This window comes from Streptomyces sp. NPDC015532, from assembly GCF_043078065.1.
In the GTDB taxonomy this organism is placed as follows: Bacteria; Actinomycetota; Actinomycetes; order Streptomycetales; family Streptomycetaceae; genus Streptomyces.
Genome location: NZ_JBIBSY010000006.1, coordinates 1 through 57,671, shown reverse-complemented (window position 1 = coordinate 57,671; position 57,671 = coordinate 1). Strand labels below are relative to the sequence as shown.

43 protein-coding genes, 1 tRNA gene and 8 pseudogenes (1 of these 52 running past the window's edge) are annotated in these 57,671 nt (G+C 69.3%); 23 read left to right on the top strand and 29 right to left on the bottom strand.

The features are described 5' to 3' along the window. The 4 genes from ACF07B_RS20475 to ACF07B_RS20460 form a co-directional block, all read left to right on the top strand. A protein-coding gene (locus tag ACF07B_RS20475) for an FAD-dependent oxidoreductase (RefSeq protein ID WP_392179928.1) crosses the window boundary here: on the top strand, positions 1-1,304 show its 3' portion. It extends 1,135 nt beyond the left edge of the window; only the last 1,304 of its 2,439 coding nucleotides appear in the window; the start codon falls outside the window, past its left edge; its stop codon occupies positions 1,302-1,304. Positions 1,305-1,441: 137 nt separating this feature from the next. Beyond that, positions 1,442-2,674 carry a sarcosine oxidase subunit beta family protein gene (locus ACF07B_RS20470; RefSeq protein WP_392179927.1) on the top strand — a complete coding sequence of 411 codons (1,233 nt, stop codon included), beginning with the start codon at positions 1,442-1,444 and terminating at the stop codon, positions 2,672-2,674. 11 nt (positions 2,675-2,685) lie between these two features. Beyond that, the gene (locus tag ACF07B_RS20465; protein WP_392179926.1) at positions 2,686-5,943 is read left to right on the top strand and encodes a sarcosine oxidase subunit delta family protein; all 3,258 of its coding nucleotides are present in this window, start codon (positions 2,686-2,688) and stop codon (positions 5,941-5,943) included. Then, positions 5,936-6,538, top strand: coding sequence for a sarcosine oxidase subunit gamma (locus ACF07B_RS20460; RefSeq protein WP_392179925.1), 603 nt, complete (start codon positions 5,936-5,938; stop codon positions 6,536-6,538). The genes ACF07B_RS20465 and ACF07B_RS20460 overlap by 8 nt, the downstream gene beginning before the upstream one ends. A 496-nt stretch (positions 6,539-7,034) precedes the next feature. On the opposite strand, the gene ACF07B_RS20455 is transcribed toward ACF07B_RS20460, so the two are convergent. The 3 genes from ACF07B_RS20455 to ACF07B_RS20445 all read right to left on the bottom strand — a co-directional run bounded on the left by ACF07B_RS20455 (position 7,035) and on the right by ACF07B_RS20445 (position 9,697). Beyond that, on the bottom strand, positions 7,035-8,747 hold the full coding sequence (locus ACF07B_RS20455) for a protein kinase (protein ID WP_392179924.1): 1,713 nt from the start codon (positions 8,745-8,747) through the stop codon (positions 7,035-7,037). 166 nt (positions 8,748-8,913) lie between these two features. Beyond that, the gene (locus tag ACF07B_RS20450; RefSeq protein WP_392179923.1) at positions 8,914-9,099 is read right to left on the bottom strand and encodes a hypothetical protein; all 186 of its coding nucleotides are present in this window, start codon (positions 9,097-9,099) and stop codon (positions 8,914-8,916) included. Positions 9,100-9,112: 13 nt separating this feature from the next. After that, positions 9,113-9,697 (bottom strand): tetratricopeptide repeat protein, encoded by a 585-nt coding sequence (locus ACF07B_RS20445; protein ID WP_392179922.1) that lies wholly within the window; start codon positions 9,695-9,697, stop codon positions 9,113-9,115. 152 nt (positions 9,698-9,849) lie between these two features. On the opposite strand from ACF07B_RS20445, the gene ACF07B_RS20440 reads away from it, so the two are divergent. The 3 genes and pseudogenes from ACF07B_RS20440 to ACF07B_RS20430 form a co-directional block, all read left to right on the top strand. Then, positions 9,850-10,290, top strand: a complete 441-nt coding sequence (locus tag ACF07B_RS20440) for a hypothetical protein (protein WP_392179921.1) — start codon at positions 9,850-9,852, stop codon at positions 10,288-10,290. Continuing rightward, the gene (locus tag ACF07B_RS20435) at positions 10,287-14,117 is read left to right on the top strand and encodes a hypothetical protein (RefSeq protein ID WP_392179920.1); all 3,831 of its coding nucleotides are present in this window, start codon (positions 10,287-10,289) and stop codon (positions 14,115-14,117) included. Before ACF07B_RS20440 ends, ACF07B_RS20435 begins: the two co-directional genes overlap by 4 nt. A gap of 180 nt (positions 14,118-14,297) precedes the next feature. Then, positions 14,298-14,351, top strand: a pseudogene (locus tag ACF07B_RS20430) (hypothetical protein); the annotation flags it as partial. A 222-nt stretch (positions 14,352-14,573) separates the two neighbouring features. On the opposite strand, the gene ACF07B_RS20425 reads toward ACF07B_RS20430, so the two are convergent. From ACF07B_RS20425 to ACF07B_RS20415, 3 genes are all read right to left on the bottom strand, one after another. Further along, on the bottom strand, positions 14,574-15,173 hold the full coding sequence (locus tag ACF07B_RS20425) for a hypothetical protein (protein WP_369480422.1): 600 nt from the start codon (positions 15,171-15,173) through the stop codon (positions 14,574-14,576). 180 nt (positions 15,174-15,353) lie between these two features. Beyond that, complete coding sequence (locus ACF07B_RS20420) at positions 15,354-15,899, bottom strand: hypothetical protein (protein WP_392179919.1); 546 nt, start codon at positions 15,897-15,899, stop codon at positions 15,354-15,356. 318 nt (positions 15,900-16,217) lie between these two features. Then, positions 16,218-17,681, bottom strand: coding sequence for an endo-1,4-beta-xylanase (locus ACF07B_RS20415; RefSeq protein WP_392179918.1), 1,464 nt, complete (start codon positions 17,679-17,681; stop codon positions 16,218-16,220). 491 nt (positions 17,682-18,172) lie between these two features. Between ACF07B_RS20415 and ACF07B_RS20410 the strand changes: the two are divergent. Further along, positions 18,173-18,349: pseudogene (locus tag ACF07B_RS20410) on the top strand (transposase); the annotation flags it as partial. Between the two features lie 202 nt (positions 18,350-18,551). Here ACF07B_RS20410 and ACF07B_RS20405 read toward each other — a convergent pair. From ACF07B_RS20405 to ACF07B_RS20365, 9 genes are all read right to left on the bottom strand, one after another. Next, a complete protein-coding gene (locus ACF07B_RS20405; RefSeq protein WP_392179917.1) occupies positions 18,552-20,111 on the bottom strand; it encodes a mucoidy inhibitor MuiA family protein in 1,560 nt (519 codons plus the stop codon). Between the two features lie 8 nt (positions 20,112-20,119). Then, on the bottom strand, positions 20,120-22,303 hold the full coding sequence (locus ACF07B_RS20400) for a DUF4139 domain-containing protein (protein WP_392179916.1): 2,184 nt from the start codon (positions 22,301-22,303) through the stop codon (positions 20,120-20,122). A 676-nt stretch (positions 22,304-22,979) separates the two neighbouring features. Further along, positions 22,980-24,779, bottom strand: a complete 1,800-nt coding sequence (locus tag ACF07B_RS20395; RefSeq protein ID WP_369480427.1) for a S8 family serine peptidase — start codon at positions 24,777-24,779, stop codon at positions 22,980-22,982. A gap of 456 nt (positions 24,780-25,235) precedes the next feature. Beyond that, a complete protein-coding gene (locus tag ACF07B_RS20390) occupies positions 25,236-25,511 on the bottom strand; it encodes a hypothetical protein (RefSeq protein WP_392179915.1) in 276 nt (91 codons plus the stop codon). A 148-nt stretch (positions 25,512-25,659) separates the two neighbouring features. After that, on the bottom strand, positions 25,660-25,824 hold the full coding sequence (locus tag ACF07B_RS20385; protein WP_392179914.1) for a hypothetical protein: 165 nt from the start codon (positions 25,822-25,824) through the stop codon (positions 25,660-25,662). 143 nt (positions 25,825-25,967) lie between these two features. Next, positions 25,968-28,610: a cation-translocating P-type ATPase gene (locus ACF07B_RS20380; protein ID WP_392179913.1), complete on the bottom strand. Its 2,643-nt coding sequence runs from the start codon at positions 28,608-28,610 to the stop codon at positions 25,968-25,970. Between the two features lie 82 nt (positions 28,611-28,692). After that, entirely contained in the window at positions 28,693-29,610 is a 918-nt protein-coding gene (locus tag ACF07B_RS20375) for a universal stress protein (protein ID WP_392179912.1), read from the bottom strand. A gap of 211 nt (positions 29,611-29,821) precedes the next feature. Then, the gene (locus ACF07B_RS20370; protein WP_392179911.1) at positions 29,822-30,322 is read right to left on the bottom strand and encodes a hypothetical protein; all 501 of its coding nucleotides are present in this window, start codon (positions 30,320-30,322) and stop codon (positions 29,822-29,824) included. 550 nt (positions 30,323-30,872) lie between these two features. Continuing rightward, entirely contained in the window at positions 30,873-31,748 is an 876-nt protein-coding gene (locus ACF07B_RS20365) for a slipin family protein (RefSeq protein ID WP_392179910.1), read from the bottom strand. A 413-nt stretch (positions 31,749-32,161) separates the two neighbouring features. Here ACF07B_RS20365 and ACF07B_RS20360 point away from each other — a divergent pair, with 413 nt between their 5' ends. From ACF07B_RS20360 to ACF07B_RS20345, 4 genes and pseudogenes are all read left to right on the top strand, one after another. After that, the gene (locus ACF07B_RS20360; protein WP_392179909.1) at positions 32,162-32,620 is read left to right on the top strand and encodes a universal stress protein; all 459 of its coding nucleotides are present in this window, start codon (positions 32,162-32,164) and stop codon (positions 32,618-32,620) included. Positions 32,621-32,883: 263 nt separating this feature from the next. Further along, entirely contained in the window at positions 32,884-33,468 is a 585-nt protein-coding gene (locus ACF07B_RS20355) for a hypothetical protein (protein ID WP_392179908.1), read from the top strand. Positions 33,469-33,505: 37 nt separating this feature from the next. Continuing rightward, positions 33,506-34,177 carry a DUF4389 domain-containing protein gene (locus ACF07B_RS20350; protein ID WP_392179907.1) on the top strand — a complete coding sequence of 224 codons (672 nt, stop codon included), beginning with the start codon at positions 33,506-33,508 and terminating at the stop codon, positions 34,175-34,177. A gap of 144 nt (positions 34,178-34,321) precedes the next feature. Continuing rightward, positions 34,322-35,010 (top strand): annotated as a pseudogene (locus ACF07B_RS20345) (phosphoketolase); the annotation flags it as partial. Between the two features lie 554 nt (positions 35,011-35,564). Here ACF07B_RS20345 and ACF07B_RS20340 read toward each other — a convergent pair. After that, a pseudogene (locus ACF07B_RS20340) lies at positions 35,565-35,693 on the bottom strand (thioredoxin-disulfide reductase); the annotation flags it as partial. Between the two features lie 505 nt (positions 35,694-36,198). Here ACF07B_RS20340 and ACF07B_RS20335 point away from each other — a divergent pair. Together ACF07B_RS20335 and ACF07B_RS20330 are read left to right on the top strand one after the other, a co-directional pair. Then, positions 36,199-37,050 carry a CAP domain-containing protein gene (locus ACF07B_RS20335; protein WP_392179906.1) on the top strand — a complete coding sequence of 284 codons (852 nt, stop codon included), beginning with the start codon at positions 36,199-36,201 and terminating at the stop codon, positions 37,048-37,050. 163 nt (positions 37,051-37,213) lie between these two features. Continuing rightward, a pseudogene (locus ACF07B_RS20330) lies at positions 37,214-37,450 on the top strand (kinase); the annotation flags it as partial. Positions 37,451-37,601: 151 nt separating this feature from the next. Here ACF07B_RS20330 and ACF07B_RS20325 read toward each other — a convergent pair. The 3 genes from ACF07B_RS20325 to ACF07B_RS20315 all read right to left on the bottom strand — a co-directional run bounded on the left by ACF07B_RS20325 (position 37,602) and on the right by ACF07B_RS20315 (position 40,809). After that, the gene (locus ACF07B_RS20325; RefSeq protein WP_392179905.1) at positions 37,602-38,453 is read right to left on the bottom strand and encodes a carbohydrate ABC transporter permease; all 852 of its coding nucleotides are present in this window, start codon (positions 38,451-38,453) and stop codon (positions 37,602-37,604) included. After that, entirely contained in the window at positions 38,450-39,418 is a 969-nt protein-coding gene (locus ACF07B_RS20320) for a carbohydrate ABC transporter permease (protein ID WP_392179904.1), read from the bottom strand. The genes ACF07B_RS20325 and ACF07B_RS20320 overlap by 4 nt, the downstream gene beginning before the upstream one ends. A 74-nt stretch (positions 39,419-39,492) precedes the next feature. Beyond that, positions 39,493-40,809, bottom strand: a complete 1,317-nt coding sequence (locus tag ACF07B_RS20315) for an extracellular solute-binding protein (RefSeq protein ID WP_392179903.1) — start codon at positions 40,807-40,809, stop codon at positions 39,493-39,495. 284 nt (positions 40,810-41,093) lie between these two features. Here ACF07B_RS20315 and ACF07B_RS20310 point away from each other — a divergent pair, with 284 nt between their 5' ends. Together ACF07B_RS20310 and ACF07B_RS20305 are read left to right on the top strand one after the other, a co-directional pair. After that, positions 41,094-43,493 carry a glycoside hydrolase family 2 protein gene (locus ACF07B_RS20310; protein ID WP_392179902.1) on the top strand — a complete coding sequence of 800 codons (2,400 nt, stop codon included), beginning with the start codon at positions 41,094-41,096 and terminating at the stop codon, positions 43,491-43,493. After that, positions 43,490-44,518, top strand: a complete 1,029-nt coding sequence (locus ACF07B_RS20305) for a LacI family DNA-binding transcriptional regulator (protein ID WP_392179901.1) — start codon at positions 43,490-43,492, stop codon at positions 44,516-44,518. Before ACF07B_RS20310 ends, ACF07B_RS20305 begins: the two co-directional genes overlap by 4 nt. Here ACF07B_RS20305 and ACF07B_RS20300 read toward each other — a convergent pair. Further along, entirely contained in the window at positions 44,481-44,912 is a 432-nt protein-coding gene (locus ACF07B_RS20300; RefSeq protein WP_392179900.1) for a hypothetical protein, read from the bottom strand. The two genes, ACF07B_RS20305 and ACF07B_RS20300, sit on opposite strands and share 38 nt — an antisense overlap. A 1,319-nt stretch (positions 44,913-46,231) precedes the next feature. Between ACF07B_RS20300 and ACF07B_RS20295 the strand changes: the two genes are divergently transcribed. Then, positions 46,232-46,642, top strand: coding sequence for a hypothetical protein (locus ACF07B_RS20295; RefSeq protein ID WP_328444114.1), 411 nt, complete (start codon positions 46,232-46,234; stop codon positions 46,640-46,642). A 369-nt stretch (positions 46,643-47,011) separates the two neighbouring features. Here ACF07B_RS20295 and ACF07B_RS20290 read toward each other — a convergent pair whose 3' ends face one another. Together ACF07B_RS20290 and ACF07B_RS20285 are read right to left on the bottom strand one after the other, a co-directional pair. Then, positions 47,012-47,446 (bottom strand): DUF2809 domain-containing protein, encoded by a 435-nt coding sequence (locus ACF07B_RS20290; protein ID WP_392179899.1) that lies wholly within the window; start codon positions 47,444-47,446, stop codon positions 47,012-47,014. Between the two features lie 240 nt (positions 47,447-47,686). Further along, entirely contained in the window at positions 47,687-48,292 is a 606-nt protein-coding gene (locus ACF07B_RS20285) for a YncE family protein (RefSeq protein ID WP_392179898.1), read from the bottom strand. Positions 48,293-48,728: 436 nt separating this feature from the next. On the opposite strand from ACF07B_RS20285, the gene ACF07B_RS20280 reads away from it, so the two are divergent. Then, entirely contained in the window at positions 48,729-49,568 is an 840-nt protein-coding gene (locus ACF07B_RS20280; protein ID WP_392179897.1) for a SigB/SigF/SigG family RNA polymerase sigma factor, read from the top strand. 484 nt (positions 49,569-50,052) lie between these two features. Next, positions 50,053-50,571, top strand: a pseudogene (locus ACF07B_RS20275) (helix-turn-helix transcriptional regulator); the annotation flags it as partial. A gap of 352 nt (positions 50,572-50,923) precedes the next feature. Here the strand turns inward: ACF07B_RS20275 and ACF07B_RS20270 are convergent. Further along, entirely contained in the window at positions 50,924-51,556 is a 633-nt protein-coding gene (locus ACF07B_RS20270; protein WP_392179896.1) for a YdeI family protein, read from the bottom strand. Positions 51,557-51,575: 19 nt separating this feature from the next. Here ACF07B_RS20270 and ACF07B_RS20265 point away from each other — a divergent pair. Beyond that, positions 51,576-51,731, top strand: a pseudogene (locus ACF07B_RS20265) (site-specific integrase); the annotation flags it as partial. A gap of 267 nt (positions 51,732-51,998) precedes the next feature. On the opposite strand, the gene ACF07B_RS20260 reads toward ACF07B_RS20265, so the two are convergent. Next, positions 51,999-52,283 carry a CPCC family cysteine-rich protein gene (locus ACF07B_RS20260; RefSeq protein ID WP_392180187.1) on the bottom strand — a complete coding sequence of 95 codons (285 nt, stop codon included), beginning with the start codon at positions 52,281-52,283 and terminating at the stop codon, positions 51,999-52,001. Between the two features lie 189 nt (positions 52,284-52,472). On the opposite strand from ACF07B_RS20260, the gene ACF07B_RS20255 reads away from it, so the two are divergent. After that, positions 52,473-52,569: transfer RNA gene (locus tag ACF07B_RS20255), tRNA-OTHER, on the top strand. Between the two features lie 412 nt (positions 52,570-52,981). Beyond that, positions 52,982-53,554, top strand: coding sequence for a hypothetical protein (locus tag ACF07B_RS20250; protein WP_392179895.1), 573 nt, complete (start codon positions 52,982-52,984; stop codon positions 53,552-53,554). Positions 53,555-53,729: 175 nt separating this feature from the next. On the opposite strand, the gene ACF07B_RS20245 is transcribed toward ACF07B_RS20250, so the two are convergent. The 3 genes from ACF07B_RS20245 to ACF07B_RS20235 form a co-directional block, all read right to left on the bottom strand. Continuing rightward, a protein-coding gene (locus ACF07B_RS20245) for an IS5 family transposase (protein WP_392180186.1) occupies positions 53,730-54,547 on the bottom strand; the annotation gives its coding sequence in 2 pieces (ribosomal slippage) (positions 53,730-54,199 and positions 54,199-54,547; 819 coding nt in all). Between the two features lie 57 nt (positions 54,548-54,604). Then, the gene (locus ACF07B_RS20240; RefSeq protein WP_392179894.1) at positions 54,605-54,898 is read right to left on the bottom strand and encodes a hypothetical protein; all 294 of its coding nucleotides are present in this window, start codon (positions 54,896-54,898) and stop codon (positions 54,605-54,607) included. A 219-nt stretch (positions 54,899-55,117) separates the two neighbouring features. Next, a complete protein-coding gene (locus ACF07B_RS20235; RefSeq protein ID WP_392179893.1) occupies positions 55,118-56,287 on the bottom strand; it encodes a hypothetical protein in 1,170 nt (389 codons plus the stop codon). Between the two features lie 230 nt (positions 56,288-56,517). On the opposite strand from ACF07B_RS20235, the gene ACF07B_RS20230 reads away from it, so the two are divergent. Continuing rightward, a complete protein-coding gene (locus ACF07B_RS20230) occupies positions 56,518-56,742 on the top strand; it encodes a hypothetical protein (protein WP_392179892.1) in 225 nt (74 codons plus the stop codon). Positions 56,743-56,820: 78 nt separating this feature from the next. Here the strand turns inward: ACF07B_RS20230 and ACF07B_RS20225 are convergent, their stop codons facing one another. Both ACF07B_RS20225 and ACF07B_RS20220 read right to left on the bottom strand, forming a co-directional pair. After that, on the bottom strand, positions 56,821-56,994 hold the full coding sequence (locus tag ACF07B_RS20225; RefSeq protein WP_392180185.1) for a DUF6300 family protein: 174 nt from the start codon (positions 56,992-56,994) through the stop codon (positions 56,821-56,823). 127 nt (positions 56,995-57,121) lie between these two features. Beyond that, positions 57,122-57,583 (bottom strand): annotated as a pseudogene (locus ACF07B_RS20220) (ISAs1 family transposase); the annotation flags it as partial. Between the last annotated feature and the right edge of the window lie 88 nt (positions 57,584-57,671).

The window sequence follows — 57,671 nt, the reverse complement described above, 5'->3', positions numbered from 1 at the left end:
ACGAGTGCGACGTCAACCGCTTCGAACCGCACCAGCTCGCCCCCGAGTACGTCCTGGCCCGCGACTGCCAGAACTTCGTCGAGGTCTACGACATACTCCACCCGCTCCAACCGTCCGGGGACCCGCGCCCGATCCGCACGAGCCCCTTCCACGCCCGCCAGCAGGAGCTGGGCGCTTTCTTCCTGGAGGCGAACGGCTGGGAGCGCCCCCAGTGGTACGAGGCCAACGCGACCCTGCTGGACGGCCGTTCCATTCCGACCCCGAACGACTGGGCCGCGCGCTACTGGTCCCCGATCGTCGGCGCCGAGGCGCAGGCCACCCGCGAGAGCGTCGCGATGTACGACATGACGGCCCTCAAGCGCCTTGAGGTCACAGGTCCCGGTGCCGCCGCCTTCCTGGAGAGGCTGTCCACCAGCAAGATCGACAAGTCCGTCGGCTCCGTCACGTACACCCTCCTGCTGGACGAGGACGGCGGCATCCGCAGCGATGTCACCATCGCCCGGCTGGCCCGCGACCTCTTCCAGGTCGGCGCCAACGGCAACCTGGACCTCGACTGGTTCACCCGCCACCTCCCCGCCCAGGGCACGGTCCAGGTCCGTGACATCACCCCGGGCACCTGCTGCATCGGCCTGTGGGGCCCGCTCGCCCGCAAGGTCCTGCAGCCCCTCACCGACACGGACTTCTCGAACGACGGCCTGAAGTACTTCCGCGCCAAGCGCGCCCACATCGGCTCCGTCCCCGTCACCGCGATGCGCCTCTCCTACGTCGGCGAGCTGGGCTGGGAGCTGTACACCACCGCCGACCTGGGCCAGAAACTGTGGGACACCCTGTGGCAGGCGGCCAAGCCGCTGGGCGGCATCATCGCCGGGCGCGGCGCCTTCAACAGCCTCCGGCTGGAGAAGGGCTACCGATCCTTCGGCGCCGACATGACCTACGAGCACGACCCCTACGAAGCCGGCCTGGGCTTCGCCGTCAGGCTCGACAAGGGCGACTTCATCGGCAAGGCCGCCCTTGAGCGCCGTAAGACCGAAGTCCGCCGCAAGCTGACCTGCCTCACCATCGACGACCCGCAGTCCGTCGTCATGGGCAAGGAACCGGTGTACGACGGTGACCGCGCCGTCGGCTACGTCACCAGCGCCGCCTACGGCCACACGATCGGCAAGGGCATCGCGTACGCCTGGCTCCCGGCGGAACTCGCCACCCCCGGCACCACCGTGCACATCGGCTACTTCGACCGGCGCGTCGAGGCGGTCGTCGCCAACGAGCCTCTGTTCGATCCGACCATGTCCCGCCTCCGTGCCTGAGTGTCGACTTCGAGACAAGGAGCACTGTCGGTGACCGCTCAGTTGCTGGCCAGCAAGGAGGAACGCGAACGCCGTAAGAACGTGACGGCCCCCGAGCACCCGCTGTATCCGTTCCTTTCAGAAGACGGAGACGTCCGATGAGCCCCCTCACCCCAGGCGCCGACCTCCCGGACCACCCGGATTTCCTCTGGCGCACACCCGAGCCGAAGCGTTCGTACGACGTGGTGATCGTGGGCGGCGGCGGCCACGGCCTCGCCACCGCCCACTACCTGGCGAAGAACCACGGCATCACCAACGTCGCCGTGCTGGAGAAGGGCTGGCTGGCCGGCGGCAACATGGCCCGCAACACCACCATCATCCGCTCCAACTACCTGTGGGACGAGAGCGCCGGCATCTACGAGCACGCGCTCAAGCTGTGGGAGGGACTCGCGGAGGAGCTCGACTACCCGATCCTCTTCTCCCAGCGTGGTGTACTGAACCTCGCCCACAGCCTCCAGGACGTTCGCGACAGCGTGCGCCGCGTCGAGGCGAACCGCCTCAACGGCGTGGACGCGGAGTGGCTCGACGCGGACGGCGTCAAGGAAATCTGCCCGATCGTCAACATCTCACCGGACGTGCGCTATCCGGTCCTGGGCGCCACCTACCAGCCGCGCGCCGGCATCGCCAAACACGACAACGTGGCCTGGGGCCTGGCCCGCTCGGCGGACGCCGTCGGCATCGACATCATCCAGAACTGCGAGGTCACCGGCCTGGAGCTGGTCGGCAACCGCGTGGTCGGAGTCCAGACGAACCTCGGCCCCATCGCGGCGGGCAAGGTCGCGCTCTGCTCGGCGGGCCACACCTCGGTCCTCGCCGCCATGGCCGGCATCGAACTCCCCGTCCAGAGCCATCCGTTGCAGGCGCTCGTGTCGGAGCTGCTGGAGCCGGTGCACCCGACGGTCGTCATGTCCAACGCGGTCCACGTGTACGTCAGCCAGGCCCACAAGGGCGAGCTGGTGATGGGCGCGGGCATCGACGCGTACAACTCCTACACCCAGCGCGGCGCCTTCCACATCATCGAAGAGCAGATGTCCGCGGCCCTCGAGCTCTTCCCGGTCTTCGCCCGCGCCCACGTGCTACGCACCTGGGGCGGCATCGTCGACGTCAGCCCCGACGCCTCACCGATCGTCGGGCTCAGCCCCGTCGACAATCTCTACCTCAACTGCGGCTGGGGCACGGGTGGCTTCAAGGCCACGCCGGGCGTGGGCTGGGTCTACGCCCACACCATCGCCCACGACGCCCCGCACACCCTCAACGCCCCCTTCTCGCTCGACCGTTTCACCACCGGCGCGCTCGTCGACGAGCACGGCGCTGCCGCGGTGGCCCACTAGGGAGCCCGACCATGCTGCTCATCCCCTGCCCGTGGTGCGGGCCCCGCGACGAGGCCGAGTTCCACTACGGCGGCCAGGCCCACGTGCCCTACCCCGAGGACCCCTCGGCCCTCACCGACGAGGAGTGGGCCCGCTATCTGTTCTTCCGCGACAACCCGAAGGGCCCGTTCGCCGAGCGCTGGAGTCACGCGGCGGGCTGCCGCAAGTGGTTCAACGCGGTACGGGACACGACCACGAACGACATCCTGGCGGTGTACCTGGCGGGTGAGGAACGCCCGGCGGCGCCCGGGCCCCGCCCAGTGCGCTCAGCCTGTCCGGGGGTACCCCCTCGGGGGGAGTGCGAGGACAAGACCCCTTCACCGCCGACGCCGGTCCAGGGGACGCAGCCCCTTCAGGACGGGACGGGTGGGAGCGGTGGCGGTGCTGCCTCCATCAGTGGCTCCGCCACAGGCCAGCCGTTCCGTCACCCCACCCGCGGCCGCATCCACCGAGACACCCCCCTCACCTTCACCTTCGACGGCACCGAGTACCAGGGCGTCCGAGGCGACACCCTCGCCTCCGCCCTCCTCGCCAACGGCGTCATCGAGGCCGGCACCAGCGTCAAGCTCGGCCGCCCCCGAGGCATCTTCTCGGCCGGCGTGGAAGAGCCCAACGCGATCGTCCAGATCGAGGCGCCCTTCCCCGAGCCGATGCTCCCCGCGACCACCGTCGAGCTCTACGACGGCCTGGTCGCGAGCAGCCTTTCCGGCCAGGGCCGCCTCGCCGGCGAACCGGACCCCGCCCGCTACGACGCCGTACACGCCCACTGCGACCTGCTGATCGTCGGCGCGGGACCGGCCGGGCTCGCCGCGGCGGCGGCCGCCGTCCGCAGCGGAGCCCGTGTCATCCTCGCCGACGACCAACCCGAGCCGGGCGGCAGCCTCCTGGGCACGGCCGAACACCTCGACTGGGTGGCGGATGTCACCGGGCAGCTCGACAACGCCCCCGAGGTGCGAATCCTGCGCCGTACCACCGTCTTCGGCTACTACGACGACAACCATCTCCTCGCCGTCGAACGCCGTACCAACCACCTCGGTGCCGACGCCCCCGAGCACGTCTCCCGCGAGCGCGTCTGGCGCATCCGGGCGCGTCGCGTCGTCCTGGCCACCGGCGCCCACGAGCGCTCGCTGGCGTTCGCGGACAACGACCGCCCCGGTGTGATGCTCGCCGCCTCGGCCCGCACCTACGTCAACCGTCACGGTGTGCTGCCCGGCCGCCATGCGGTCGTCCTCACCACCAACGACAGTGCCTACGATGCGGCGCTGGACCTCACCGCCGCGGGCGTGGACATCGCGGCGATCGTCGACACCCGCCCCGCACCGGGAGAGTGGGCGGAGCGCGCTCGGCAGGCGGGTATCGAGGTGATGGCCGGGCACGCCGTCACCGGCACGAAGGGCGACGCGCGGCTCACCGCGGTGACCGTCGCCCCGTACGGAGAGTCCGAAGGACAGCGGGAGTTCACCGCCGACCTGCTGCTGGTCTCCGGCGGCTGGAACCCGGTGGCCCACCTGTTCAGCCAGTCGGGCGGCAAGCTGCGGTACGACGAGGCACTGGGCTTCTTCGTGCCGGACACCTGCCGGCAGGCGGTCGAGGTCGCGGGCAGCGCGAGCGGTGCCCTGGATCCGGCCGAGGTCCTGGCCCAGGGTGCCGCCGCCGGTGCCCGCGCGATCGAGGCCGAGGGCTACACCTCACAGTCGCCCCACCTGCCGGCGGTGGCCGTACGGCCGCGGCAGACGCCGGCGATGCACGTGTACGCCGTCCCCGGTGCTCCGGACTCGCCCCGCTTCGTCGACCTCCAACGCGACGTCGCCGTCGACGACCTGGCCCGGGCGGCCGGCGCCGGTCTGCGCTCGGTCGAGCACACCAAGCGCTACACGACGGCGGGCACCGCCAACGACCAGGGCAAGACCTCCGGGCTCCTGGCCGGCGGCGTCGTCGCCGAACTGCTCGGCGTGGACATCTCCGCGCTCGGCACGACCACGTTCCGGCCGCCGTACACGCCGGTCTCCTTCGCGGCGCTCGCCGGCCGTGACCGTGGCGTCCTGAGCGACCCGGTCCGCACGACCGCCATCCACGAGTGGCATGTCGCGCACGGCGCCCTCTTCGAGAACGTCGGCCAGTGGAAGCGTCCTTGGTACTACCCGCAGGGCGGCGAGGACAGGGAAGCCGCGGTCCTGCGTGAGTGCGCCGCCGCCCGCGACGGCGTGGCCTTCATGGACGCCTCCACCCTCGGCAAGATCGACGTACAGGGCCCGGACGCGGGCGTCTTCCTCGACCTGCTTTACACCAACATGATGAGCACCCTGAAGGTCGGCATGATCCGCTACGGCGTGATGTGCCGCCCGGACGGCATGGTCTTCGACGACGGCACCGTCATCCGCCTCACCCAGGACCGCTTCCTGGTCACCACCACGACCGGAAACGCGGCCGTCGTACTGGACTGGATGGAGGAGTGGCTGCAGACCGAGTGGCCCGAACTGAAGGTCCACTGCACATCCGTGACCGAACAGTGGGCCACCGTCGCCCTCGTCGGCCCCCGCTCCCGCGACGTCCTCGGCGCGCTGGCACCCCAACTGGCCGTGGCCAACGACGACTTCCCGTTCATGGCGTGGCGGGAGACCACCGTCGCGGGCATCGGGGCCAGGGTGTGCCGGATCAGTTTCTCCGGCGAACTCGCCTACGAGATCAACGTGTCACCCTGGGAAGCACTCACCCTGTGGCAGGCACTGCACGAGGCCGGTTCCCCGTACGGCATCACCCCGTACGGCACCGAGACCATGCACGTCCTGCGTGCCGAGAAGGGCTACCCGATCATCGGTCAGGACACCGACGGCACGGTCACCCCGCAGGACCTGGGCATGAGCTGGGCGGTGTCGAAGAAGAAGCCCGACTTCATCGGCAAGCGCTCCTACGCCCGCGCCGACACCGTCCGCCCCGACCGGAAGCACCTCGTCGGCCTGCTCCCTGTGGACCCGGCCGTCTTCCTCCCCGAGGGCACTCACCTGGTCGCCGACAGCGAACTGCCCGCACCGCCCGTCCCGATGCTCGGCCATGTCACCTCCAGCTACCGCAGTGCCGCCCTCGGCCGGACCTTCGCGCTCGCCCTGATCAAGGGCGGCCGTGACCGCATCGGCGAGCGGCTGTACGCCCCCGTCGGTGACCGGATGGTCCCGGTGACCGTCGCGAGCCCCGTCCTCTACGACCCCGAGGGAGCCCGCCGCGATGGCTGACACCGCCCTGAGCGCCCCGCTCCGCAGCCCCTTGGCGCAGGACGCGGACCGCCTGGCCACCGTGACCCGCACGTCGGGGGGCGCGATACGGCTGGCCGAACTGCCGTTCCTGGCCCAGATCAACGTGCGCCTCGACGCCAAAGGAGCGGCGGCGGACGCCGTCGGGCTCGCACTGGGCCTGCAACTGCCCCTCGAACCCAACACCGTCGTACGCGCCGGGGAACTGACCGTGCTGTGGCTCGGTCCGGACGAATGGCTGGTGACCGGCCCGACCGGCAGTGAACGGGACCTGGAGCACCGGATCCGGGAGACAGCGGGAGACGAGCCCGTCTCCGTCACCGACGTCTCCGCCCAGCGCACCACGATCCTCGTGACAGGTCCCCGCGCCCGCGATCTGCTGGCGCACGGCTGCGCGCTGGATCTGCATCCGAGGGCCTTCGGCTCCGGCCGTTGCGCCCAGACGACCCTGGGCCGCACGCAGGTCGTCCTGGTCGCCCGGGACGAACCCAGGGCCGGGTTCTGGGTACTGGTCCGTTCGTCCTTCGCGGGCTATCTGGCGGACTGGTTGCTGGACGCGGCGACGGAGTACGTCTGAGTGATCTCGGCGGGGCGGGCGATGCCGCTGCGTCAACTTCGGCTCCTGGGGCAGGAGCGGTCCCACCACGCCGTGCGGCCCTCAATGACGGCACTCGGGCGGGTTCCTGACGTGTCCGTGACCGCTGTCGGCCATCCCTTGTTCTTCGCAGGGAATCCCGGCCTTCAGGTCGGGCGGGAATGCGATCCTCGGTCTGGAGGCGCGAAGCGCCGGAGATCACTGCGCTTGTGTGGTGACGGTCATGCCAGGCACTTTTGTGCCGGGCTGGTCCGTCACGACGCCGACCCGGCATAGCGAGAAGCCCCTTGCCTCAGCCGGGGGAGGAGTCACCTGAGGCAGGTCTCGCTTCGGAGCGGCCGGGCAGCGCAGGTACCACGGGTGCCGAACGAAACCGATCGGCACGCCGGTCGTGGCCGATTGGGCGCACCGGCCCACCTGCAGGGTGGGCTGGGCCGGTGGGCGCAGGGCGGCGTGATCGAGTCGGCCGACAGGCTGCTCAGTCCTGGGCCGGCATCACCCTGGTGACCTTGCCCTTCAGGTCGGCGTCCAGGTAGCCGGTGACGTGGTCGTCGGCGAGATAGACAGCCAGTCCCAGCGGGGTGTCGAACGTGTCGTCGGCAGGGCGGACCAGGACGTAACGCATAGTCGGCCGCTGTACGTTCAGGTCCTTCTTTGCCCGCTTCAGCAGGGCGGGAAGGACGTCCCAGTCGAAGCTGTCGAGACTGAAGGGGCGTTTGCCGCCGATGATGGCGCTGCTGATGATGCCCTTCTCGACGCCCTGGCCCGGGCGGTAGGTGTAACTGTCGTACTTGGTGTCGCTGCCCTTGACCATGATGTCCGCGGAGACGTACGTCGGGTAGACGGTGAGGTCGCATGCGCGGTCCGTGCCGGTCGCGGCCTTGATCTTCCTCACCGCCGTCCGGATGCCGTCGGGGGTGAGCAGATCCGTCTTCGCGTCGGTCTGGGGCGCCGGGGCCGAGCGGGACGGTGTGCGAGCGGGGTCCGTCGTCCTGGTCGAGGTCGCGCCGGATGAGGCGGAGGGCTTTCCGTTGTCCTTGTCGCCTCCGTCCGGTAGCAGGGTCCACACCAGGACTCCTGCCAGCACCGTACCGACGACGGACGAGGCGATCGCGATTCGCCGCTTCGCGGGGTCGCCCGGCCGTGCCGGCGTCGGCCGGGTGGGGCCTGCCGGGTAGGGAGTCGGCGGACCGAAGCCCGAAGCCGGCCCGAAGCCGGAAGGCGGGCCGAAGCCTGCAGGCGGTCCGGACCCGACCGGTGCGGAGGGTGCGGGTGTCGGACCCGGCGGAGGTGTCAGCCTGTACGACGTGACCACGTCCGCCCCGGCGGGAGCACTTCGAGCCGTGTGGCCGCCCTCGATCGCCTCCGCGAGCATCTGGTCCGCGGTCTTCGCGTCCGCCCGGTCGGCAGGGTTCTTGACGAGCACGGCGTTCAGGAACCCGGTCAGGACTCCGGCCTGGACGGGTGGCGGAAGCTGCTCGCTCAGCAGTGCCGCCAGCGTGGCGAGGGTGGTTCCCCTGCGCAGCGGGTGATGTCCCTCGACGGCGACGTACAGCATCATCGCCAGCGACCACAGGTCGGAGCCCGGGCCGCCCTCGCCGCCGGAGATGCGCTCGGGCGCCATGAAGTCGGGCGTGCCGATGATCGACCCGGTCATGGTCAGGGCGGTCGATTCCCTGATGGTCGCGATTCCGAAGTCGGTGAGGACGGGACGTCCGTCGGGCCTCATCAGCACGTTGGCGGGTTTCACGTCCCGGTGCTGGATGCCGACATCGTGCGCGGCGCCCAGTGCGGCCAGCACCTCGCGACCCAGCCGGGCGGCGTCGGCGGGCGCCAACGGCCCCTTGTCGAGCCGGTCCTGAAGTGACCCGCCGGTCACCAATTCCATGACGAGCCACGGGTAGACGTATTCCCCGCCGTCCACCACGTGGTGGATGGTCACGACATTGGGGTGAACGACGCGAGCCAGCGCCCGTGCCTCGCGCAGCACTCGGGCCCGGAGCATGGCCGCGCCCTGCGGGTCGTACTCGGCAAGACCCGGATCGGGCGGCCGTACCTCCTTGAGCGCCACGGCCCGGTCAAGGACCAGATCGCGTGCGCGCCACACCGTGCCCATGCCACCGCCACCGAGCCGCGTATCCAGCTCGAAGCGCCCCTCTATGACCCGTCTGCCGGAATCACCCTCGTTCATGGCTGGAAGCCTACGAGATACCTGTGACACGGCCCCACCCAGGTCACCGCAATACGCGCAGGACGGTGCGATCAACGCCGGCGTGTGTGGGTCGCACCGGGCAACCGGTAGGCCTCGTCGGCGTGGAGTCGCTCGGGCTTGGAATGCTCGCTGCGGGATTCGTGTCCTAGGCGGTTTCAGCGCGGACATGAGTGGAGTCCCGTACCGCCCGGGACCGGTCGACCAGCCCCTGGCCGACGAGCATCTCGAGCGTGCCGACGGCAGCAACGGCTTCGCGGTCTCCCACCATCCGTCCGGCGCGATCCATCCCCAGCGCCCACTCCCATGACCCCGCCACCAACCAACTGGCCATGCAGGAAACGGTGTCAGCCGCCCGCGTTCCGTTCCGCGATCCGCAGATTGTCGGCGATCTCCCCACGCACCGGATGCCCGGCCGGCAGGCCCATGCTCTGGGCGTGGGCCTGGCGCAGGACCGTGAGGCCTTCGCGGCGGAGACCTGCGGCGAAGAGGGTCGCGCCGAGGGTGTTGGCGGTGGTGAGGGTGGATTCGTGGGCGGCTCCCAGGCGGCGGGTGCGGCGCTGCCAGGTGTCGTCGAGAACCGCGACGGACGCGGAGATGTCACCCTGGATGGCCAGGGCCCCGCCGAGGTTGTGAGCGCAGTCGAGCGTCGCGGGGTCGTCGGGGCCCCAGGCGCGGGCCGCACGGTCGGTGGCCTCGCGGGCGATCTGCGCGGAAGCAGCCGCCTTGCGCTGCTGGTAGAGGGTGGAGCCGAGCAGGTTGAGCAGGCCGATGGTCTCCCCGTGGTTCGCTCCCAGCTCCGCCTCGCAGTCGGGCAGCAGGCCGCGCAGGAGTACCTCCGCCGCGGCGAAGTCGCCGGTGTCGAACAGGACGCGCGCCGTGCGGAGCTGCCGGCGCAGGCCGGTGCGGTTCGGGCCCTTGCGACGCCACACGACGCCCCCTCGCCCACGGCGTCGTCGCCGTGTCGTTGTCCCGGTGGTGCGGCCGACCACCATATAACCGCGGCACGTTGGTCGGGGAGGGTGCGGGCGCGGGCCGCGCCGCGGTGGCACGATGGGGCGGGCACGGCAACGGGAGGACACCCATGATCGAATCCCTGGCGGCGGTCGCGACGGCCGCTTCGACGACGCTCGTCGCCGCGATGGCGACGGACGCCTGGGGCGCCGCGCGCTCCGGGTTGCTGCGGCTGTTCGGGCGGGCTGACGCACCCGGACAGGGAGCGCTGGTCGCCCTGTTGGAGAGCGAGGCCGCGCTGGTGTCTGATGCGGAGGATCCGGAGACGGCGCGCCGGCAGTTGGCACCGGCTTGGCAGCTGCGGCTCGAGCAGTTCCTTCGCGCGCACCCGGAGGCGGCCGACGACGTGCGCGAGCTGACCCGGCGGTTGCAGGACGAACTGCCCGCCCAGCAGCGCCACTGGGTGCAGCACGTCGAGGCGCGCGACCACGGGCAGGCGTTCGGCGCGCAGGGCGGGAACGTGATCGTCCATCAGGAGCCCGGCGCCGGCCGCGGTGACCGCGCGACGTGAGCGAGCAGCACGTCAGCGCGACGGGCGGGTTCGCCTACGGTGTCGTCGGCGCGGACATCCATGTGTTCGGCGACGGCACGCCGTTGTACGTGCTGCGCCGTTGGGCACCGACCCCCGAGGCGGATCCGCGGTGGCTGCGGCAGCAGCCCAGCCGGATGCTCCACGCTCGGTTCGCCGTGGCGCCGTTCACCGGGCGGGAGGACGAACTGGGAGCGCTGCACGCCTGGTGCGCCGGCGGTCCGCAGCGGGCGGCGCGCTGGCTGCACGCGCCGGGCGGGCAGGGCAAGACCCGGCTCGCCCAGCAGCTGGCCGCCGAGTTGTCCGGGCAGGGCTGGAAGGTGGTCACCGCGGTCGAGGGGCCCGGGACCGTGCTGCCGCCGCCCGGCAGCCAGGACTTGACGCCGGACAGTGCGGCCGGGCTCCTGCTCTTGGTCGACTACGCGGATCGCTGGCCGCTGACCACCCTCACCTGGCTGTTCAGCAACGCCCTGCTGCACCGGCCGGACGTGCGCGCCCGCGTCCTGCTGCTGGCGCGCGGCACTGATTCCTGGCCGGCGCTGCGCGGGGCGCTCGCCAGTGAGCAGATCGACGTGTCGGCACAGGCCCTCGGGCCTTTGGACGAGCCGAGCGGCCAGGCGGCCGGGCAGGGCGAGCGGGGGGCGATGTTCCGTGCGGCACGCGCCGCCTTCGCCGAGCAGTACGGGATCGTAGCGCCGGCGGGCGAACCCGACCTCGCCGACGACGACTTCAGGCTGGTGCTCGCCGTGCACATGGCCGCCCTGGTCGCCGTCGACGCCGCGGCCTCGGGTCGGCGCGCCCCGCCCGATCTGGCAGGGCTCACCCTCTACCTCCTCGACCGCGAGCATCTGGGCTGGGTGCTGCTGCACGACCGGCGGGGCGCGGGACGGATCACCCTGGCCCCCGCGGTCATGAACCGGGTGGTCTTCGCCGCCTCCCTGAGCGGCGCGCAGCCGCAAGAGCAGGGAGCATTACTGGTGGACGCGCTGGAGGTCGGGCAGCCGACGCCCACCGTGCTGGCGGACCACGGCGTCTGCTATCCGCCGCCCGAGGGCGTGGACGGCACGGTCCTGGAACCGCTCTATCCGGACCGGCTGGCGGAGGACTTCGTCGCGCTGACCGTGCCGGGCCACGCGGCCGACTACCCGGCGCAGGCGTGGGCGGCGGACACCGCGGGCGCCGTGCTGCGGCACGGCTCCGGCCCCGCCCGGGGGGTCTCGACGCTGATCGCGGGGGCGGGCCGCTGGCCGCACCTCGGGCCCGCCTGCCTGTATCCGCTGCTGGCCGCCGATCCCGGCCTCGGCGTGGCCGCCGGGGGCGCCGCCCTCACCGCTCTGGCCGAGCTGCCCGACATCACGACGGCGCTCTTGGAGGACGTGGTGGACGCCGTGCCGCACCCGACCCCCGCGAACCTCGTGGTGGGACAGGCCGCCGTCAACGTCCGGCTGTTCACGTCCCGGATCGCGGCGGCACCGGACCGGCACGAACGCGCCTGGCTGTACGCCGGGCACGGCAACGACCTGCACGAACTGGGGCGCACGCAGGAGGCGCTGCGGGCGGCGCGGCGCGGCGCCGAGCTTTTCCAGGAGCTGGCAGCCGACGATCCGGAGACGTACGAGGAGCACGTCGGCCGCACCTTGACCAACGTAGCCGGTCTGCTGCACCGCACCGGCGAGGTCGACGAAGCGGTGGCGACGCAGCAGCGCGTGGTGGACCTCTTCACCCGTCTCGGCCGGGACGATCTGCGCCGGTACGAACCGTACCGGGCGACCGCGCTGGCCAACGTCAGTGTGCATCTGGAGTCGGCCGGTCGGTGGGAGGAGGCGTACCGGGCCAACCAGGAGGCGGCGAGCGCGTACCGCAGGGCAGCCGTCCACGATCCGGGGCAGCGCAGGGGGTTGGCGATCGCGCTGTCCAACGGGGCAGCCCTCACGTTCCGTCCGCCTGCGGAGGATGTCGCCCTGCGCGAAGCGGTCGAGTTGGGCCGAGAGTTGGTGCGCGAGGGGGCGCTGGTCGAGGACACGCCGCTCGTCGCGTCGCTGGAGCGACTGCGCGAGCACTTGTCCGCGCGCGGCCGGCACGTGGAGGCCGTCGAGCCGGCGCGGGAGGTGGCCGAGCTCAACCGGCGCCTCGCCGAGGCCGATCCGCACCGGTACACCTCTGCGTGGACGACGGCGCTGATGAGCCTGCACGGGATCCTGCTCGACGCAGACCGTCCCCAGGAGGCCGTGGAGGTCGGCGAGGAGGCGGTGACGTGGCTGCGCCGGCTGGCCGACCGCGCGCCCGCCACCTACATGTCGTCCCTGGGCGACGCGGTGTCGCGGCAGAACAGTGCGCTCCGGGCTGCGGGCCTGCCGCCGGAGCCGGAGGCCGACGTTCCGCGGCGGGTGCTCGACCCCGACTCCCTGGGCCGGCAGGTGCCGGAGGCCCGGATCGCGGTGGACGGGTGGCTTCCGGAGCTGCTGCCCGTGCGGCACGTGTCGGCGGCGGTACTGGAGGACACGGCGAGCGGACTCGCGCGTCGGCGGGACTGGCCGGCGTACTGGGAGCTCGTCCGCTCCGCTCCCCTCGCCGACGCGGTGTACCTCGTGCACCGGATACCGCGGCGCGCCGGGGCGCCGGACCGTCCGCTGGACGCGGAACTGTTCGGCTGGCTGCGGTCCCTCTCCCCGCGCCGCGCCCGGGCCCTCGTAGAGGGGGCGGCCGGCGCGGCCACCCGGACGCTGCCCGAGGACTTCGGCGTGTTCTCCGCGGCGCACAGCGCGTTCGGGCACGGCGGCGAGGTGCTGGCCACCGCGCACGTGACGGACGACCCGGACGAGCAGTCGCGCGAGGTGATCGAGACCCTTGAGCCGGTGTCCGGCACGCGGACGGTGCTCCACCGCGGCCCCGTGTGCCACGAGTCGCTCGCCGTCCTGGGCCCCGGGGACGTGATCGCGCTGCGCCGCAGCGAGGGGTACGCGGCCCGGGCTGAACTGGTCCGGCACACGTCGTCCGAGACGCGGGTGCTGGCGCAGAGCCGCACGTTGACTGGGGCGCACCTGGCGGCCACGGCGTACGGATGCGTGGTCTCGCTGCCCCTCACGCCGCAGGTCCTGGTCCTGAGGACGACCGGGGAGTTGCGCCAGGTCGACCTCGGGCAGTGGGCGCTGAGCACCGGCGGTCCGATGGCGGTGACCCCCAGGGGCGACCGCATGGTGCTGTGCGACGGCTACCGCCTGATCGCCGTCCACGCCGCACTCGGCCACGCGCTGGACGCGGCCGCTGTACCGGCGGAGCACGCGCCGGTACGGGAGCTGGTCTTCGCCGGGGAGGACGCGCTCGTGACGGCGGGGCGGCACGGCGGGCTGGTGCTGTGGCGGCTGGACGCCGACGGGATGCGGCCGGTGGCGTCCCGCGACACCCCGATGCTGTCGCAGCTGTGCGCGGTCCCGGCCTGGGACGTGGTCGGCGGTCACGCCGGCTCCGAGGACCGAGTCCGCTTCTTCGACCCGTGGCGGGGTCTCGCCCCGGTCGACGCCCCGCCCGCGATCGTCGGCTCCGCCCGTCGCCTGCGCGCGGTGCTGGCGGCGCCGGGCGGACGTCACGTCATCTACTCCGGGCAGCTCGACGTGGACGCGCCGCCGCGGCGCCGCTCCTTCGCGTTCGTGACCCGGGTGCACGATCTGCACCATCCCGGTTCGCTGTTGCGGCGGTCGCCGGCCGGTCTGGGCGACGCCGAGCGCGCGGCTTTGGCGCGGGCCGACGGGGATGATCCGGGCGTGCGCGACCTGTTGCGCCTCGCGCACGTGATGGCCACCCGCCTCTGACGACCCAGGGAGCGTGAGTATCGAGAATCCGGCGTCGCGAAGACGTGCGGGTTGTCCCGAACGGCGAGCGGTTCTCGATGCCGTCTGTCCCCTCGTTGCCCGGAGAAGCCGGCCGGGTATCTGGAGGAGGGGCCGGCCGCGCACGGCTGGGTGAAGGGCCAGGGGTGAACCGCCGCGAGGGTGGCCCTGTTGATCGGCAGGAAGTTCCACGTCTCCTACGGCGTCTCGGGGAGGACGAGGCTGATGCACCGGCTCGGTTCCAGCCACAGGTTCCCGCGCGGTGGGTCGCCGAAGGCTCCGCAACCTATGTGGGTGACGCGGGGCGGGGCGTCGGCATCAATGCCCCGCCCCGCCCCGCCCCGTCCCGCCCCGAGCCGGTTGGCTCATACTGCGTGCAAGAAATCGGACTGCGAGAGATCGCAGCCGTCGGCGTACCTTCTCCGGGCTGCTGTCAGCTCAGATCGTCGGCGTGTCGTCGATGGTCTCCTGGTGCGGTTCGACGATGAACTTCCAGCCGGCGCTGGGCTCTATGAACCGCACTCGGGTGGGGTAGATGTCCAAGGCGCGGCGGTCGCGGTTCTGGCTGCTCGTGCCCTTTCGGCCGCGGGCCGGCTCTTCGTACAGGTCGACCTTGACGTCCGGCACCGCCACGACTTCCTCGTTCCAGCGCTGAACGATTCCCGCGCCGAACGCTTCTCTTGCCGCGGTGTAGAGCGACTCCAGAGATTCCTTGTTCCCGTTGGGCACGAAGAGAGCGAGGTTCAGGAGGACGCCGGCACTCTGGAGAACCTCGATTTCTTCCCCAGCTTCGTCGGCAACCCAGATCCCACGCTCTTCAACATTGTTCGGAAGGACATGAATTTCCTTACCGAAAATTGTCCTTGCGACGAAGGATCCTCCATCGAAATACTTTCCCGGCTTCGTGAGGAAGGCCGGAGCGTAGCAGTCGAGAGAAAGGTCGTCCAGCTCTGCCGAGACGAAGATCTCCTCCTGGGGGCCCAGTTCTGAAACTTCCTCGACTGTAAGGCGTCGAGCCGTAAGCTTTTCGGTGTTCACGCTATTTCTCCTTTTTCGTATGGCCATGGACAGTCCGAAGATCCGCTGCTCGCGGCTTGGCCACGGCTCCACCGGTAGGCCTGGGTTGGGGCCGAGGCGAGTGGTGCCGACGGCTGAGCGCGTTGCTGGAGATCGCCGCCCCGGACAAGATCCCAGACGCAGGACCCGGGCGGCAAATCTTCATGGGGAAAGGCGGAGGTGACGGCATCGAGTCCAGACACTGGGGGCTTCCCGACCCGCCCCTCCCTTCAAGACACCAGCCCGCGTAGACCTGTTGAGCTGTATCGGTTTGTCGGTATCGATTTTTCGACGTGAATGTGTCGGCACGTGGAGTTTTGGTAACGGCCGGTTGGTTTGCGTGAGCAGTCCCAGTGTCGATATCAGGCGATTGCCCTGCCTGGAGTGGAGTAACAGGCAGGCGGGATGGGCGATACGGCCGCGGCCGGGGGAAAGGGTGCGCTCGACCGGTGTGTGAGCCATGGCCCGGTTGAACGACTTATTGATCGAAGCGCGGCGGCCCTTGAGCGAACCGGGGAAGCCGTCTGGGTGGCACTTCAGCTGGAAGATCCGCAGACCGACTTCAGCGGTGACCGGCAGATCGATGCCATCGCCGCCGCGCCCGTTGACCACGATCACCGGCCCTCCGTCATCGAACATGCGGTGCAGCAGCGCCTCGACATACCGGTCAAAGGCCGGCTGCCCGATGCGGTCCCACTCGATTGCCACGTCACGAACTCCGCACCGTCCCTCACAACGCGGCGCGAGCACTGGGCGGCGTCGTCCTGCCCGGCGCCGCGCGTACCGGACACACCAGCAGTCGCGGCCCCCACCAGAACCCCGACCACGCAGGCCCCACCACAGTCACGGAGCGACAACACCCCCGCCTGGCGGAAGTGGTGCAGGAGGGTGAGAACCCGGGCCGCTCGCGCGGCGGGTGAGGCGGTCGGCGCGGCGAACGGCCAGTGCCGGTCGGTCGCGGCCAGGCGACTGTCCTTGAACTCACCTGTGGCTTTCCGACTGGCCGTTCAAGGGCGTTCGCCGTACCTACCCAGTGCCTGAGCGGCGAGCGTCGTCCAGGACGTCACGCAATGCCCAGTAGGCAGGTTTCGCCTCGTACGTCGTGTCCCAGGGAAGGGCGTTTCCCGGACTCGGGGGATAGTGCCGGAGGTCGGCCGTGGAGCCGTACCTGTCGGTGAAGCCCCAGGTCGAGAACGAGGTGCAGTTGGGTTCTTCGCTGCAGACGGCGAGTTTCCCTGCCAACTGGCGGGCCTGGACGTCCTCCTCGTCCTTGTCGACGAGCACGTCCGCCTCCGAGACCCGGGCCTTCAGGCCGAGCCCGGCCAAAGCCCGGACCTTGCGTCGGAAGACCTCGGGGTCGGTACGGTCGCCGACGGCGTATTCGTGGTCCTGGAAACCGACGCCATCGATCGGAACGCCCCGCTTCTTCAGCCGGATCAGCAGCGCGTAGAGGGCATCCCAGCGTGGACCGTCCTCCTCCACCCCGTACTCGTTGAGGTACAGCACCGCGTGCGGGTCAGCCTCGCGGGCCGTCCTGAAGGCGATGTCGATGTACTGCTCACCCATCGCTTCGAACCACAGTTGTGGCCGCACGCCCCGGTTGCCGGTGGAGTAGTCCTCGTCCTCGTCGGACATGGGCTCGTTCACCACGTCCCATTCCGCCACCTTCCCCCGGAAGTGACCCGCGACCGCCCGTATGTGCTCCACCATGACGCGCCTGCGTTGCTCGTGCGTCATCTCGGCGCGCATCCATGCGGGCAGGGCTTCGAACCAGACGAGGGTGTGGGCGTGCACCTCCATCTTGTTGGCCTTGGCGAAGTCCACCAAGGTGTCGCCCTCCGCGAACGCGAACACGCCGCGTCGGGGCTGGACGAACTGCGGCTTGAAGTCGTTCTCCGGTGTGAGCATGGAGAACTCCTCACCCGCCGTCCGGCGGTAGGCGCTGGCCGTCAGCAAGGGGCCTGTGGCCAAGGCGGTTCCCATATGGATCGGGCGGGGGAGCCCCGCCGCCAGATCACGCATCGCGTCGGTGGACCGGGGCACCCGCAGGCCGGGCGCGTCCACGACGGACATCCGGCCCCGGCCCAGTGACTGCGCGTGGAGATCGCTGAGGGTCCAGCCCTTCCCGCGGGCTCCCGCATCCGCGCCGAACCAGATGCGGCCACGGCCGAAGACGTCCCGCGCGGGAACGGTTCCCACGACCCTTCCGTCGGTCTCCACCACGAGTCTGCTTCCGCGGACTTCGAGGGCGAGGCGGACTTCGTGCCCCAGGCCGCCCCCGAGGGTCCGGGTCACCGCAGGTCTGTCGGAGTCCCCGTCCCAGCGGTCGATCCGGAGCCTCCCGCCGACCACGCCGATGCGTACGCCGCGCCGCTCGTAGCGCCATTCGTCGTAGATGACCGGCGTCTCCCCGTACAGATGCAGGTAGGCGTCCGTGTCATCCGTGCGCCGCAGGCTCGCTTCGATCCGGACGTCCCCTCGGAACACCATGTGAGGACCGCGCAGGTTCACCGGCGGGTTCGGCTGCCCACCGGTACCGTCCTGGCGTGTGATGCGCCGGTCGAGGTGTGTGACGCGTACCCCTGCGTGGGTGGGCTTCCCGCCGGCGAAGTGGGCCCAGTCCCGGCCGTTCAGGAGGTCCGCCACAGGCCCCCGAGCGGGCGCGGAAGCGCCGGCGCAATCCCCCGAGACACCAGCGAGCAAGGCGCACACAACCGCAGCGACAGCACTCTTCCGAAACCGCATGAACAGCAGCGCTCCGTATCCCCAGTCTGTTTTCCGAAGGCATCGCCCCCGCGGCCACACCGTCGCCGAGCGCCATCCCTCCCCAGCCGCGGCAAGAACGGTGTGCGACCGATCGCGCCGCCCCGCTGTGACTGATCGTCATTGTCTCAGGTGCGGGTGGGTGGATGAACTGAGGCTGATCCTTTGGTGTGCACACCCTGACAATGGATCTTGATGCTCCAGGGAGGGAGGTCCAGGTGGGACGCAAGTCTCCGTATCCGGAGGAGCTTAGGAAGGATGCCGTTGCGCTCTACCGCGCTGCGGCAGGCATGCGGACGTACGCGGCGGTGGCTGCGGACCTTGGCATCACCGCGGAGTCGCTGCGGATGTGGGTCTGCAACAAGACGTTCCGCGTCACCTACCGAAACGCGCGCAGGTCCGTAAACACCAGCGACGTGCCGCACGCGCCCCGAAGGGAAGCGAGCAGAAGACTGCCGAGTACCGGAGGGACGACACCGCCCGAACAGCGGTCGGACGTCCGTGAACCCCAACCCAGCCGGGTTGGAATCCCCCTCTTTTAAGAGGGGGAGGATGTCAACGTGAAATTGCTCAACTACGGGGAATCACCGTCAGGGTTCAGAGCCCGGTCACCTTGGCATTGGCTGACAGCTCGTAGACCAGGGTGACTGTGCGTCGGCCGCCGGGTGGGACCGAGAGGTTCCAGCGGGCGATGCCGTCGGAGTCGAGCGTGTCCGGGGCGGGGGAGCAGGCCTCTTCGCGCAGGCGTGTCTGCACCGCCGAGATCTCGGAGACCGGGATCCGTTCGCGGAGGACGATCACGCGTTCGCCGTGTTCGGCGGGGGTGGAGAAGCGGGACAGGTGAAGGCGGACGGTGCGGGTGAGCACGGTGCGTTGAGTGATCGCGGAGGTGTCACGGGTCTCTTCGGTGTGCCGGGTGACCCGGTGGTCGTCGCGGCTGCCGTAAGCGAGCTCGACGGGGGCACCAGGAGCGGTGAAGTCCAGGGTGCCGCGGCCGCTGAACTGGTTGCCGAGGACGAGCTCGACGGGGCCGGCGAGCAGGGCGTGGCCGGACAGGTTGTCGAACCGCACCACTTGGGTCACCAGCGGGGACAGTTCGGGTGCGCAGGCGTACTCGCTGCTCGCGGTCGTGGTGAAGGCGGACAGCGGCACGCGGTGGGCGCGGCCGTCCGAGGGCACCGTGACCGGTGCGGGGGAGTGCAGCACCCGTACCTCGCCGCCGTCGTCCACTCCTGGCAGGCCGAGCACGGGGGCCGGGCCGAGGTCCGCGATGTCCTCCTCGCGCAGCTCGACGTCGACGGTCTTGCGCTCCAGCGAGGTGCGGTCCTGGAGCGTGAGCCGGTCCTCGCTCAGCCGGGGCGGATCGGTGGCCAGCGACGAGCGGGCTGTCGACAGCGTCAACCGTACGTCCGACCAGTCTTCGCCGGTGCGCTGCCAGACGGTCGCCTCGGTCTCCAGCGTGAGGCGTTCCCCGTCGAGTACGGCGCGGTAGGCGGGCCGCCACAACGCACACGCGATGAGGTGGCTCAGGCGCAGCTCGGCAGGCCCGGCGGCCGTGGCTTCCACGGTCAGCTCGATGTGGCCGGTCAGTTCTGCGGGCTCCTCCTCGGTCTGGGTCAAGGCTCGCTGAGCTGTGGCGAGTTCGACGCCGAGGGATTCCAGGCGGGCTTCCACGGCCTGTAGTTGCTCGCCGTAGGAGCCGCGCTCATCGTCCACACGGTCCAGTTCGCGGGTCCAGCGTCGCGCGTCGGCCTCTCCGTAGCCGGCGCCTTCGCCGACCTCCCGGAGCAGATCGGCGGCGAGACGACCGAGTGTGTCGAGCCGGGCCTGGAGGCGGTCGTGCTGCCGCCTCAGGGCGACCAGGTCCTCCTCGAGAGCGTGCACCCGGTGCCGCAGGGCGGAGTCGTCGTCGCCGGGCCGGGGCCCGCGCGGCGTCCAGCCACGGACGATCCGCACGTCGAGGACGTCGGCCGGGTGTTCGGCTGTCAGCTCGGCGTGCAGCGTACGGTCGACGGCCAGTGCGCTGACGGGCCCCAGACGCAGCCGCTGGACTCCGGCCTCGAGGTCGAGCACGGCGGTGCGCTCGACGTGGGCGCGGTCCTCCAGGCAGGTGACGGCGGTGACGGGGAGAGGGATCGGCTCCGGTGCCGTGGACATGGGGTGTGTCAGCTCCTGCGGTTGCCGCCGGCCAGGGCCTTGGCGGACGGGATACGGATCTCGTAGCCGCCGTCGAGGGCGGTGGTGGCGCCGGCGGGCAGGTCCACGCGCCAGATGCGTGTCCCAGGGGCGTGGTGTTCCCCCTCCGCGTCGTCCGGGGGCGTGGTCCAGTCGGCCCGTTCCTCGATCCGGACGTCCGTGTCGGAGGCGACCGGGACCCGCTCGAGGACCTCGACGGTGACGGGTCCGGCGAGCCGGCTGGCCAGCTCCACGTGGACACGGTGATCGAGCACCGTGGTCGTGCCGCGCAGCCCTGAGGTCGACTCGTGCAGGTTCGTACGACGGGTGACCCGGATGCCCTCCGCAGGGCCGAGCCCCACCCGGCAGACACCGCCAGGGGCGAGCGTGGGCAAGGCGGCGGTCAGCAGGAAGTCGTCTCCGGCGGTGACCTCCACCGGTCCGGCCAGCAGGGCCTGGTCGGTGGAGTTGTCGAGCGCCAGCGTCGCATAGACGGTCTGCTCCACGGACGGCACGCAGCGGTACTCGGTGCGCAGTCCGACCGGGATCTCTCCGATGCTGACGGTGTGCCAGGTGCCGTCCGAGGGGACGTCCGCGCGGGCGAGGGCGTCGAAGCGGTGGTCGAAGGAACCAGCCGACTCGCGGGGCCGCACGGCGTGCCCGGGCAGCGGCAGCGACGCCACCGCTTCGGCGCGGCGGCGGTACTCGGCCGCCACCGGGTCGAAGGCGGAGTCGGCGAACAGCCGGCCCCGGCGCTCGTCCTGCTCCTCTGGGCCGCTCAGGACGAGGGCGGTGTAGTCGAGTTCGGCACCGCTCGGCTGCGGCGGACCGGACGCCGGCGCCGCGGCTTCCGGCGGTGGGGTGGGCCACGCAGGGGCCGCGGGTGCCGACGGCGCGGCCTGGCGGCCAGAGGCCGCGGGTGGCATGGCTGCGGCCGGCGGGAGGGAGCGGCCGCCGGCACGCGGCCTGCCGCCCGGTCGGGACGGGACCGCCTGCGCGAAGTCGCCCAGGCCGGTGTCGAACACCTCCGGGTATGCGCTGCCGGGTGCGGGCGCGGACGGTGGTGCTCCGTATCCCTGGGGTGTCGGCGACGACGCGGTCGGCGGCTGGCCGTAGCCCTGCAGCGATGGCGATGGCGATGGCGATGGCGATGGCGATGGCGGTGGCGGTGGCGGTGGAACGGGAGCGGACGCGAAGCCGCCCGCCGCGGCGATGGTGCCGCCCCCGACAGTGAAGGAAGCACTGGTCGTGGCGGGCCGGGGGCTCGCTCCGTCGTACCCGGCGAAGAGGTCGGCCAGGCCCGTCGGCGGCTCGCGCCAGCCGGAGGGCGTCGGGGAGGGCTGACGGCGCCCGATCCGCAGGGAGCGCAGCCTGGGCAGGTCTGTACGGCGCCGCAGGTCGGCGGTGGCCAGAGCGATACGTACGCCGGTCCAGTCCTCGCCGGTGCGCTGGGCGATGGAGCCGCGGAGCACCAGACGGCCGCTGCTGTCGTTCTGACGGTGGGTGAGGCGGTAGGCCGGTACCCAGACCGCGCCCGGCACCGCGTACTCCAGCTCCACTTCCGCGTCACCGGTGCCGTCGAAGGTCACCACCGCCGAGACCGTGGTCTCCACGTGCGCGGGCGCAGCGTCGGTGGAGGCGCGGGCGAACCGGTCGACGGCGGCATGGAGCGCGTGCTCGACGTCGGCCCGCTCCTTCTCCAGGTCGGCGAGACGGGTGTGCAGCCTGGTCAGCCGCTCGTCGACGAACGCGGCGAGCTCGAGCCACGCGTCGACCGGGGTGCGGCGGTGCGGGTCGTCGCGCCTGCGGACCGGCGGGACCGGGTGCAGCGACCTGACCTCCCCGATCAGCGTCAGCTGCCGGTCGTGGCGCGCCTGCGCCGCCGCGTACTCCTCCCGCAGCCGCTCGACCTCGCGTTGCAACGCGTCGGGAACGGCGGCGCCGAGCGGCTCGGCCTCGATCTCCACCCGTGCCTCGACGACGCGTACCCCGGGGGCACCCGTGATGCGAGCCCGCAAGGACCCCGGGTCCAGCGAGCGCGGCAGTCCCGTCACCCGCACGCGCCCGCCCGGCGGCACGCTGCCCCGCGCCAGGCGGCGGCAGATCGCGCCCTGCGCGTACACCACGACCGAATCGAGGGCCGAACCCCATCTGTGTGCTGTCTCAGCCGCCATGTGCTCCGTCCCCCGCCGTGTCCGTGCTGAGCGAAGCCTACGTCCAGGCGGTCGGCGCTTCCCGAGGATTGCTGATGCGGAGAACCCGGCACTTCGCCCACCGGGGGCACCCACGACTCGCCGCTCCACTGGGACCAGGCTCAGCCGCAAGTGCTGACGAGACGTCAGTCCCGCTGACTCAGAAGGTCATTGCCGCCAGTGCCGACTCCCTGCAGCGGCGGGACGGGTGTGCACTTCCATCAGGTCGCCGGGTGATCCTGCCGCGGCTCGATGCCGCCGGACAGACCTTCGGGGGCGCCGGTCAGACCCTCGGCCGCGCCCTTTGCGCCGCCGCGCGGGTGTCAGCAGGTCGAGCGGGCCGGCACTCCTCGGGGCCGCGGCGCGCGCAGCCGCGGCCCCGCTGCCCGTACGGGCAGCGCGGACACGGCCCTGCAGCTCCTCAGGGAGGTGCACGGTGAGCTGGACGCCGGCCCCAGGCCGTTCGCGGCGTTCCTGGACGGCTCCGGCATATGGGCCCCGACCGCGGCGTTTACCGCCGCCGAGGCCCATATGCCCTCTGCCACCCAGCAGTTCGCAGCCCTGGCCGAACAGGCCGCAGCCGCCTTGTCCGTGGTCGCGGGCAAGGAGCTGTCGCCGGCGCGGTGCGTGTTGTACGCGGGCGTTGCCGGGCCCTGCGCTAGAAGGTCAGGTTCCAGGCGTCGATCTTGCCCGTGTCGGAGGCGGCGTTGTCGTTGACGCGCAGCTTCCAGGTGCCGTTCGCGACCTCCGAGGAGGCGTTTACGGTGTAGGTCTGGGCGATGTTGTCGGCGCTGCCGCCGGCGTGGTTGTGCAGCGTGTAGACAGTGCCGTCCGGCGCCACCAGGTCGACCTTCAGGTCACCGATGTAGGTGTGCTTGATGTCCACACCCACCTTGAGGGTAGCCGGGGCGTTGCCGGTCACGCCGGTTACGGCGATGGGGCTCTCCACGGTCGCGTTGTCGTTGACGGCGAAGTCCGCGAGGTTCTCGAAGTACTTACCGGGCGGCGGGGTGGTCCCGACGGCCTTGAGTGCGTCGACCTGTCCTTCGCCGAAGAACGCGTTGTTGGCCGTCGTGCCCGTGCAGCGGCTGTCCGAGGGGCAGGCGATGTCGTTGGCCTGGGCGGCCAGCTTGGCGCGGATCTGCGCCGGGGTGATGCCCGGGTTGGCGCTGGCGATGAGTGCCGCCACGCCGACGACGTGCGGGGTGGCCATCGAGGTACCGCTCTTGCTGCCGTAGCCGCCGCCGGGGACGGTGGAGTACACGCTGCTGCCCGGCGCCGCGACGTCGATGACGCCCTGCCCGTAGTTGGAGAACGAGGCCTTGGTGACACCCGTGCCGTTGGCCGCGACCGTGACCACGCCCGGCAGCTCGGTCGGGATGTCGAGGCAGGCGTTGGTGATCGTGCGGGTGACCGGCGTCGAGTCGTTCGGGCTCGCGGAGTCGGTCGTCTTGTGGGCGAGGTCGTAGTTCTCGTTGCCCGCGGCGGCGATCTGGAGGGAGCCCTTGCCCTCGGCGTACTCCTGGGCGCGCTTGACGCCCTCGATGATGGCGGCCTGGTCGATGTTGTCCGGGCAGTTGAACTGCCACGGGTCCGTGTAGTAGCTGTTGTTGGTGACCTTGAAGCCGTGGTCACCGGCCCAGACGAAGCCGCAGATGGTGTTCTCGGCGAAGAAGAAGGAATTGCCCGGCTCAGCGACCCGGACCGCGGAGATCTTCACCCCCGGGGCCACGCCGACGACGCCCTTGCCGTTCTTGGCGGCGGCGATGGTGCCCGCTACGTGGGTGCCGTGCGTGTCGACGTCCCGCCAGGCGCCGACCCGGGTGTCGGGCTTGCCGTAGGCGCAGGAGACCGAGTCGGCCGCGTTGAAGTTGGGCGCCAGGTCCTGGTGCTGGTCGTCCACACCGGTGTCGAGGATGCCGACCGTGACGGAGGCGGAGCCCGGGTTCACGGCCCAGGCCTGGTCGGCCTTGATCTGGCTCATGTCGGCCCGGACCGGTTCTCCGGCCGGGGTCGAGGCCTGGGCCGGATTGGCCGGGAGCGCCGGGTTGTAGGCGTCGGCCGGGACGTCCGAGGTGCGCGTGGCGCCGACCTGCTGCACGCCGGCGACGCCGCGCATGGTGGCGGCGAATTCGCTGGACGCCGAGTGGGCGACGATCACGCCGATGGCGTCGAAGTTCGAGAAGACGGTGCCGCCGTTGGCCGCGATCGCGGAGCGGACCGCCGAACTGTCACCGGGGGCGGTGATCACGAGGTAGGCACGCGTGCCGGCCACCCAGGCCGCACTCTGGGAAGCCGGCACGGCGGCCGGAGCGTGGGCCTTGGCGGCCGGCGCGGTGGAGGGGCCGACGGGGAGCGTGCCCGCGAGGGCGCCCGGGGCACCGAACGCGAGGGCGGCGCCGAGCGTGGCCGCCAGGACCAGCGTGCGTCTAGTCCGGCTGGATGTGTGGGGTATCAATGCGTCCTCCGGAGACAGCCCGGCCGTGCCGAGGGCACCGGCGGGGCCGTACGAAACGAGTGGTGGATGCAAGATGTCAGGCGCGTGCTCCTGTACGGAAGTACCTTTCCGTACAGGGGCGTTATGGGGGAATGGCTGAAAAGAGACATACTCCGGGCATCGGGGGATCGATCCACCGGAGCTCGGCGACGTCGACCGCGCCCTGGCGTAGCCGCCGACATGGTGCCGGCCATCGACGGGGTGGACCGGCTGCCGGCGTGGTGGCTGACCGAGGTGCGCGCCCGCAGTTCGGTGACGAGCCCGCCGGCGGGCAGGCCGTGCTGCTGCCCAGCCGCCGGCACACCCTCGAGGGCGGGCGGCGTCCGGGCTGTGCGGTCACCCTCCGCGACGGAGACCAGGGCTCGGAATCCGTCCTTCACCAGACTTTGCGATGTCTCATGAGACAGGTTGGCGATGTCAGTCTTGCGTGGAGTGTGCCCTGTTGAGGGGGATCACGACGGCTGCGCGGTGGGCGGCTTGTTCGCGAAGTGCCGCGTTCTCGGCGGCCAGAGCCGCGACGACTGTTGCTGCTGCGTCAACTTCGTCCTGGAGTCGCTGTCGTTCGCGTCGGTTGTTTCGCAACTGGCTGCGCAGGCGGGTGATCTCCGCAACCTGAGCCTGATCGTGCTTGCTTGCCGTGCTCTGGTTGACGCGGTTGTTCCAGTCGGTCAGCACTGCGGTTGCCCGGTTCATGGTGGCGCGGCTGACGCTGCTTCGCGCCAGAGGTTCTGCTTGGTGAGCTCGCCGTCGGTGCGGATGGGCTGGCCTGCGAAGAGCCTTTCCATCGCGTCGCGAAGAGCCTTCTCCGTCGCGGAGGAGAGTCCGGGTTGGGCCGTGGCCGTCACTGTTCACGCGCCTTCGCGAGCGCGTTCTCGACGTCGCGGATCTGGTGGTCGATCAGCGCCCTTCGGTTTGCTGGGAGTGCAGGAAGGCTGCGCAGTTTGGTCAGGGAGGCATGCTCGGCTCGCCAGAACGGCAGGTGCTCGGGGGCGATGATGGTCGTCATCAGCCTGCTGGTACCGCACGGGGAGGGGGATCTCACTGGCCGCGTTCCGAACTGTCATGTCGGTCGGGCGACCATGGCCGACGGCCCCGCTGGCGAAGAGCATCCGTCCTCGCGTGGTCAACAGCGTCTACGGGCTTGGGACTTCATTTGGGTCCCTGTGCAGACGGGCGGTGGTTCGGCCGGCGGGTTCTACTCCATAGGGCCTCGGTGCGTGCCGCTGCGAACCCGACGAGGCCGGCGACTGCCGCCAGTGCCAGGCCGGTCCCGGTGGGTCGTGAGGTCTCCAGGATGTCGGCGAGGAACGGTACGTAGACCGCCGCCATGCCGAGCCCTGCGGCGACAGCGACGGCAGCGGGGAGGTACAGGTTGCGGCGGGTGAACAGCCTCTCCCTGAGGCCGAGGGACACGCCGAGCTGAGCGGCCAGGAGTGCAAGGAAGAGCACGGTCTGCCACGGTCCGCCGGAGTGGCGGACCCACAGGCTCGCGGTAAGGCTGGTGGCGGTCACCAGCAGCGACAGGCGCAGTACTCGTTGCCAGAGCCCGTCACCGAGGATGTGCTGCTGAGGCGGCTTGGGGGGCTGGCGCATGGCATCCGGGGACACGGGTTCGGCGCCCATCGCGACGCCGGTCAGGCCATGGGTCAGCAGGTTGATCCAGAGGATCTGTCCCGCACGCAGGGGGAGGGCGAGGCCGAACAGTGGTCCGGCGAGCATGACCAGGATTTCCGCCGCTCCACCGGCCAGGGCGTAGACCAGGAAGCGCCGGATGTTGGCGTAGACGCGACGTCCCTCCTCCACCGCTGAGATCACCGAGGGCAGTTCGTCGTCGGCAAGGACGAGGTCTGCTGCCTGTCGGGCCACTTCGGTACCTCGGCGGCCCATCGCCACGCCGATGTCCGACTGTCTCAAGGCCGGCCCGTCATTGACTCCGTCGCCCGTCATCGCGGTGACGTCGCCGCGGTCCCGCCAGGCCTGGATGATGTCGAGTTTCTGCTGCGGGGTGGTCCGGGCGAACACTCTGACCGCGGTCAGGTCCGGTACGTGTCCGGCGGCGAATTCCGCCCCGGTGGTGATGCGATGGGCTGATTCGGCGTCCTTGTCCCCGGTGAGGATGCCCACGCGGATTGCGATCGCGCGGGCTGTGGCCGGGTGGTCTCCGGTGATGAGGACGGGGGTGATCCCCGCGCGTCGGCAGGCTTCCACGGTGGTGATCGCGGTCGGTTTGGGCGGGTCGCTGATGGCGGTCAGACCGAGGAGTCGCAGTCCGCTCTCGGCGTCCTCGACGGGGTCGGGAACCGTGTCGAGGCTGCCGGATGCCACCGCCAGTACCCGGTACCCCTGCGCGGACAACGCGGCAGCTTCACGGCGAGCCTCCTCCAGCAGGGCCGGGCTGTCTCCGAGCAGTGCACGGTCGAGCACCATTTCGGGCGCCCCTTTGAGGAAGGACTCGAATGTGCCCGAAGGGGTGCTGTGTACGGTCAGCATGCGCTTGCGGAGGCTGTCGAAGGGGATTTCGCCAACTCGTGGATGGATGCGGACGAGGTCATCGTGTGCACAGCCCGCTTTCGCGGCGGCGGCCAGGAGTGCGGCTTCGGTGGGGTCACCGAGCGCCGACCACTGCGGGCTGTCCGCTCCGGGCGGGATCAGGGAAGCGTCGTTGCACAGCGCCGCTGCGACGAGCAGTTCTCGCGCCGCCTCGGTGCTGCCTGAGGCGTGACTCTCGTCCTGGTCCAGGGCTTTGAGGTCGCCGGCCGGTGCGTATCCGGTGCCGCCCAGGGTGGCGGTGCCTTGCGGGGTCCACACGCGCTCCACGACCATGCGGCCTTCGGTCAGGGTGCCGGTCTTGTCGGTGGCCAGCACGGTCACCGATCCGAGTGTCTCCACAGCGGACAGACGGCGCACCACGGCGTTGCGTGCGGCCATCCTGCGGGCACCCAGTGCCAGCCCGAGGGTGACGACGGCCGGCAGGGATTCGGGCACTGCGGCGACGGTGAGGCTGATGGCCGTGACGGCCATGGTTTCCAGTGACTGACCGCGTATGAGGCCGAGGGCCAGGACGAGCAGGCACAGTCCTACCGTGACGAGGGCCAGCACGCGTCCGAGTCCGGCCAGCCGCTTTTGCAGCGGGGTGAGTTGCTGTCGGGGATGCAGTGAGGCGGCGATCCGGCCCAGGGCGCTGTGGGCACCGGTGGCGGTCACGGTCGCCGTCGCCCTGCCGCGCAGTACGACGGTTCCAGCCTGCAACTGGCCGGCCTGCGGGCCGGTGGCTTGGGTGTCCTTGTCGACGGGCACCGATTCTCCGGTGAGTGCGGACTCGTCCACGAGCAGGGCAGCGGCGTACGTGAGGGCCGCATCTGCGGGGATGATGTCTCCTTCACCCAGGACGAGGGCGTCACCGGGGACCACGGTGGACGACGGGATCTGCTGTTCGACGCCGTCGCGTGTGACGCGGGCGGTGGGGGCGGTCATGGCGGAGAGCGCGGCGACCGCGTTGTCCGCTCGTACCTCTTGTGCCACACCGACCGTGGTGTTGAAGAGGATGACCACGCAGATGACTACGGCGTCGGCGAAGTCCCCGGTGGCCACGGTCAGGGCAGCCGCCACCAGCAGCACAAGAATCAGGGGATCACGAAGCTGGGCGAAGATCCGGGACCGGAGCGTGGTCTTCTTCTGCTCCCCGAGCTCGTTGGGTCCGCAACGTTCGAGGAGCCGATGCGCCTCCTCGTCGCTCAGACCGGTGTTGGTCGCGGATTCCGGCGCCAGAGCGGACGGTTGTGGCGGATGCACTGTAGGTCTCCTCGGAGTGACCGGTCACCGCGCCGGCGAGGCCCGGTGCGCCCACAGAAGCGGGCACACCGGGAGTGGCGGATCAGTACGTGGCGGGCCCGCCCTGCGGGGGGATCACGATCAGCGGACAGGTCGCCTGGTGCAGGAGCACGTGGCTGACCGAGCCGACCAGCATGCCCCGAAAGCCTCCGAGCCCGCGGGAGCCGACCACCAGGCACCGGGCGTGCGAAGCCGTGTGTGCGAGGGCCCGCGCCGGGTGTCCGTACTTCACCCGGTACTCGATCTCCACGTCCGGGTACTTCTCCCGCCAGCCCGCGGTCGCCTCCGAGAGTTCGGCCCGTGACTCGTTCTCCACGTCTTCCCCTTCGCCACCTACCGGACGGCCGGGATGAACATGGCGGACCGTAACCACCCTCAGACGCGCACCGGACAGAGCGGCCTCCTCGAAGGCGAACGTCATGGCTTCCCGGGAGTTGGCCGATCCGTCGACACCGACGACGATTAGCTGTCGCTGATCGTCTGACGCCGGCTGCGGCGGGCGTATCACCGCCACCGGACACCCCGCATGCGCGGTCAGCGTGACGCCCAGCGGAGAGACGATGAACAACTGCTCCACCACGTTGAGCGGTTTCGCTCCAACGACCAGGAGGGCAGCATCCGCTCCCTGCTGGACCAGCACGCGGGCACGCGGGCCGTCGGCAGTTTGGGCGTCGACCTCCAGATTTGGATGACGCTCGCGAATGAGGTCCGCAGCTTCCCGCAGCACCATGTCGCCGCCGGCGCGGAAATGAGCGCTCCAGGTGCGCTGAGGGTGTGCCACATGCGGATGGGGCTCTGCCCCCGGAGGCCACTCGAGAGCGTGGACAAGGCGCAGCGGCAGATGCCGCAGTACTGCTTCCTCCGCGGTCCAGGCAACACCGGCCTTGCTTGCCTCCGACCGGCTGACGCCGACGACGACAGGCTTGAGGCCATGGGAACTGGTTACGGGAACGGTGGCCATCGGGGGACTCGCCTTCGGTTGGCAGCGCCTGCGTGCCGGTCTCGACCAGCCTCCTCACCCTCACCCCGGATGACGAGGGCCGAGGGGCGCACACCATGGGCCGAAGGTCCCGGCGTAAAGACACCGTTCCGGGTCCACAGTTCGAGAGCCTCGGTCCGTAGGAGTGCCCGGCGGGGCCGCACCGTCGAGGCTCTGGCGACTGACCACCCATTCAAAGGAGCCTGATGTTGCCGGAATCGCCGTCGCAGGGGGTGAAGAGCATCCACAGCCCCGACCGGAGTCGGGCGAAGACGGCGCGTTCGGGGACGCCCAGGATTCGGGAGACACCGGCGCAGGAGCGGTCCCCGACGAGGTGCAGAGCCAGTTCGATGCGGTCGTACGGAGAGGCGGCCATGTCGGGACAGTGGTCGCGTGTAGCAGGCAGGTGCGGGGGAGCGGGCTGCGAGTGCGCTCGCTGAGTGGTGGTCACCGCCGGGGCATCATCGTCTCCTTGACGGTAGCCGAGGGCAGGCTCCACGGGATCGTTGAGCACCTCGGACAAAGCCGCGTCGACAACGCCGGGATCGTCCGTCATGAGGGTGGACAGCGCGTGGATGGCCATCAGATGACGGTCGCACCAGGCGACGATCGAACGTCTGCGGGCGAGGAGATGCTCGATCTGGAGGTCACCGGGCGGCGTGTCCGTCGCCCGGGTCCTGTCCGGTGTGGTCACCACAGCCGACTCCGGGGGCCGAGTCCGGCGGCTGAGTGGATCTGCCAAGGCGGTCGGTCCGGTCCGATGCGCGCGCTCGGAACGCTACCGGATCCGCCCGTCCCATCGCTCAGTCCGTGGGCTTGGCTGCCATGCGGATGCGCCGTCAGTACCTGAGGGGTAGGCATGGTGCCTCAATTTGGAAGCAAAGGGCACGGCGCCGCGGTGAAAGGCAGGCGTACGGATCTTCGCGAGACGAAGATCCAGAGCACCTGCTCCGCTGTTGCCTCGGGACACAGGATCGTGGGGGCCCAGCGCAGCGCAGCCGTGTGTGAACGTGGCCTACGGCGAGAGTCGGAATCGGGCCGGCGGCCGCTGGGGAAGCGCCGGGTGGCCGAACATAGCCACGTCGGTGCATCCATGTCAGCTGGCAGTGAGTCGCCGGGGTCCAGGACGCCTGTCTTTCACCCTAGCCCCATTCGAGCAGGGCACAAGGGGGCCGCCGGCGCGGGCCGTGATGGTGGCCTGCCAGGACGCTCGTCCTGGCAGGCCACCATGGTGACGCGCTTGATCAGACCGGCATGGGCGCCCCGTTCAATACGGGCTCCGGGCCGGACGTAGTGCGGTCGGCCGGCGACAGCGGCAGCGACGGCGTCGCCGCAGCGCCCGCGCCTGCGGCCGCGGACTCGCGGGCGAGGAAGGAGCCGAGCTCGCCGATCGTGCTCATCAGCGGGGCGGGGAAGACGACGGTGGTGTTCTTGTCGACGCCGATCTCCACCAGGCTCTGCAGATTGCGCAGTTGGAGGGCCAGGGGATGGTCCATCATGATGTCCGACGCGTCCCCGAGCGCTGCTGCGGCCAGCGACTCGCCCTGAGCGTTGATGATCTTCGCCCTCTTCTCCCGCTCGGCCTCGGCCTGGCGTGCCATCGCGCGCTTCATGCTGTCCGGCAGCTGGATGTCCTTGAGCTCGACCAGGGTGACCTCGACGCCCCACTCGACGGTGGCGATGTCGAGGATCTCGCGGATGTCCAGGTTGATGCGGTCGGTCTCCGACAGCGTCTCGTCCAGCGTGTGCTGTCCGACGACCTTGCGCAGGGTGGTCTGGGCGATCTGGTTGATCGCCGCGTGCACGTTCTCGATCGCGATCACCGACTTCACCGCGTCCACCACACGGAAGTACGCCACAGCCGAGACGTCGACGCTGACGTTGTCGCGCGTGATGATGCCCTGTGACTGGATGGGCATCGTGACGATCCGCAGTGAGACCCGGTGGAGGACATCGACGAACGGGATGATGAAGCGCAGACCGGGAGAGCGAGGGCCGACCAGCCGACCGAAGCGGAACAGCACCCCCTTCTCGAACTGCTTGACGACCTTGATGGCCATGCCGAGCATCACGATGACCAGCACGGCCACCACGATGATCAGGAAAATGAGTACTCCCATGTGTTGCTCCTCAGCTAGGGCACGAGACCTGTTGCCCTTCGTGCCCCAGCCGGAGCGCGAAGGAAGCGGAAGCCGGACGGCGCTCCTGCGCCCGTAGGGACGAATGGCTCCGGAGCGGCGGGTCCTGCTGACTCGGCAGTCGTGCCGTGTTCCGAGTGTGGCTCGCTGCCTGCGGCGCGCGCTGGGGCCGAACGGTCCCCGTCTTGTGCCTTGCACTCGGCAGGCATACACGAGGCGAGACGGGCAGGGCCGACTGGCCCCGGTGGTAGGGCCGGTCGGCCGACCGCCGGTCCGGCGAAAGTGCGTAGCGTGCTGCTGTATGTCTCCGGTGCTCCAGCGACGGCCGGCACAGACGGATCGACGCCGCACTTCGCACGTCTGCTCAGTTCTCAACCGACCGTCAGGAGAACGACATGCCCCAGCACACGGACGAGACGCCCCGGCCCGTCGTCGTGGGAGTCGACGGATCAACCGGCTCACAGGCGGCCCTGCGATGGGGACTGGCCCAAGCCAAGCTGACCGGAAGCACCGTCGAAGCGATCGCCGCCTGGCAGTACCCCGAGGTGTACGGGTACAGCTACGGCTGGATCCCTTCGATGCCGGAAGGAGGCGAGTTCGCCAAGACCGCCGAACACGCCCTGCAGGAAACTGTCGACACGGTACGCGGCCAGATGGACCACCCTGCGCAGGTGTCGATCCGGGTGGCCGAGGGTCACCCGGCGCAGGTATTGATGGACGCCGCGCGCAACGCACAACTGCTCGTCCTGGGCAGCCGGGGGCACGGCACCTTCTCAGGCATCCTGCTCGGTTCGGTCAGCCAACACTGCGTGCAGCACGCGCCGTGCCCGGTCGTCGTCATTCCTCAACCGTGACCCGTGCGATGCAAGGCCGGCCCGGCTGAGAACAACAGCCGCCACCTGGTTGCCTGTTGAACCTGAAGGGCAACCGCTGTGATGCCTGCCGGCATCGTCTCAGGCACGTTCCATCCCGGGGAGGGCCCTTCATGACCCGGCCACCACGTGCTGATGGGGAAGAAGCCCGCCCGGCCGGTCGGTCCCCACTCGGGACCGGGCGGCCCCTGCCATCCGTCCCGAACACGGGCTCCCCTGAGAGGGTACGGAGGAGGTGCTGTGCGATGCGTGGAGCACGCAGTGCGAGGCAGTGGGGCTGGCGCTGGCGGAGGAATCCCCTGCGCCGTCGAGACGACGTCTTCGAGGCGTGGCTTCTGCTGCTCGTCTGGATCGCCTTCGGGGTCGGCGGCACGTTCGCCGGCCTGATGACGGCCCGTGCCGCCGACGAGTCTTTCTCCCGACTCCGTGACGACCGGCACGCCATCCACGCCGTGCTGGTCGACAGCACGCGCTCGGGAAGCTCCGCCGCCAGGGGCGCGGACTACGACCACGTCCGGGCGACGGTGCGGTGGACCACGCCGGACGGCTCCTCGCACACCGGCCGCGCCCTCGTGAAAGCCGGTCACAAGGCCGGATCGGACGTCGTGATCTGGATGACCGCGCAGGGAAGGCTGACCACGGCACCTCCGAGCACGGGCGCGACAGCGGCGGCTGTAGGTCTGCTCGGCGTCGGCGCTGCTCTGGCGCTGGGGGGCCTGGGCTTCGCCGTCGGCGGCTTCGCTCGATGGTGGCTGGACCGGCGGCGTTACGGCCGGTTGACCCGCGAGTGGGAACGGCTCGGGCCGCAGTGGGGACACAAGACTTCATGACGAGACGCGCGGGTGCGCGCGGAAGGTGCTGATCACCATGACGACTCCGATGAAGTTGCCTGACCGTCCGGTGCGAGTGAGCGCACATCTCGACGCGCCGCTGTCACGGTGGCTGTGGCTCGTGAAGTGGCTCCTCGCAGTTCCGCACTACGTAGTGCTGTTCTTCCTCTGGATCGCCTTCACCGTGGTGAGCGTGATCGCGTTTTTCGCCATTCTGTTCACCGAGCGATACCCCCGTCCGCTCTTCGACTTCAACGTCGGTGTGCTGCGTTGGAGTTGGCGAGTCGCCTACTACTCGTACGGCGCCCTCGGCACCGACCGGTATCCGCCGTTCAGTCTCGGTGAGGAACCGGACTACCCGGCGCGGCTCGATATCGTCTACCCGGAGAGACTCTCCCGTGGCCTGGTGCTGGTGAAGTGGTGGCTGCTGGCCATTCCGCAGTACATCATCGTCGGCTTCTTCCTCGGCGGCTCCCACCTCCGCTGGTGGGACTGTGGCCTTGTCGGCGCCCTGACCCTCTTCGCAGGCGTCGCCCTCGCATTCACCTCGCAGTACCCGAAGGACTTGTACAACCTGATCATGGGCCTCAATCGGTGGGTGCTGCGCGTGGCCGCGTACGCCGCCCTGATGACTGACGTCTATCCGCCGTTCCGCCTGGACATGGGCGGCTCGGAGGAGAACCCGGCAGAGACGCGACGGCAGCCGTGATGGAGCCTCGAAAGCCGGTAGATATGAGCACGCACAAGCCCCCGCAGGCTTCGGCGCCAGGCTGGGACGAGATGGCCTGACAGTGCGCAGGAGGTGCGAGTAGCGTCAGGTACAGCCGATGGGCCCACTGCCCGGGGAGACCGCCTGCTGTCCGTCATGGATCACTGCCTGCGCAGCCGGCACTACGTGAACGTGGTGGTGGCGGGCAAGCGCGCGATGGCGCAGTGGCTGTCCATGGAGGACGCGGTCGTGCACTGCACCCAAGGTGCAGGCATCTGGCCGTGGGCGAGCAACGACGAGGGCGGTGAGCCGGACGTGGTGCTGGCCTGCTGCGGGGACACCCCCGCTCTGGAGGTGCTGGCCGCCGTGTCCATCCTGCGCGAACACCTGCCCGACCTGCGGATCCGCGTGGTCAACGTCGTCGACCTGATGAAGCTGCAGCCCGACACCGTACATCCGCACGGGCTCAGCGACCGGGACTACGACTCGCTCTTCACCAAGGACAAGCACATCATCTTCCCGTTCCACGGCTACCCCTCGCTGATCCACCGGCTGACCTACCGCCGTGCCAACCGCAACCTGCACGTGCGCGGCTACGACGAGGAGGGCACGATCACCACGGCCTTCGACATGCGGGTGCAGAACCGTCTGGCCGCTTCCACCTCGTCCAGGACGTCATCGACCGGCTGCCCCAACTCGGCGCCAGAGGTGACTACGTGAAGCAGCAGATGCGAGACAAGCTGGTCGAGCACAACCGATACATCGACACGCACGGGCTGGACCTGCCCGAAGTCCGGGACTGGACCTGGGCCGGCGCTACCAGCGGCCCCTGACACCCAGGAGAGGTGGGCAGCATCTACGCCTGGGGGACCTCACCACAGCCGCCGTCGTGCTGGTCCCCGGCCCGTCCTAGTGGTCGCCCTCTCCATAGCGGCTGAGATGGTTCGCGGCACCTCACTTTCACCCAGGCAACGGCCATCACCCGGTGGGGGACCACCCACTAGGGCCGCCTATCCGATCTCCTCGCAACGCCGGCCGCCATGGCCTCAGCGCTCCCTCTCTTCGCCAGCGCTGCCTTGGCCGGACCACTCGGTGGGTTTCCCCCGCCAGTTTCTCCTTTTCGGTGCTACGCAGGTACATCGAACTCCAGTTGAAGAACGGTCCGTCTGCACCGCACCGGTGCCTTGTCACGGTCTGTCAATCCGGCGTCTCGCGAAGAGGTAGGTGAGACACAGCAGAGTGTCTGGAGAACCATCTCACTTGGGCTCCGCAGCGCAGCCCGGCCGTAGATCGGGGTCGGGCACGGGGGCGCTCAGCATCGGTTCTGGCAGCATCCACGTCACAGTGGATGCCTTCCACCAGATGTCCCGGTGCTGTCCTCTTGCCTTTACGCGGGGACCGAGGCGAGGGCGTGTTCGTCACCCAGCGTCGCGAGGTGCCATTCGGCGTCCGGGGCGGCCTGGCAGTCGCTGGCGGCGGCGGTGATGGCCTGGCGGTCGGTGTGGTCGACGACGTCACGGCATCTACGCCGGCGGCCTCGACGCGCTCCTGCGCACGGTCGCCGCGGCCTGACTGCACCCCCCCCGCACGTCGGGCACCGAAAGGGTTGGGGGGAAGGTCAGTGACATCCCTCACGTGCCCGGTCCTCATCAACGTGTCGCGGTAGTACGTGGCATGTGGCTGATATAGGCGGATCTGACATATGGAAGCAGGCATACGCGACATCTCGGCCGGGGTCACCGGCCCGGGTCGCCGGCATGGAGCCGCCGGACCGCCTCTGCCGCCCTTCTGACGGAGTGTGAGGCGCCGTCGGCGTCCGGCGCGGTGGCCCGGCACAATCCCGGGCCGGATTTCAAGGGTGCCCTCGCCTACTAGGCGAGGTAGTTGAAGCCCCTGTTGTCGTGCACTCCCGCAGCTTTTAACAATGACGGCCCGCAAGGCGTCCCCGCAGGTCAAGCGCAGTGTCTGTGCGAAACCGGGCCCGCTGGAGGCGCAAGGAGAGTCGACCGAACGAGGTCCGCATGAGGAACCACCGGAAGCACGGCGGGAAGACGCGCCGCCGGCCCATAGTCGTCGCCGTCCTGGCGATGGGCGCGGTGGCGGTGCCGTCGGCCGCCATGGCGTGCATGGGCGACGAAGGATCCGAGGCCATCACCGCCACGTCCAGCGGTCCCTGGACGGACGGGAGGAAGGCGTCCTGGGACGGCCACCGGACGGACAGGAGGAAGGCGTCCTGGGACGGGCACCGGGGGCGGGACGTCCGGACCGCGAAGCCCACGGCGACGGCTTCGCCCTCGGCCTCGCCGACGACCTCTCCCAGGACTGAGGCGCCCGCCCCGGAGAAGTCCAAGGCGCCCGTCTCGAAGGCGACCACCCCGCCCGCCCCGACGAGGACCGCCGCCGCGCCGAAGCCGACCGCCGTACCCCCCTCGACGACCGCCGCACCGAAGCCGCCCACCATCACGGCTCCCGCCGCAGGCACAGCGTCCCCCGCGTCCGCCGCCGTCGCCCGCGTGGTTGCCCTGGTCAACAGCGAGCGCGCCAAGGTCGGTTGCTCCCCGGTCGCCCTGAACGCGAAGCTCTCGCAGGCCGCCCAGGCCCACAGCGCGGACATGGCGAGCCGCAACACCATGTCGCACACCGGTTCCGACGGGTCCGACCCGGGACAGCGGATCACGCGCACGGGCTACATCTGGAGCACCTACGGCGAGAACGTCGCGTACGGGTACTCCACGCCCGAGCAGGTCATGGCGGGCTGGATGGCCAGCGCCGGCCACAAGCGCAACATCCTGGACTGCGGCTTCAAGGAGATCGGTGTGGGGGTGGCGCAGCCCGGCAACTACTGGACGCAGGACTTCGGCACGGCCCGCTGACGCTCACGGGGCCCACGCCCGTTATGGTCCGCCGACCATCACGCAGGCAGCGGCCACTCCGCTCGCTCCGGAGCGGCCGCGGCCTGCGTGGGTGCCGTTCTGTCCAGGGCGCAGGTACTGCGCGAGTCCGGGTCGCCAAAGAAGAATTAACGTGCGGGCCCTGATGGTGGGCACTGAAAAGACCCGGCTGGTCGTGGTCTGTGGCAACAGCGCCTCAAGGAAGTCGTCCGCCGCGGCCGGCCCGCGTGAGCCGTCCGGCTGCAGCCTGGCCCTGGTCGGCCAGGACAACCTCCACCGCATCGTGCTCCGGGACTGCGACCGGCCCGGTGCCGCGAACATCGGCCTGATCGACCTGACCGCCCGCTACGGCCTGGACGCCGGATTCCACGTTGTGGTCGAAACCTGGGTTCCGTCAGTGTGACGTCCAGGGTTCCCGTCGTCCCATCCTGGCGGTGGCCCGCAGCAGCGCGCCGCGCTGTCACGGCTACCAACCACGCCCGGCTCGCGTTGGCTTGGGCGAGTTGAGCCAGGGTGTGCCACGCGAGCTCGGTCTACTTCGTGGCCCCCCGGGCGAAGCCGTTGTAGATGTACCGCTGGAGGAAGAGGAAGACGGTGAGCGTGGGCAGGATGACCAGGACCGTGCCGGCGGAGATTTCCTCCCAGTGAGCGCCGAAGGGGCCCTTGAACCGGAAGAGGGCGGTGGACATTGTGCCCAGTTCCTCGGAGGGCATGTAGAGGAAGGGGATGTAGAAGTCGTTGTACACGGTGATCCCCTTGACGATGACGACGGTTGCCACCGCTGGCTTCAGGAGCGGGAAGATGATCTTCCAGTAGATGGTCAATGCGTTCGCGCCGTCGATGCGGGCGGCCTCGTCCAGGGACCGGGGGATACCTCGGATGAACTGGAGGAAGATGTAGATCGACACGATGTCCGTCCCCGTATACAGCAGGATGGGGGCCAGACGGGTGTCGAACAGGCCGAAGCTGTTCACCACTTGGAAGGTGGCCACCTGGGTGGTCACGCCGGGGACGAGTGCGGCTATGAGGAACAGGCCCACCACCAGCCGCTTGCCGCGGAAGTCGAAGCGGTCCACGGCGTACGCGGTCATGGAACCGATCAGAACTGTGCCCGTGATGGAGAAGGCAAGGATGAAGGCCGTGTTGCCGAAGGCCATGAGCAGGTGGCCGTCGGTGAAGGCGGTGGCGTAGTTGTGCAGGTTGAGCCAGTTGTGCGGCAAGCTCAACGCCCGGCCACTGTCGGCGGCTTCACGCGGAGTCTTCAAGGAGGTGAGGAGGACGACTGCGAGCGGTATCAGGACGACGAGGGTGGCGAGGACCAGTGAGGCGTAGACGAACGTCCGGGCGATGAAGGGCCGTCGGGAACGGCGGGCGAGGTCGCTCATACCAGGTCCACGTTGTCGTCGGGTACGAGGAGGCGCTGCAGCCACGTGATCAACAGGACGATGAGAAGCAGGACGACGGCGGCGGCTGACGCCAGACCTGTCTTGTTGAACTGGAAGGCCAGCTTGACGGTCTGGATGACGAAGGTGGAGGTGCCCGTGGCGCCGCCCGTCATGACGTAGGGGATCTCGAACACTGACAGTGAGCCGGAGACGGCGAGGATGACGCTGAGGCTGATGACGGGCCGGATCCCGGGAAGGATCAGGTGACGGAACTGCTTCCACCGGTTGGCTCCGTCGAGTTCCGCGGCCTCGTGGAGCTCACCGGGGATCGACTGGATGGCGCCGAGGAAGAGCACGAAGTTGAGCCCGGTGAACCGCCACACCGAGACGCCGGCCAACGAGATGTTCGCCGATTGGGGATCACCGAGCCAGGCATGGTCCGAGCCTGCTCCGAACCACGACAAAAGGGTGTCGAGGGTGCCGCCGTCCTGGAAGAAGTACAGGAAGGCGAACCCGATGGCCACGCCGTTGATCAGGTAGGGGAAGAACAGAATCCCCTTGAAGAGGTTACGCAGCCGCAGGTCGAAACTGAGGACCGTGGCGAAGTAGAGCGCCGCGGCGATCTGGACCACGGACGCCGCCAGATAATAGAGGCTGACGAAGAACACACGGAACAGCTCAGGACGGGTGAAGAGGTCCGTGTAGTTCCGCAGGCCGGTGAGATGGCGCTCAGGGCTCACCCCGTCCCAGTCGGTGAAGCTGTAGTAGATCATGTTGCCCACCGGTACATAGGTGAACGTGATCAGCAGCCCGACGGGGATCAGCAGGAACAGCCAGGGTGTGAGTGTGTGTATCGGAGCCGAGCGCCACGAACGCAGCGGGGCTCCGTGAGCCGCCCGGGCCATGGTGCGGCGCGGAGATGGCGGGGTGAGGTGCGCCGCGGGGGCGCGAGTCGTGTCGGACATCTCGGCCTTTCGTCGTCGAGGGACGCGGAGACCGGCAAAGACCGGCCGTCGCGCTGACGCCCCCGCGCGGACCCTCACGAATTCGAGGTCTTCCTCGCCTCGTTCCACCGCTTGTCGAGATCCCGAAAGAAGCCGTCCAGACTGCCTTTCTGCGCTCCGCGGGCCAGGTCGACCAGTTTCTGGCGATAGTCGGGCTTGCTCAGGCCTATCTCCGCGGCGTCGTCGATGGCGTTGACTTTCCCGGTGTCCGCCTCGGAGCGCTCCACGAACAGAACGCCGGCGGCGGTGTAGGCCTTGAGCGTGTCCGGCATGGGCGCGGATTTGAGGGCTGATACGGCCCCTTCGTTCTGCGCGTACCCGGACTTGTCGGTGAACCAGTCGATCCAGGCGCGGGCTGCAGCCTTGTGATTGGAGTGAGCGTTGACGGCCTGCTGGTAGTCGGACAGCAGGGTGGCGCAGAACTTGCCGTTCTTCTGGGCAGGGAAGGGCATGAAGCCGATGTCGTCCGGATCGGTGCCGGCCTTCCGCGCAGAGTCCTGCATCTGGGTGATGGCCCAGGAACCCAGCTGCATGCTGGCGACTTTCCCCTGGGCGATCAGGGTCTTGGAGCTCTCCCAGTTGGTGGTCGTGGGGTCCTTCTCGGACAGTTTGTCGTGCACGATGTCGTAGAGCAGCGTGTCGATGACGTTCAGGTCACTGCCGGGCGCCCACGGGGAATCGTTCGTGGCCAGCTTGTTGCTCGACTGTGGGTCGCAGCTGACCGAGCCCAGGCTGTTGGTCCAGGCGGTCAGCGGCCACAGGTCCTTGAAGTTCGTGTAATACGGGACCGAGCCGGAGGCCGCCTTGATCTTGCCCAGGTCGGCGATGAACTGCTCGGGAGTGGCGGGCCATTGCGTCACGCCGGCCTTCTTCCAGACAGCCTCGTTGTAGACGAAGCCGTTGGCGGTGCCGAAGCTCGCGATGCCGTACACCTTGCCGTTCACGCTGGTCTTGTCGGTGAACCGGTACTTCTTGCCGAGCTGCGTGGTGCTCCCCAGGGGGGCGAGGAACTTGGGGTAGTCGTCCTTGGAGATGGCGGCAGGGATCATGAGGACGTCGCCGTAGTTCTCCGTGTTCATCCGGATCTTGACCTCCCCCTCGTAGTCGGTGATGCCTTGGAACTTCACCTTCACCTTCGGATAGACCTTGTTGAACGCGGCGGCGTACTTCTTCATCGTGCCGTCCTGCACCAGGTCCGTCCGCTGCGTCAGAACGGTGATGTCCCCAGACACGCTGCCGGGATCGGCCGGCGCGCTGGCAGCCTCTCCGGACGGCGCCCCTGCACCGCTGCATCCGGCGAGTGTCAGTGTCGTAGCGGTGAACACGGCGGTCACGAAAGGCTTCTTCGCCATGTGCCCGGCTCCCTTCCACGGTTGCGGCTCGAGCTTCCAGGTGGGCTGAGCGGCACTATGGCAGCGGCCAAGTGAACCGGTAAAGCTTGCCGTTCTCCTTTGATGCGCAATCGTTATCTCGTGATTGCGTCAACGCGACATCATCCATGCTCAGAGGTGTGCGACAGAAGGATCTAGTCGGAATGGGTGAACTGAACCGGTCTATGGACAGGGCTCCGAGGGAGGGCCTAGCTTGCCTGTAGTCCGTGGACGGCGGGCGACGGTCCAGCGAGGGGAGCTGCGTCATGAAGGACATCACCCTGCTCTCGAAGGGGTGGAGTCTGCATCACGAGGGGAAGGCGCTGAGTGCCGTCGTTCCCGGCTGTGTGCACACCGACCTGCTGGCCGCGGGGCTGCTGCCGGACCCGTACATCGGCACCAACGAACTCGACGTCGCCTGGGTGGGGGAACGACCCTGGACGTACTCGACGCACATCGGCGCGGCGACCGCGCACGAACGCACCGACCTCGTCTTCGACGGTCTCGACACGGCCACCGAAATCACGCTTGACGGTGTCGAGTTGGGCCGAACACAGAACATGCACCGGACCTACCGCTTCGACGTCACCGGCCGGTCCGGTGAACTGGCGGTGCGTTTCCTGTCCGCGTACACGGCAGCCGAAGCCGTACGGGAACGGACCGGCGACCGGCCCAACGTGTATCCGGCACCTTCGCAGTACATCCGCAAGATGGCCTGCAGCTTCGGCTGGGACTGGGGACCCACCCTCGTCACGGCCGGCATCTGGCGTCCCGCCCGCCTGGAGCACTGGTCCACGGCCCGCATCGCCCGGGCACGTCCCATGGTCACCCTGGCGGAAGCGGCGGGGCGCGTGGAGGTGCACCTCGAGGTCGAGCGGTCCGTCGCAGGCGACGGGCGCCGACTGACGGCCCTCGCGACTGTCGCCGGCGCCCAGGCCGAAGCGCACTTCACCGGTACGCGCGCGGTCCTGACGCTGGATGTACCGGACCCCGCCCTCTGGTGGCCGCGCGGCTACGGCGAACAGCCCCTCTACGAGCTGGAGGTGGTGCTTTCCGCAGGGCAGGACGTGCTGGACACGTGGCGGCGGCGCATCGGCTTCCGCACGGTCGAACTGGACCGCACGCCCGACGAACACGGCACCGCTTTCACCCTGATCGTCAACGGTGAACGTCTCTTCGCGCGCGGCGTGAACTGGATCCCGGACGATGCCCTCCCCTCCCGGGTCACATCCGAGCGCTACCGCCGACGGCTCACCCAGGCCGCGGAGGCCAACGTCGACCTCGTCCGCGTGTGGGGCGGAGGAATCTACGAGGACGATTCCTTCTACGACATCTGCGACGAACTCGGTCTCATGGTCTGGCAGGACTTCCTGTTCGCATGCGCGGCCTACCCCGAAGAGCAGCCACTGCGCGGTGAAGTGGACGCCGAGGCACGTGAGAACGTCGTGCGTCTCATGCCGCACCCCTCCCTCGTACTGTGGAACGGCAACAACGAGAACCTCTGGGGGTTCCGCGACTGGGACTGGGAGCCGAAACTGGGCGGTGACTCATGGGGCGGCGGGTACTACCTCGACCTGCTGCCGCGCATCCTCGCCGACCTGGACCCCACCCGGCCCTACACCGCCGGAAGCCCATGGTCGGGCGGCTGGGAGCGGCACCCCAACGACCCGGCCCACGGCACCCACCACTCCTGGGAGGTGTGGAACCGCCGCGACTACGCCGAGTACCGGGACAGCGTGCCCCGATTCGTCGCCGAGTTCGGCTGGCAGGCCCCGCCCGCGATCACGACCCTGCGGCGGGCGCTGCCGGGAGAGACACTCTCGCCCGACTCACCCGGCATGCTCCACCACCAGAAGGCCGAAGACGGCAACGGCAAGCTCAACCGGGGAGTGAGCCGGCACTTCGCCCTGCCCGAGGGGGACTTCGACCGCTGGCACTACCTCACCCAGCTCGTCCAAGCCCGCGCCGTGGCCGCCGGGATCGAGCACTGGCGTGCGCACTGGTCCGAATGCGCGGGCACAGTGCTCTGGCAACTCAATGACTGCTGGCCGGTGTCGTCCTGGTCCGCCATCGACGGGGACGGACGACTCAAGCCGCTCTACCACGAACTCCGCCGCCTCTATGCCGACCACCTGCTCACCATCCAGCCGGACCCCGGCGGACCGACCGTGGCCCTGGTGAACCAGTCGGCTCACCCCTGGAGCACCGCAGTCGCGTTGCGCCGGTTCACGACGGATGGTTCGCAGACCGGCCTCGGTACCTGGGAGGTCGAGGTCGCTCCCCGCTCCGTCGCGCGGACGCGCGTTCCGCCGCAGGTGGCTCCTGCCCCGGGAGCCGCCAAGGAGTTCCTGGTGGCCGACGCGGACGAGCTCCGCGCCCTGCACACAGCGGTGACGGACAGGGACTTCGACTACCCGAGGCCGAGGTTCGACGTCCGGATCGAGCCGGTGGCCGGGAAGGGCGATAGAGTCGACATCGTGGTCACCGCACACACCCTGGTACGCGATCTGCTGCTGCAGCCCGACCGCCTGGCCCCCGACGCGACCGCGGACCGCGGGCTGACCAGCCTGCTGCCCGGTGAAGAGGTCCGCATCCGCGTCCGCGGCTGGACGGGGCGTGACGTCCAGGCCGTACGAGCTGCGCTGTTCTGCGTGGAGCCGGCGTGAGCGCTCCGTCCGACCGTGTCACCATCCGGGACGTCGCCCGGCACGCCGGGGTGTCCACGGGAGCCGTCTCCATCGTGTTCAACGACAAACCCGGGGTTTCCCCCGCCACCCGCGAGCGCATCATCGAGGCAGCGCGCGAACTGGGATGGACCCCGAACAGCCGGGCGCGCAGCCTGTCCGGGACCCGGGTGGACACCGTGGGGCTCGCCATCTGCAGGCCGGCGCGACTGCTCGGGCTCGAACCGTTCTACATGGAATTCATCTCCGGCATCGAGAGCGTACTGAGCGACCGGTCCTACTCACTGCTACTGCGCCTCGTACGAGATCTTGACGAAGAGGTCAACCTCTACAAGCACTGGTGGCAGGGTCGGCAGGTCGGCGGTTCCATCGTCGTCGACTTCCACCAGGACGACCCCCGCGTCCCCGCGCTGGAGAACCTCGGCATGCCCACGGTGGCCGTGGGCCACCCCTCCCTCACCGGGGACTTGACGTCCGTGTGGACCGACGACGCCACCGCGGTCGAGGAAGCCGTCCGCTATCTGGCCGCGCTCGGACACCGCCGCATCGCCCGAGTGGGAGGCCCGGCCGGCCTCGGGCACAGTGCGATCCGCACGACAGCGTTCGAGTCGGTAGGACGTGAACTCGGGCTCGAGAGCGGCCCACAGGTGGCCACCGGGTTCGCGGGCGAGGACGGCGCCCGCGCCACCCGCTCGCTGCTCCTTACTCCCGATCGGCCCACGGCCATCGTCTACGACAACGACATCATGGCGGTGGCGGGCGCGGCCGTGGCGCAGGAGCTCGGGCTCACCGTCCCCGGCGACCTGTCACTGCTGGCGTGGGACGACTCGCAGTTGTGCCGTCTGACCCACCCCCCGCTCTCTGCGATGAGCCACGATGTGCACGGCTTCGGAGCCGAGGTGGTGCGTACGTTGTTCGCCGTTATCTCGGGTCAAGGGCCCGCTTCCCACCAGGTGTCCACGCCCAGCCTCACCCCGCGCGGCTCGACGGGTCCACCGTCGCGCTGAGCGCGAACGCGCCACCTGCCGTGCCGCCCCCTGAGCGGCGCCAGGCTGTCGCATGAACGTTCTCGCGCCCGCCGCACTCGACCGCATGGCGCTCGGGGTAGTGGGCCAGGTCGAAATACGGCGGTCGGCCGCCGCAGGAGCCGAGCTTCTGGCGGTTGCGTGCATGGTCAGCCTTGTCCGGGATGGTGCGGCGAATCCCGCGGCGGCGCAGGCCGAGCGCCTGGCTCATCGCCTTCGGCATGTCGCCCGGCTGTACCCGCGGCCGCACACTGGCCGTCGGGCTCTCTTTCGCCCTAGCACTCGCCAGCTCGTCGCTGCCCACACAGCCCGCCAGCCCGATCAATGCCCCAGCCATGGCCACCGCGGTCACGCCGGCCCATCTTCGGATCTTCATGAGCGGAGCCGTATAGCCGAATTTGGGCCCACCTTCAAGGCGACCCCCAGCAGGCCCGCGCCGCCCACCTCACCTCCCGCGCCGTGCGCTCCGTCCTCCTGTACAGCATCGGTGCCTTCGCCAACGCCCACCCCGAATGGGCCGCCGCGATCTGGTCCGGTGCCCGCTCCGCACTCCTCGTCCAGCGACACCGCGAAGACAACACCTGCGCAGGCGCCCTGCACACCACACCAGGCACCGTCGCGGCCTTCCGCACCGACGCCCTCTACCTCACCGCACTCCAACACTGGCCGCACCACCACCAGCCCCGCGACTACCTCCTCGAAGGCCACCTCACCCACCCGGTCACAGCCCCCACCACCGAGGAAGAACCCCTCGCCCTGCGGACGCCGGACGCGCCACCCTCACCCGGAGCGAGGGGGAGCCTGATGCCGCCACGTTTCCGCCGCAACCGTTTAGCCCCGCAGCGTGAGTTGAACGAGGCCGCCTCCAACTCACCGACCAACTCCAAGCCGCCAGCTACACCAAACGCGACATTGCCCGGATCATCAATCGCGACCCTCCCTGGTCGCCCAGTTCTGCACAAAACGCAAAGGCGCAGCGGCCTTCGTGCCCGCCCTCCAACAGTTTCTGGCTGCTGTCCAGACCTGCGGCATCACCGACCTGCCCGAAATCGCCACGATCGCTGCCCTTCACATCACCCGCCGCACCACGTCCAGCGGCACCAGAGTCAGCGTCCGCAGCAAGGCCGTCTTGATCACCCCCACCGGATCGGGCACCGGCCGCGTCGGCGCCCAGGCCATCGACTCCGCCTCCTCCTGTCTGCGCCCCCTGATCGCCGAAGCCGCCCGCCAAGGGCCTACGCCTGGCGTTCATCGTCCGCTTCGCCAAAACCGGCTACCTGCACCCCTCCGGCAGCCGTTCCGACTCACCCGTAAATCCGCCGCGACGTCACCCAGCGCGCCGATCACACCGAGGAACGCTCCTACGGCTCCGCCCAGGCCGTCGGCCACGACGCAGCCGACTTCGCCCGCCGGGTGGATGCAGTTGGCGGAGACGTCAGCGCCGCCGTCCACCAGTGGCTCGTGGAGACCCGACGCATTGACCCCGACGCCCGCATCCTCCACCTGGAAGTGCGCACGTGGCGCCCGCGCTGAGCACCGGTCACCGCCTGCGTCTTCCCTGGTACTCCAGCCGCAGATCGTGACCTGGCATCCTGCCACGCGGCAGTACCGTGCAGGCCCACACGCAAGCGACACACCCCGGTGACGTGACAGCCTGGTGAATGCGGATACGCGCGGCAGGGAAGGCAGGACGGTATGACCGCTGACGAGACCGGCCGGGGCGACCCCGAGCCGCGGCAGGACCTGGTGCAGCGCTCGGCACCGTTCCTGCCCGCAGGCAGCGAGATCCGGCAGGTATTCATCTGCCAGAGCGCGCCGAACTTCTGGTTCTTTGTCATCACTTATCTCACCGGTCTGACGATGTTCTGGAACAAGTACCGGTGTTTGGCGGTCACCCAGGACGCCATCTACGTGTTGGACAGCAGCAAGCTGTCCGGCGGTGCCAGTCCACAGCGTCTTGCGGGCGCGATGCCACGCCATACCCGACTTGGTCCGGTCTCTGGCCGATGGGGGCAGGTGAACCTGCTCGGCGAGCGTCATTGGGTCCACAAGCGCTTCCACGACCAGATCGCTGCCGCAGACCGGGAGACCGGCTTCGCCCCATAGGTCACGACTTCGGATGGCGACCTGCTGTCATGGTCTGACGCGGCCGACGCGCGCTTCCGCGAGCATCGGATTCCGCATCGCCCGCAGCGGACCACGATTGGACTGGCTCACCGAATTCGCTGCCCGCATGGTGGGCGTCTTCGACCAACACAACGCTGTCTGGGGCACCGCAGCGAGCGTTTCCGACTACGTCGGCGGCATACACCTGATGTCCCACATTGCCGCCACCCACCCTGGCGTGACCACTCTTTAAGCTCGACGGCGAAGTCGAATGGTGCGGCGGGTCCGGAGCTGCACAATCGCTTAACCTTGCGGACCCGGTGTCCGACGCATTCACCGCTACTCGTTCTCCTTCGCCGCAGGCCAGTATCAACTGGATCCTGTATGACGACGTGCCAGGTAGGGGCCCACAGCGGTGTGGACGAGCCATCCCGCTCCCGCGCCGACTCCGTACCAGAACAGGTCGGGTGGATTGAAAGTGGAACCGAGCACAAGGCGGGTAACGAGGCTGCGTTGGGAGAGTCCCGCTGTCATCTCGCTGAGCTGCAGGAACTCGACCGCCCAACTGACGGCCAGTGCGCTTCCGGCGGCGGTCAGGGGCGTCACTCGTGGCGCCACCAGAACGACAAGGGCGAGAAGCAGGACGGTGTACAGCGCGTCGCCGCCGTATTTGGCCAGGCTTCCCGTGGCCACCGCCCGGAGTCCCAGCCCCGCGCCGACGGTCACCACCGCGGCCCCGGCTGCCGCCAGACGGATCCGTGCCGGTTCGGCGGCGTGAGAATTGAGTCCAGGGATGAGGGGCACAGGAGCATACTGCCGGGTGTTTAGGTGCTGTAGGGGCCCACATTCCATCCCGGGCGGCAATTGGCGTCCGGGTATGGCCATGGTTGGCTCGGTTTCTGGGGTTGTGGTACTTCCCTTGCTGTACCGCAACCAGGCCCGGCTGCTGTGGGGCGGTTTGACTCCCTTAACATGATCCGGTTCAGACCTGGGTGGAGCGAGGTCTTGCTTGGTGGAGCTCAGCGGCTGAGCAGTGGCACGTCGTTAGCGCCCGCGTGCCGGTGTGCGGTTACCGGGGGCCGGGGCGGTGGCCGTGGTCGGCCGGTCGTGGCCTGGCTTTCCGTGACCGGGCTTGCAGTGGTCGAGCTTCCCGTGATCCTGATTGCCGCGGCCTGGACAGGGCACGACCCCGATCGCCACCCCGAACGGGAGGTCGTCGACGGGGATGGTGGCCACGACGGTGTTGGTGGCGGTGTTGATCACGGACACTGTGTCGGCGTTGGCGTTGGTGACGTAGGCGCGGGTGCCCTTCGGCGACACCGCCACCCCGAACGGGAAGGCGCCGACGGGGACGGTGGCGACGACCGTGCTGGTGTTCGTCTTGATCACGGAAACGGTGCCGTCGTTGGAATTGGTGGCGGTGTCGCGGGTGCCCTTCCGCGACACCGCCACCCCGATGGGACCATCGCCGACGGGGACGGAGCCGACGACCGTGTTCGTCGCTGTGTTGATCACCGACACCGTGTTGGCGTTGAAGTTGGCGACGTAGGCGTAGGTGCCGGGCGGCACGGCGTGGGCGGGCTGCGGGGCCACCATGGGCAGGGCCAGACCGGCCACTAGGACGAGACCTGCCACCAGCGTCCGCAGCAACCCACCCCACCACGAACGACGCACGCGAAGATCAGGCGGCGCCGATGACGGGAGGGCCTCCTGCGCGCCCACCCCCCTCACGGTTTGACAGATAGTCACAGTAATCCCCTCGACCGAACTGACGGAAGGGGGCGCGTTATGATAGTTCGTCATATTTAGTACAGTGAGGACGCGCGGCCTCCACGACCATGGGCCGGGTCGGCCGCTTGGACGGTTGTGCACCCCTGGATGAGGTTGTTTGTGGGTGGGGGCGCGGGGCAGGCGGAGTTGTGTGCTTCGGACCGGAGGCGCGCGCCAAGCGGAGAAGACCCGCGGCCGCGATTTCCTTCGCCGGTCTGCCTAGTTCCTCTCCGCGCGGCGGCCCATCACTCTCGTCCGGGCCCGTGCTCGCAGTTTCTGCGGATCACCCGGACACGCTGTTCTGGAGGGATCTCTCGTGCAGACCGCGAACTCCGTAGACCGCCCGCACACCGACGCCACCCCTGCGCCCCAGACTGCCGAATCCGCCCCCGCCGACCGCGGTTACGACGACTCGCCCGAGACCGACGCGCTCTTCGTCCAGCTGGTGGAGCTGGACGACGGGCCGGAGCGGGACACGGTGCGCGACGAACTGGTGAGCCTCTGGCTGCCCATGGCACACCGGATCGCCAGTCGCTTCCGTAACCGCGGCGAGGCCATCGAGGACCTGCGCCAGGTCGCCGCGCTCGGCCTGGTGAAAGCCGTTGACCGCTTCGACCTCGCCCGGGGCGCCTTCGAGAGCTACGCGATCCCGACGATCACCGGCGAGGTGAAGCGTCACTTCCGGGACCGGATGTGGGCTGTACGTGTCCCGCGTCGCGTCCAGGACCTGCGCAACCGCGTACGGGTGGCACGCCGGGAGCTGAGCCAGCGGCCCGGCGCCGCCGAGCCGACCCTCACCGAGATCGCCGCCCACACCCGTCTCACTGAGGAAGAAGTCCACGACGGGCTAGAGGCCATGGAGAGCTTCAGCGCCCTCTCGCTGGACGCCGAAACAGGCGGCGGCGACGACGGGTACAGCCTCGGCGACACCCTGGGCACCACCGACTCCTCCTTCGACACCATCGTCGACCGCGAGGCCGCGGCAAAGGAACTGCGCCAGCTTCCCGAACGGGAGCGGACCGTCCTCTACATGCGCTTCTTCGAGGACATGACGCAAAGCCGCATCGGCGAGAAGCTCGGCATCTCCCAGATGCACGTCTCCCGCCTCATCTCCCGCAGCTGCGCCCGCGTCCGCAAAGGGGCCCTGGGCCAGTGACGCGGGAAGCAGGCAGTCAAGGAGACGAGCGCAGATGAGTCCGCTACTGGCCGCCGGCCGTGGCGTGCAGCCCACGGCTTGCCGGTAGAAGGAGCAGATCCCGCAGGCGGGCCAGCCGCAGCGCCATTGGACACGTCCGGCCGTAGTTGAGCATGCGACCGGTGTGGTGATGGCCCCGGGACGGCTCGACGCGGAACAGGCTGGGACTGTCCTGTCCGAGGCACACGCAGATGTTCGCGCGGGCCGGGGGGCGGGCCATGCTGTCCCACGCTCTTGAGAGCGGTGTGCTGGTCCTCACCGTGGAGGACGACTCCGGCCCCCGGGACGAGGATCTGACGGCCCTGATCAGCGATCTGATCCACCTGCACGCTCCCGCCCCCGCGGTCGTCGTCCTGGGCCATACCGTGACCGGTGCGGTGATCGAAGCGATCGCGGAAGCGCATCATCGGTGCAGGCACCTGCGGACCTTGATGTCGGTGGCGACATCGGCTACGTCGACAGCAAAGGCGTCGAAACCCGGAGAACCGTCCACCCGCTGGGCATCGTCGCCAAAGGTCCTGTGTGGTACCTCGTCTCCAACACTGAGAGCGGCCGACGGGTCTTCCGGATCGACGGCGTGTCGTTCGCCGACCCGACCGGCGACTCCGTGCACCGACCCGGGGACTTCGACCTTGCCGAGAGCTGGTACGAGATCGCCAAAGAGGTCGATCGCAAACGAACGCCGCTGGAGGTCCAGGCCGTATGCACACCGGACGGGATAGGCATACTCCGGATGGCGCTCGGCGACCGGCTCGACGTGGGAGGTTCCACGCCCGACGGCCGCATCGAGGTCGTGATCCGCGGCCCCAACGAGTACATCCTCGCCGGCGAGCTCTCCGGGCTGGTCGAATGGGTCGAGGTGACCGGCCCTCCGGGTGTGCGAGACCACCTGGCCTCGATCGGCAACGCCCTCGTCGAACGTTACGGCCGACCGCGCACCAGCGGAGACCTTCACCCTTCTTGAAGCGGACGAGGCAGGGCTTCGAGGACAGTTCCGCTCAATAGCGTGGGGGTGTCCGTTTGCGGCAGACGCCTGGTCACGAGTCGGCGGGTCTGCCGGCCTGGCTCGCTGCGGGTGGACCATCTCGTGTCGGGCCGGTATCGCCACGCACTCGGCGAGATTCCGGGGTCGAGGTCGCGACGGGCGGTGCAGGCTGTAGTGGCGGTTGGCGCCTCGTGGGCGGCGGTGTCAATCGCCGGCCGTGGGCTTGGGCGCCTGAAGGGCAAGCCCGACGGGTGCCTGGAGCGGCAGGTCCCGCGCTGAACGGCCGAGGTGGAGGGTTACGCGATCGCACTCGGCCTGTTCCAGCGGGCCCTCAGGTTCCAGGTCGCCGGAACGGCTTGAGCCGCACCCCCTCCAGGCTGTCGGCGATCAGCTGGTCCAACCGCCGCTCCCGAGTCTCGTCCCGCTTGGCAGTGATCACATGGTGGACGGCCGACTTGCGGTAAGACGGCGCCTGCCCGCTGAACCACTCCCACGCCCGCGGTTCTGCCTGGAAACGAGCCAGCTGCGCCGCCTCGAACTCCCAGACCGGCTTCTCCTCGCGGTCCCGGTCACGGGCTTCGAACACAGCGATACCGGCCGGCCGCATGAGTCCCCGCGCGGTCAGCTCCTGGATCTTGCGGAGGTTGACCAGGCTCCAGTTGCTGCGCGGCCTGCGCGGGGTGAACCGGATCGCCCAGGAGATATCGTCGATCGGGCTCTGCCGGCCGTCGATCCAGCCGTAGCACAGGGCCTGATCGACCGCCTCCGACCAGCTCAGCGTGGGCTTGCCCGTTACCTTCCTCCACATGCCCACCCGGCATTCGGAAGCGGTCGCGTGGTGCTCCTCCAGCCAGTCCCGGACCTGGCGCTGGCACTTCGCGGGAACGGGCACGACCAGCTCGGCGACGGCAGCGGGGGACGGGGTCGCGCTGAAGTAGGACTCTGTCGCTCGTGCCGTCGCCACCCGCTACGACAAGAGGGCAGCGGCCGGCGTCGCCCCCAGGGTCATCATGGAGATCCTGGGGCACAGCCAGATCAGCATCACGATGGACGTGTACACGCACGTCGTGCACGACACCCAGCGGGAGGCGATCAGCCACATGGACCGGCTGCTCAAACGCCGTCGGCCCGCCGCCTGAGAGGCGACTGCCGTCAATTGCTGTCGTCAAAGGCCCCGGACCATGATCGGTCCGGGGCCTTTTCCCTTGTGCCCCCGGCAGGATTCGAACTTGTGACACCCTCTTTAGGAGCGAGGTGGGGCGAGTTGAGGTCTGACCTGCAGGATTCCGACTTCGGCATTTGCTGGCTGCGCTACCCGTCGGCAGCCGAGGTTCCCCGTGAGTCCCCGCCTCGTCTGGCGCGACTGTGGCACGCGGACACGTTCGACCTGACCGCCAACTGCGCACTCACTCGGTCCGTCTCGGCCGCTTCCTCTTGGCGGCAGACCGCCAAGACCCCTCGCCGCCCTGAGTGACGCTGTCAGGACCGGCTGACTCGGCAACGTACGCCGCGTAGCGTTCCCGCGCTTCCGTCAGGCTCTCCGCCCCATTGGGACCGCCCAGGACTTTGTCAGCGTCGAAATCGTCCTGCCCATCGTCCTCCCACCCGCACTCTGGACAGATCTCGAAACTGGCCGATGTCTCCAGAGTCATGAGTCGGCAGCACGGGCACTCGTATGGTCCTCCGTCCATGAGTCGGGGCCGACGGGGCAAAGAACCTGATTCGTCAGAAGCCATGTTGCAGAGGGTATGGACTTGGCCTATCGGGAGCACAGTGATTTCAGCCAGCTGTGGCAGTGACCCTAGGACGAGCAGTAGACAGCCACAGCCCACGGCCACCGCTCGCACCCCCTCGATACCTTCGTGAGTGGCCGGTTCAGGGCGTGGGGGCTGCGTCGGCAAGCCGTGTCCTGCACACGGTCTTGAAAACCGTCGTGGCAGCGATGTCACCGTGGGTTCAAATCCCACACCCACCGCAGGTGAAGGGCCCCCGACCAGATGAATCGGTCGGGGGCCGATCTCGTGTCCGCTGGCCGCCAGGGACCGCGGCTCCCCGTTGCTCCCGACCGAACGGGCACAGGAAGGGCATGGAGATCTGTCGCCGCGGCGACACGACGCTCTAGCTCTGGTGCCACCAGGCCGGTCGCGGATCTTGACGTTCTGCTGAGAGGTCGGTCGGCACACTCCTGCCCGCGTCCGTTCGCCCCCGATACCCCCGACCTGGTTGACGGCTGCCTCGTCGGCACTGGCCTGTCCCTGCACAGTGGCGAGCCGACGACCAACCAGCCAAACGAGGGTAGTGACGCCGCTGGATCCCCGATCGAACAGCTCGGGTATCGTCGCGCCGCCGGCTGTCCAGGCCGAGGTGCTCTGCTGACCGGAGGTTGATCGTGGCGACGGACGTCTGGGGCGTGCTGGAGGAGGAGCAGCGTCTCCCGTGGGCGTTCACGCCGTTCGAACGTGTCGGGCCGCTGGAGTTCGGCATGACACACGAGCAGGCAGAGGCGGCAGTCGAAGGCGTCCTGGAGACCGGGATTTGGGAGGGTTCTTCTGGGAACAGGCACGGATGTGCTGAGTTTTGGTCGGTGCAGCTACTTAACGCACAGTTCTTCGGGCCAGCGGTAACCGTGTACTACGAACGATCGATCGGCCTGGCAGGCATTGCGGTCAACGCACTGCGCGGCCCGCAGGTGACTTTGGACGGGATGGCACTCGTTGGGCAGGTGCCCTCACGCCTGGAGAATCATTTCATCGACTACCTCGAGACGCACAAGATGGAACTGCTGTACTCGCAGAACGAGGATCCGTGCTCGGAGCAGCTTGGTCTGGTGCTTCGGGCTCAGCGGGCTGGCGACCTCGTGCTGAGCCGCCCTGTGATGGTGGCCGAAGCGTGGGCCGAGCGTTGCGGGGACACCACGGAGGGCTTCATCCCTCACAAGGAGTGGAAAACCTTCGAGTGGTGAGCGCTGGTATGCCCTTGCGGAGTGACTGCCGAACGGATACCTCTCATGCCCAGCTGGACCTGCCCGTAAAGCACGAAGTTGGGGCCAGGGTCTGCTGGTCGCAGCCGCTCCGTCCTTCGAGTAGCCGCACCGTCTGCCTCGAAAGTTGCTGCCGACCACCGCTTTAGACCGTGTCCTATGTGGTGAGGCGGACGAGTCGTTTGTAGCAACAGAGGGCTGCGGCGAGGCCGAGAAACGCCAGGTAGTTGCGGGGGTGGCGTTCGTAGCGGTGATTGAGCCGGCGGTATCCGGTCAGCCAGGACATGGTTCGTTCGATGACCCACCTTCGGCGTCCCAGTCGTTCGCCGGACTCGATGCCCTTGCGGGCGATGCGAACGCCAATGCGCCTGCCGCGTAACCATTTTCGCAGGTGGGGGATGTCGTAGGCCTTGTCGGCGTGGAGACGCTGAGGCTTGAAGTAGCGGCCCCCGCAGGGGGCGTGTCTCGTTTGGTGCCCGGTGATCATGGGCTTGAGCGCGAGGCTGTCATGGGTGTTGGCGGCCGAGACGCCGACGAGGAGGGGCAGTCCGTTCGCGTCCGACAGGATGTGCATTTTGGAACCCGGCTTGCCTCGGTCCACGGGGCTCGGGCCTGTGGGTTCGCCCCTTTTTTCGCCCTCACGTGGGCGGAATCGAGGACTGCTCGGGAGAGGTCGAGCAGGCCGGCGTCGTCCAGGCGGTGCAGGATCTCCTCGTGCAGCCGACCCCACACTCCCGCTCGGGACCAGATCAGGAACCGGCGATGTGCGGTCGACTTCGATATGCCGAAGCACGGTGGCAAAGCCCGCCAGGCGCACCCGCTGACCAGCACGTAGATGATGGCCGCGAACAGCGTCTCATCAGGTGTGTCCTGTGTTCCGCCACCCTGCGGCCGCACCTTCGACGGTGGGATCAGCGGCTCCGCGATCTCCCACAGCCCGTCCGGAACAATCCAACTCCACGTACCCCGCCCCATAATCAAGTCCAACGACCCAGCACCACATAGGACACGGTCTTAGCTTGTCGTTTAACTTCAGGCGCTCGGTGGGGTCGTGGCAACGGTGACCTGAGCTGTCCAGGACCCGGGTTCCCGGGGCGGATCCCAGGTCACATCGACGTCAGCTTCGTGGAAGTCGTGTGCGAGTCCCACCACCATGGCAGCCACGGCGGCCTGTGCCTCGGCTGGGTCGGTGTTGGCCGCCACGTCGGCAAGGCGTCCGCAGAGCATCCCGCCCTCCTCGGTGAGAACACTGTGGCGCCAGCCTTCCGGCGTCGCCAGCAGGACGATGCTTCTCGGCATGCCGAAGGGAGGCCGTCTCTTCGTCACGCGCTCTCGTCGCACCATGGAGCTATCCAACCTCGTGGGCTTCCTGGAGGTTCGCGCGGGCGGAAGTTCAGGCGCCGCGGCGGGACTTCGTGCTGACCTTGTGGTGGGCTGGCCGGGCCCTACGGGGGGGCCAGCCGGAGTAGCCGATCCGGTGAAGACCAGGCCACGGTGCGCACACGCACGGACCCTTTTTTGCGGGTCCGTCGTCGGCGCGGTACGTCAGTCGGCAGTCTCTTGAGCCGGGGTCGTCTCCGGCCGGACGGCAGTCAGGATCAGGTCGCGGATGGGCGGCGCCAGCACCCCCGGCATCTCCAGGACCGGCCACTGACAGCCGGGCACCAGCCCGTCGAGCACGACGTACGTCTGACACTGGAACAGCAACAGCAGCGTCGAGAGGGCGCCGCCGGAAGGTGTCCAGCGGCGCTCGCGCAGGGTCTCCAGGACAGACACGCCCGACGGTAGCCCCCTCCCGGTCAGCCACATTGTGACGGCTTCCGCGGGCTGGCCGGCATCCAGCTCGGCCTCGACCCGCTCACACAGGTCCAGGGCCCACTCACGTACCTGCTGGGCCGTGCGCCAGCCGGCGCGGAGGTCTTCCAGCGAGGCGGTGTCGGCCAGGCCGCGCAGGCGGTCGCGGGCGTCGCCTTGGGGGAGGAAGGAGAGCGAGCCGTCGTCGGTCATCACCAGGTCCGAGGGTTCCGGGGCGTCCTGCTGGGTGGTCTCGACGAGCGAGGCGAACGGATGAGCCGTCATGCCCGGGTTCATCCCGCGCAGCAGGTCCCCGATCTCCTGCACGGACATGGTGCCGCCGAGGACGGCGGTCACGGCGGCCAGCGAAGCGTCGGACGGAGTCATCGGCGTGGGCTCGGTGTTCTTGTCCAGTTCGGCCAGTTCTTCGGGGAGGTCGCCCAGGATGCGGGCGATGCGCTCGTCGATACGCCTGGCCCGGGCGGGAACGAGGACGAAGGTCTGGCCGGCCTCGGCAAGGCAGCTCGCGACATGGTCCACGTGCTCTTCCAGTTCCAAATCATCGCCCAGGCCGTCGTCCTCACCAGGCAGGGCGACGGAGTCCACCGCGGCGCGGAAGGCGGCCCGCACCGTCGTCTCCGGCACCGGGTGCCCGTCGGCGAACAGGAGCAGCGCCAGGTCGGTGGGCCGTTTGCCCCGGCCGGCACGGCGGGCGAGGGCGAGGACCAGGTCGAAGCTCTCGGTCGGCGGGGTGGATGTGCTGCCCCTGCCGCGGCCGAGGCCTCCGCCGGGGATGTTGCCCGGGAGCAGTCCGGCACGCCGCCAGACTTCGAGCTGCTTGGCCGTGATGGTGAGGCTGTGACGCGCCGCGTGGTCGATGAGCTGCTGGTCGGCCGCGCTGGGAGCGTCGTCGAAAGGCATGACGCAAAGCTAGCGAGGCCCTCATCGGCGACAGGCCGGTTTTGGAGACCCCCCACCTTCGTCCGCTCGCTCTGCTACCCGTCCTCTGAAATGGCAGTCGCACGGCACACGGACGGCATATCGACGCCGTGGTGGTTCCGCCACCGTTGAAGCCATCCGCCCTGCTGCCCGCACAGCGCGCCCGCCCCCGGGCGCTTCCGCGCCGTGCCCGATCCGCAAAGGACTCAACGATGACCACCGACACGGACGCATCCCGTCCTCAGGACCGCAGACTCCGGGAACTGCGCCTGGTGCTCCTCCTGCTCACCCTGCTGGTGGGGCTCCTCATCACCGCGGCGGCCGTCTACGTGGCCCGGGTGCACCCGAGTCTCGCGCAGCCTCTGGGGGTAGGAGCCGCCGTCATGAGCGCGCTCGCCGCCATCGCTGGTGTCGTCACCCGCGCCATCCGTAGGTGATCGTCTCTGGTTCGACCGGCAGACTGGCGCCGGACGGGCCGCCGTTGCCCCAGCCCCCTGAGCTCGGTTGGCCGCGCCTCAGTTGAGACCCGGTGCCGTTTTCGCCCAGTACCAGCCGTGGGCGGCCATGCCTTCTTTCGTCCACTCCATCAGCAGCTGCGCACCTTCCGCAGAACGACTGGTGTCGTGCCCACCGCCCTCGGTGAAAAAGCGGATGAGTGCCGCGGCCGCAGGCTGGTTCGCATCGCAGATTTTGCACAGCTCCAGATGGATCGGCTGACCGAACGTGTCCTTCTTCGGCGTGTGGGAACGCGATCCCGGCGACGGCGGCGGCCTTGATCCGGCGGATCTCGTCGCGGCCGTGCGCGGTGGCCCGCGTCTTGTCCAGGAGTGGCACTTCCCGCCATGGCAGGGCCTTCAGCCACTGGTGCAGGGTGGGCTGATTGCCCTTGATCAGCGCGATGTAGTGGGCGTGCTTGTCCTCGACGAGGAAGCGCGCGTGGGCGGTCTGCGAGTGCAGGGCGTCGAAGGTGACCACCGTGCCGTGCAGGTTGAGCGGGGCAAGCAGGGGCTGGAAGACGGTGATCTCGTTGGTCGTGGCGTCCACCTCGCGCTGGGCGGTGACCAGGCCGGTCCCCGTCATCGCGGCGAGCAGATGGACCTGGGTGCCGTCGGTGCGGCGGGCACCGCGCACGGTCTTGCCGTCCACGGCGAGGGAGGGCAGGGGCCGCCGGTCGCTGTCGTTCTCCTCCTGGCCAGCGGCGCGTTCGCGCCGGGCGAGCCAACTTCCGACGGCTGTATCCAGCGCGTCGCCGTCGATGCGTTGGAGGACACGACGCACGGTGGCCTCGGCCGGGGCGACGGGGCCGCGGTCCGGCTCCCGGCATGGGCCACCGAGCCGGGCCAGGACGTTGGGCGGGGCGTCGGCG

What these genes read in the sequence shown, in the direction of transcription:
- ACF07B_RS20405 (WP_392179917.1), bottom strand. Translation starts at nt 20,111, where the DNA reads ATGTCCACGGCACCGGAGCCGATCCCTCTCCCCGTCACCGCCGTCACC.
- ACF07B_RS20365 (WP_392179910.1), bottom strand. Translation starts at nt 31,748, where the DNA reads ATGGGAGTACTCATTTTCCTGATCATCGTGGTGGCCGTGCTGGTCATC.
- ACF07B_RS20390 (WP_392179915.1), bottom strand. Translation starts at nt 25,511, where the DNA reads ATGAACCGGGCAACCGCAGTGCTGACCGACTGGAACAACCGCGTCAAC.
- ACF07B_RS20300 (WP_392179900.1), bottom strand. Translation starts at nt 44,912, where the DNA reads ATGAAGATCCGAAGATGGGCCGGCGTGACCGCGGTGGCCATGGCTGGG.
- ACF07B_RS20375 (WP_392179912.1), bottom strand. Translation starts at nt 29,610, where the DNA reads ATGGCCACCGTTCCCGTAACCAGTTCCCATGGCCTCAAGCCTGTCGTC.
- ACF07B_RS20385 (WP_392179914.1), bottom strand. Translation starts at nt 25,824, where the DNA reads ATGACGACCATCATCGCCCCCGAGCACCTGCCGTTCTGGCGAGCCGAG.
- ACF07B_RS20320 (WP_392179904.1), bottom strand. Translation starts at nt 39,418, where the DNA reads ATGTCCGACACGACTCGCGCCCCCGCGGCGCACCTCACCCCGCCATCT.
- ACF07B_RS20470 (WP_392179927.1), top strand. Translation starts at nt 1,442, where the DNA reads ATGAGCCCCCTCACCCCAGGCGCCGACCTCCCGGACCACCCGGATTTC.
- ACF07B_RS20310 (WP_392179902.1), top strand. Translation starts at nt 41,094, where the DNA reads ATGAAGGACATCACCCTGCTCTCGAAGGGGTGGAGTCTGCATCACGAG.
- ACF07B_RS20355 (WP_392179908.1), top strand. Translation starts at nt 32,884, where the DNA reads ATGCGTGGAGCACGCAGTGCGAGGCAGTGGGGCTGGCGCTGGCGGAGG.
- ACF07B_RS20235 (WP_392179893.1), bottom strand. Translation starts at nt 56,287, where the DNA reads ATGCCTTTCGACGACGCTCCCAGCGCGGCCGACCAGCAGCTCATCGAC.
- ACF07B_RS20335 (WP_392179906.1), top strand. Translation starts at nt 36,199, where the DNA reads ATGAGGAACCACCGGAAGCACGGCGGGAAGACGCGCCGCCGGCCCATA.
- ACF07B_RS20325 (WP_392179905.1), bottom strand. Translation starts at nt 38,453, where the DNA reads ATGAGCGACCTCGCCCGCCGTTCCCGACGGCCCTTCATCGCCCGGACG.
- ACF07B_RS20230 (WP_392179892.1), top strand. Translation starts at nt 56,518, where the DNA reads ATGACCACCGACACGGACGCATCCCGTCCTCAGGACCGCAGACTCCGG.
- ACF07B_RS20295 (WP_328444114.1), top strand. Translation starts at nt 46,232, where the DNA reads ATGACCGCTGACGAGACCGGCCGGGGCGACCCCGAGCCGCGGCAGGAC.
- ACF07B_RS20440 (WP_392179921.1), top strand. Translation starts at nt 9,850, where the DNA reads ATGATCGAATCCCTGGCGGCGGTCGCGACGGCCGCTTCGACGACGCTC.
- ACF07B_RS20260 (WP_392180187.1), bottom strand. Translation starts at nt 52,283, where the DNA reads ATGGACGGAGGACCATACGAGTGCCCGTGCTGCCGACTCATGACTCTG.
- ACF07B_RS20465 (WP_392179926.1), top strand. Translation starts at nt 2,686, where the DNA reads ATGCTGCTCATCCCCTGCCCGTGGTGCGGGCCCCGCGACGAGGCCGAG.
- ACF07B_RS20460 (WP_392179925.1), top strand. Translation starts at nt 5,936, where the DNA reads ATGGCTGACACCGCCCTGAGCGCCCCGCTCCGCAGCCCCTTGGCGCAG.
- ACF07B_RS20350 (WP_392179907.1), top strand. Translation starts at nt 33,506, where the DNA reads ATGACGACTCCGATGAAGTTGCCTGACCGTCCGGTGCGAGTGAGCGCA.
- ACF07B_RS20315 (WP_392179903.1), bottom strand. Translation starts at nt 40,809, where the DNA reads ATGGCGAAGAAGCCTTTCGTGACCGCCGTGTTCACCGCTACGACACTG.
- ACF07B_RS20415 (WP_392179918.1), bottom strand. Translation starts at nt 17,681, where the DNA reads ATGGTGTTCCGAGGGGACGTCCGGATCGAAGCGAGCCTGCGGCGCACG.
- ACF07B_RS20360 (WP_392179909.1), top strand. Translation starts at nt 32,162, where the DNA reads ATGCCCCAGCACACGGACGAGACGCCCCGGCCCGTCGTCGTGGGAGTC.
- ACF07B_RS20400 (WP_392179916.1), bottom strand. Translation starts at nt 22,303, where the DNA reads ATGGCGGCTGAGACAGCACACAGATGGGGTTCGGCCCTCGATTCGGTC.
- ACF07B_RS20455 (WP_392179924.1), bottom strand. Translation starts at nt 8,747, where the DNA reads ATGAACGAGGGTGATTCCGGCAGACGGGTCATAGAGGGGCGCTTCGAG.
- ACF07B_RS20450 (WP_392179923.1), bottom strand. Translation starts at nt 9,099, where the DNA reads ATGGCCAGTTGGTTGGTGGCGGGGTCATGGGAGTGGGCGCTGGGGATG.